The organism is Qipengyuania pacifica, assembly GCF_019857205.1.
GTDB lineage: Bacteria > Pseudomonadota > Alphaproteobacteria > Sphingomonadales > Sphingomonadaceae > Qipengyuania > Qipengyuania pacifica.
The window spans coordinates 106680-164350 of the sequence record NZ_JAHWXO010000003.1; the positions used below are offsets into that span (position 1 = coordinate 106680).

Below are 57671 nucleotides of genomic sequence, written 5' to 3' on the forward strand. Positions count from 1 at the left end.
CTGGCGATCCAGCAGCGCGCCGGGTTCGATGCGAAACCGGAGAAGTGGTGGTGAACGAGGCCATCTTCACACTCGTAGCCGCCGTGGCGGTTCTCGGCGTGATGGCGGTGCCCGCAATCCTTTCGAGGCGCATCAGCCACGGCGAGGCACGTTTCAAGAGCGACAATGGAAAGTCGAAAGACGATGACTGATTATCGTATTCAGGGCGCAACGGGCGAATGGGAAGTCGTGATCGGCCTGGAAGTCCACGCGCAGGTCACGTCCAACGCCAAGCTGTTTAGCGGCGCCAGCACGGCTTTCGGTGCCGAGCCCAACTCGCAGGTCAGCCTTGTCGATGCGGCGATGCCCGGCATGCTTCCGGTTCCCAACCGCGAATGTATCCGCCAGGCCGTGCGTACCGGCATGGCAATCGAGGCGCAGATCAACAAATACAGCCGGTTCGATCGCAAGAACTACTTTTATGCCGATCTTCCGCAGGGCTATCAGATCAGCCAGCTCTATCACCCGATCGTGGGTGAGGGGCAGCTGCTGATCGATGCAGATGAAAAGGCCGGTATCCCAGAGGACAAGGTCATCGGGATCGAGCGCATCCATGTCGAGCAGGACGCCGGCAAGTTGATGCACGATCAGCACCCCACCATGTCCTACGTCGATCTCAACCGCAGCGGCGTGGCCTTGATGGAAATCGTGTCCAAGCCCGACATGCGCAGCCCCGCCGAAGCCGGTGCCTATGTGCGAAAGCTGCGTTCGATCTTGCGCTATGTCGGCTCGTGCGACGGCAATATGGAAGAAGGTTCGATGCGCGCCGACGTGAACGTCAGCGTGCGCAAGCCGGGCGAGGAATTCGGCACGCGGACCGAAACGAAGAACGTCAATTCGGTGCGCTTCGTCATGCAGGTCATCGAATACGAGGCGAACCGACAGGTGGATGTGCTGGAGAACGGCGGTACGGTCGACCAGGAGACGCGCCTGTTCGACGTGGCGAGCGGCACGACGCGGACCATGCGCAGCAAGGAAGATGCGCATGACTACCGCTACTTCCCCGATCCCGACCTGCTGCCGCTGGAGCTTGAAGACGGCTTCCTCGACGAATGCCGTGCCAGCCTGCCCGAACTGCCCGATGCCAAGCGCAAGCGGTATGAGAATGAGCTCGGTCTGACGCTGTACAACGCGCGCGAACTGACGGCGGAGGTTGAGACTTTCGCCCGGTTCGAGACCTTGCTGGCTGCAGCCGCAACGAAGATCGGCAAGAGCGAGGCGCAGGTCGCAACGCAGGTGGCGAACTGGGCGCTGTCGGTTGCGCCGGGCGTCCTGAAATCGCTCGGTGACGAAGCCGATCCAGCCAATGCGACCGCACAGGCGCAGGCCGGCATCCTCGCCATGCAGGACAAGGGCGAGATATCGGGTGGCCAGGCCAAGGAAATTTACGAAATCGTCCTTAAGACTGGCCGCGATCCGGAAGAGATCGCCGATGCCGAAGGCCTCAAGCAGGTCAGCGATACCGGTGCGATCGAAGCCGCGATCGACAAGATCATCGCAGACAACGAGGACAAGGTCGCCGAATATCGCGGCGGCAAGGACAAGCTCTTCGGTTTCTTCGTCGGCCAGACGATGAAGGCGATGCAGGGCAAGGCCAATCCTGCGGTGGTCAACCAGATCCTGAAAGACAAGCTGGGCTGACGCGAACGTCGAAGCGCGTCATTGGCGCTGGTTCAGGACGTTTGCGGACAGTCCGGATTGTCCGCGACTTCCCAGATGCGGTCCGATCGTCCGTCGCGTTCCCGCGCATAGCGAGCGAGTTGAACCAGTTGTTCCTGGGTATCCGGACGGTCGTTATCACAGACTACGGCAAGGACCCGGCTTTCCAGCGCTAGGTCCGGACTGGGCTCGACGGCTGAAGGGCTGTCGCTGCCATCGTCGGCGAGCGAGCAACCGGCCAGTCCGGTGGCGAGCAAAAAGCATATGGCTGTGTGTTTACCCAGCATGTTGCGGAAGGTGCGCGCCTCATTTGTTCATTTCAAGGCAGCGACATTCGTCTGATCCCTTCCCAGAAGCCGCTCGTCCTGCTTGCACCGTTCTGCGGCTAAACTTTGTGTGTGGTCAAAGCCATGGCCTCGCTTGAACGGTGCAGCCAAGCGGACTAGCGATATCGGCGGGACGCGCGTTCGGCGCGCTGGAAGGGATCGTACCTATCATGTCAAAATCTGTTTTTGCTGCGGCGCTGCTCGCCGGCGCAGCCATATCCACTCTGTCGCTGGGAGCGCCGCTCGCTGCCAAGGAAGGGATGTTCACGCCCGGACAATTGCCCGAGATCGCAGACGATCTGCGCAAAACCGGCCTGGAAGTATCGCCCGAAGCCTTGTCGGACCTGACGGGCTTTCCGATGGGCGCCATTGTCCAGTTGCAGGGTTGTTCGGCCAGCTTCGTTTCGGACGAGGGGCTGGTGGTTACCAATCACCACTGCGCCCGTGGATCGGTGCAGTACAATTCCACGGCTGAAAACAATTATCTCGAAAACGGCTTCCTCGCCAAGGCGAAGAGCGAAGAATTGCCCGCCGCACCCGGATCGCGCGTGTATGTCACCACCGATATCAGCGATGTGACGGCGCGCGTCCGCGAAGGCATCGACGCCCTTTCGCCAAATGAGCGTTACGATACCGTCGATCAGCGGGTGAAGGATATCACCGCGGAATGCGAACAGGACGCTGGATATCGTTGCCTGGTCGCCAGTTTCTATGGCGGCGAGGAATACACGCTGATCAAGCGGCTCGAGGTGAAGGACGTACGGCTGGTTTACGCGCCGGCCGATTCTATCGGCAAATATGGCGGCGATATCGATAACTGGATGTGGCCGCGTCACACTGGCGATTTTTCATTCTATCGGGCTTATGTCGCACCGGATGGGACCTCTGCCGAATATTCGGAAGACAATGTCCCGTACCGTCCCAAGCATCATCTCAAGGTGAGTGCTGCCGGTCTCGATGACGGCGATTTCGTTATGGCTGCAGGCTATCCAGGATCGACCAATCGCTACACGCGGCTCGGCGAAGTAAAGAACACGTTCGAGTGGACCTATCCGACATTCGTCACGCTGCTGAACAACTGGATCGACACGATCGAGGAAGCCGCGCCCGAAGGTTCGGATGCGCGCGTGAAGTATGAATCGCGCCTCGCCGGTCTCAACAACTACGAGAAGAACCTGCGCGGCCAGATCGACGGCGCGCGCCGGGTCAATCTCGTCGGCCTGCGCGCAGAACGCGAAGCTGAGCTCGATGCCTGGATTGCTGCCGACCCTTCGCGCAGCGGCTATGGCGAAGCGATCGCGGCTCTCGATGAACTGTCGGAAGAAAGCGCCACGGCGGCCCGTACCAATTTCTGGTACGGCAATGTGACAAACCCTCAGTTGCTTGGCACCGCGCAGCGTCTCTATCGCCTTGCGAAGGAAAAGGAGAAGCCCGACGCCCAACGCGAGAGCGGGTATCAGGAACGCGACATGGCGTTCTTCCGGCAGGGATTGCAGGCGCTTGACCGGCGGTACGATGCTTCGATCGACAAGGCTGAATGGCTCCTGTTCCTGAACGGTTATCTGGCTCAGCCTGCGGCCGAACGTGTTGCCGTCTTCGATCAGGCGACAGGCCTGGTGGGCGTGACCGATGCCGCTCAGGCCGAGCCGATCGTGGATCGGTATTATGCCAACACGACGCTGGGCGATACTGAAACGCGCCTCGCGCTGATGGATGCAAGTGTAGCCGAACTGGAAGCGAGCAAAGACCCGTTCATGCAGCTCGCGATCGCTCTTTACGACTACGGGATCGATCTGGAACAGCAGAGCGAGGAACGGGCAGGGCGCGCGCTGGTGCTGCGTCCGGCCTATATGCAGGCAATCACACAATGGCAGCGCTCTCAAGGCATCGCCACCTACCCTGATGCCAACAGCACGCTCCGCGTCACGTATGGCAAGGTTCTTGGCGGTAGCCCGCGTGATGGCATGGCCTATCTGCCATTCACCACGCTGGAAGGCATACTCGAAAAGGACACGGGCGAAGACCCGTTCAATGCGCCGGCCAAGCAACTGACCGAAATCCGTGCGGGCGATTATGGCGACTATGCGCTTGACAGTATCGGATCGGTGCCGGTCAACTTCCTGTCGGACCTCGACAGCACTGGCGGCAACAGCGGCTCCGCAACACTCAACTCACGTGCCGAACTCGTGGGCCTGTTGTTCGACGGGACCTTCGAAAGCGTCAATTCGGACTGGTATTTCGATCCGCGCACCACGCGCACGATCCATGTCGATACCCGTTACATGCTGTGGGTGATGGACAAGGTCGATGGTGCACAGGCACTGATCGAAGAAATGGACGTAGTGCGTTAACGCATTGAGAAGTATGAGTGAACGAACGGATGAGACTTCGCGGTCTCGTTCGTTCGTTTCGCGATTACACATATGATTTGCACCGGGGGGAGCAATATGAAGTTCTGGACAGTCTTGATACCGTGCGCGCTGGCAATGTCGGCACCGCTTTGCGCTGAAACGCTTACCAATGCCGATGTCCTCACTCTGCTCGATGCGGGGCTGGGGGACGAAGCCGTCATCGCCAAGATCGAAACCGATCAAGGCAGTTACGCTACCGATACGGCGACCTTGCTGGACTTGAGGACCAAGGGCGTGTCCAGCGCCGTGATCGCGGCGATGGTCAAGAAGACATCTGTCGCACCGGCCATGTCGGACAGCGCAGCCGATCCGCTGGCTCCACATTTTCCCGGCGTCTACCTGTACGACGACTGGTCGGCTGAGCCGCGGATGTGGAAGATCGACCCGACATCTTCCACACAGACAAAAACGGGCGGCATTTTCGGATATGCGCTGACGGGTGGAATCGCCAGCGCGAGCGTGAAGGCGGTCATTCCGGGGGAGGAAGCACGATTTGTTTCTCCCAAATCCAACCCGGTATTCTATGTCTATCTCGGCAATGCCAATGGCGAGGCGAGCGGAACGTTCTCGACAGGGTTCGGCGCATCGGTCCAGTCGCCGAACGAGTTCTCGCTCGTGGAACTGGAGCAGAAGAAAGGCCGCCGCGAAGCGCGTATCGGCAGTATGAATATTGCCGGTGCTAAGGCGGGGGTGATGGACAAGGACCAGATCCCTTTCACCTACGAGCAGGTGACGCAGGGAGTGTACAAACTGACGCCGGAGACTGCGCTGGAGAAGGGCCAGTATGGCTTCATCTTCGCTGTTGGCGGAGGGGCCGGCCCCGGCCTCGTGGGTAGTGCGGGCACAGCCGGCGCGCGCGTGTTTGCCTTCGGCGTGGGCGAGTAGGTTAGGGCGAAAGACCCGGTTCGCGGCGGGCACAATAAAAGGCGCCGGGAAATCCTCCCGGCGCCTTTGTCATTTATCGGTTTGCGCTCAGCCCTGGCGCTGGCCGGTCAGCGGCATGTCGCCAAAGGCGCCTGCGTTCACCGTACCAGTCAGCTGGTCGCCGTTCACGTTGGCGGTGCAGTTGAGGGTCATCGGCATGGGGACGGTCATGTCCATCGCCCAGGTAAGCGTGTCGCCATCGATCTTGCCGTCCTTGACGTCCATGGAGCCCATGCCGCCAGCCATCGATCCGGTAAAGGTGTTCCCGTCGTCGCCGGGGACTACGGTGAAGGTGCCCTTCTGTTCGCCCATCGGGCTCTTGACGACGGTGTCATAAGTACCTGCTACGGACATGAAAATTCCTCTCTTCGGTTAGCAATCTGGAGTGGCCGCTAGATCGCCCTTGCTGACATCAATGTCAACAAGGGCGATCTCGATAGCAGTCACTGACCCATCTGTACGACTTCGACATCGAGGCCGAGCTTTTCGAGCTGCGGCTCCACGACAGTTGCATCGCCGACGACGACCCAGACAAACCGGTTGGCATCGATTGCGGCGCGCACCGCTTCGTCCAGACTGCTGCGGGTCTGCGAGCGATACCGGTCTGCGAGCAATTCGTAGTAATTGTCCGGGCGGCCATACATGGCGTTGTTCTGCATGGCTCCGAGCACGGCGCCGGAGGTTTCGAACTGGCCAGGCAATTCGCCGATTTCTGCAGTGACGATCCGGTCCAGCTCCGCTTCGCTGACGCCGCGGGTGTCGAGGAATTCCCCGGTTTCGCGGATCAGCTCGGCCAGCGCATCGCCGGTACGATCGGCCTGGACTGGAGCCGCAATGTTGTAAGCGACGGCCTTCTCGCGTGTCTGCGGGAAGCCGCTTACGCCATAGCTCCACCCCTTTGTCTCGCGCAGGTTCATGTTGAGGCGTGCGAGGAAATTGCCACCCAGCGCATTATTCCCATTGAGGAAATCGACATAGGTTTCATCACGCGCATCCACCGGCGTCCGCTGTCCACCGAGAATAAAGCTCTGCGGCGAGTTCGGACGATTGACCAGAACGATGCGAGCTTTTTCCGGCACGGCGGCCATGTCGCCGAAACTCTTGGTTCCCTTTGCTACTGTGGGCGCCTGCCAGTCGCCGAACACCTTGTTCAGCGCGGCAGTGATTTCACCCATCGGGCGATCCGAAACTACGAAAATCTGACCATTGTCGGGGCGGATCCAGCGATCCTTGAAGCCGGTGATGTCGTCACGGGTCAAGGCAGTGACCGAAGCCACTGTGCCACTGTCGGCACCGCCGTAGGGGCTGTCTTCCCCGTAGATGATCGGAGCGAGCGTCCGCGCCGCGATCGACTGCGGCGTGCGCAATTCCTGTTCGATACCGGTGATCTGTTGCGCGCGCACGCGCTCGATTTCAGCAGGCGCGAATGCAGGGTTGCGCACAATGTCGGACATAAGCTCAAGCGACGGCGTGAGATTGGCCGACAGTGTCGACAGGGTGAAACTGGACCGGTCGAAACCGCCGCCAACGGAGATCGATGCGCCGAGCCGTTCGCTGGCTTCGGCGATTTCCTGCGAGTCCATCGTTGTGGTGCCTTCGTCGAACAGGCCGAGAGCCAGCGCTTCAAGACCGCGTTTGTCCACCGGGTCGGAAGCGGTGCCGGCGTCGAACGACATCGTTATATATGTCGCGGGGACCGCGTCCCGCATAGCGTAATGAAGCTCCATCCCATTCGCGAGCCTGGTATGCTGGACGTCGGGAAAATCGAGCGTAGCGGTCGTCGCGATGGGCGGCTTTGGCCGTTCTTTCGTTACCGTGATCTCGCTCGCCCCTGCGGCTTCGTCAGTGGCCGCGGTGGCAGAGGCAACCGATGCCGCTTCTTCATACTCGCCTTCGCGCTCGCCCGGTTCGAGAACCAGCGTCAGGGCCGGCCGGGTCATCCAGCGCTGCATTGCGGACTGAACTTCGCCAGGCGTCAGCGTTGCAAGGATTTCGAGCTGGCGGGCGTAGAAATCTGGATCGGCGGCCAGCACTTCACCCGAAGCCAGTGTGACGGCCTTACCGCCGAACCCGCCTACCTGCTCAAGCCCACGGATCGTCTGGGAGACGGTCGACGTTGCTGCGCGGCGCACCTCGTCCTCTGTCGGGCCCTCGGCAATGAACTGTGCAACGAGTTCATTGAGCCGGGCTTCGACCACGGCAGGGTCGACACCTGGCCGCGCGGTTGCGCCCACGTTCAACACACCGACGCGCTGCCACGAATAATTGCCGGCTGAAACGCCGACGGCCAATTGCTCATCACGGACGAGAGTCTTGTCGAGGCGGCTGGAAGACAGGCCACCGAGGATCTGCGTTCCTACCGTCAATGCGGTAAGTTCGCGGTCGGTAATCCCGGGAGCGCTCCAGTATTTCGAAATATTGGTGGCTGCGACCTGATCCTTCATCACCGTGCGCACATCCTGCGCCAGTTCGGGGACGTTCGCCTGGGCAGGATCGTTGACCGGTCCGCGGGAAATCGGGCCAAAATACTTTTCCACCAGCGTACGGGCTTCGGCGGCAGTTACGTCGCCCGCAAGCACCACGGTCGCATTGTTCGGACCGTAATTGTCGCGGAACCAGTTCTGGACGTCGGCCATGCTGGCCTGATCGAGGTCGGCCATAGAACCGATCGGCGTATGATCATAAGGGTGCGGAGCAGGGAACAGCGTCTTCACGATTTCATAGAAGACCAGACCGCCTGGCTGATTGTCGCCCTGCCGTTTTTCGTTCTGGACAACGCCGCGCTGGTTATCGAGTTTTTCCTGCGTGATCGCGCCCAGCAGATAACCCATGCGGTCGCTTTCCAGCCAAAGGGCGCGTTCAAGCGCCGGCTTGGGAACGGTCTGGAAATAATTCGTACGGTCGAAATTGGTCGTGCCGTTGTAATCGGTCGCACCCATTTCCTGCAGGTACTGGAAGTAGTCTTCCGGCGCATTTTCGGAGCCGTTGAACATGAGGTGTTCGAACAAATGGGCGAAACCGGTCTGGCCCTTCGGTTCGTCCTTGGAACCGACATTGTACCACACGGCCAGCGCGACGATTGGCGCCTTTTTATCGGTATGCACAATGACATCGAGGCCATTGTCCAAGGTGAATTTTTCATAGGGAATCTGGACTTCGTCGATCAGCGTTGCGAGCGCTGCGGGCTCGTCCAGAGTGCCTGCTTCGGCAACGGGCGCTGAAGCATTGGCCATGGACTGGCCGTTCGGCGTTGTCGTGCATGCTGCCAGAACGAGCGAGGCGACGCCCGCAGCAAGTACCGATTTCATTTTCATATAAAACCCCCTTCGATCAAGTCGTTCGATTCGACTCGATATAACAGACAGATGGCAGGCTAACCCGTCATCGAGAATGCGTCACGACCTCTCGGGACGCGGAATTGGCAAGCACGTCTTCACGCCAGAAATGGACCGGCTTCAGGCGGTGCTGGACGAATAACGTCGCTTGGTCGGTGTAATGCGGCGACGCAGGCCGCGTCGTGGCCGCGCCGAATGGCTGGATGGAGCGTGAGGAAACCCGCTGGCCGGGAAGCCATTCCACCCACTGGATGAAACTGTCGCCATGTCGAACCGACAGACGGCCATCGTCGTCCACATCCCATAGGGTCGAGGCACGCAGCGTATCCGATCCGCCATCCAGCGGCAGATCCACATCGCCTTGGCGCAAACGCAGCAATTCGCTCATCGGTGGATCGATGCGGCCAAAATGGCCCTTGAGATGAGCGACCTGTTTCGCCAGCTCTTCGCGGACATCGGGCCAAGGCTTATTCTGATAGCTGGAGGCCATGAACTCACGGATCATCAGCAGTGCCAGCGCATCGGCCTCGCCGACATTGTTGGCGGTAAAATCCCAGTTCATCAGCATGTGGCGCGCGCGCGCAAGCCCGGCGTCATCCGAAAGATCGAGTGCAGCCAGATCATCCCACAGACGTGCGACATAGCCTTCGCGCTCGTAGGCGGTATCGTATTTGATCTTCTCCAGCGTCGCCCGGTCGAGCAACTCTGCCTCGCTCATGAGCTTCCACGCCCTGCGGGAACGGTTGGTCTGCTTGAGTTCGACGCCGAGTTCGGGGGCAAAATCGTCAGGCGACAGATCGCTGCCTTCCCCTGCGGCGGCGTAGGGCGCATTGTTCGCATTATAGAGCCAGCCGCTCGCCGGGTTCACATATTTGGGTAGTGACTGATAGGGCACCGGGCCAGACCAGATCGCGCGCGGATCGTCGCCCGGCAGGATCTTGCGCCAGTCGTAACCCTTCGCACGGTCGGGCAGGGCAGCATTGTAAATGAAGGCGATGTTGCCTTCCTTATCGCCATAGATGAAATTGGTGGACGGAATGTCCATCCGCGCAAGAATGGCCTGGAATTCGTCCAGATCGGTTGCCTTGTTAAGGCGATAATAGGCGTCGAGTTGCCCCAGATTTCCCATCCCGCCATAGCGGACGGCGAAATAGCCATTGTCGTTCTTGATCACCGGGCCGTGAACACTTCGATAGATCGTGCGACGGATCGGCAGTGTGATGGGCCCCAGCTTTACCGGCAGGGTCACAGTCTGCTTTTCCAGATCGCGCCACTGGTCACCGATGCGGTACTGTGTCCCGTCATCGTTCATGACCAGCTTGTAGATGTCCACCATGTCAGGCGTGTTGACCGTATTGGTCCAGCCCAGATGTTCGTTGTGACCCAGGAAAGGGAAGGGGCTGCCCGGGAAGTTGGCGCCGGCATAATGCCAGCCCTCGTCGCTTTCGACCACCAGTTCGTACCAGGCGACGCCGCCGCGCCATGGCTGGTGGCTATTCGATACCAGAATGGTTGGCCCGCCTGATTTTTCGGGCATCACGGCAAAGGCATTCGATCCGGCCAGCGCCCCGTCCTCGCCCCATGGCAGGGGTCGTGCTTTCGTCTGCCTTGGCGGCGCAACTTCATCGTCTCGGATGACTTCGACGGCATCCGTCGCCGGCGTGGCTTCACGGCTGCTGAGCGGGATCGCAGGGCCATGCTCGGGGCGCAGTTCCTTGCCATCTACCAAAGGCCCGATGACGTCCCCGAGGCCGAAGAAGAACGGTTGGCGAAGCGCGAAACCCGCTGCCACGTCGACACCGTCGACGGGAAACAGATTGCCAAGCTTGACCTCGTCCGGATGTTGAAGGGCATAATCGTTCAGGCCCGTCGCATAGGCATCGAACAGCGCGCGCGTGTCTTCGGGCAGCCGCGGGTAACTTTTCTCCGCCGTGCCGCGCGCATCGAGCAGGTGATATGCATAATCGAATGCCGCACCGTCCTGCCCGGCGATCGCGCCATATCGCCCGCGGCTCATCGCAACCACATCCTGAAGGGTGAAGAAATCGTCCTCCGAATGGGCGATGGCGACGCCATAGGCGACATCGGCATCCGTCTTGCCGTAGATGTGCGGTACGCCGAATTCGTCACGACTTATTTCAGCAGTGTAGGCCCGATCGGGCGGGGCGATATCGTCGCGTTTGGCCCAGAAAGGCTCCCACGTGGCCAGCGCGACGAATGTTGCCAGCACAAGCACCAGCAGCGCAAAGCCGATGCGCCCCAACCATTTCTTCATGAAATCCCGTCCTCTCTTGCAACGGGGTTAGCGATACCGGGCCGAACTCGCAATGCGATTGGGCAAAACCCTGCGGCAGCTGTTTCCCGATCCGGATTCGGCTGTCTAACCCGCCAGCAGTGACAGCGCAGATCACCATCGGCCACGAATCTTCCGGCAAACCGGTCGAGTTCGACATCGAGGAACTCCTCGCAACCCGTTTGCTCGTGCAAGGCAATTCGGGAAGCGGCAAATCACACCTGCTGCGTCGCCTGCTCGAAGAGAGCGCCGGCATGGTGCAGCAGGTTGTCATCGATCCCGAAGGCGACTTTCCCTCGCTCGCGGACAAGTTCGGCCATGTGGTCATCGACGGCGCGGCCTATTCGCCGCCCGAAATCGAAGCGCTTGCCCGCCGTATCCGTGAACATCGTGCCAGCGTGGTGCTCGATCTCGATGGCTTGGAAGTGGAACAGCAGATCCGCTGCGCTGCACAGTTTCTCACTGCTCTGTTCGATGCCCCGCGCGAACATTGGTATCCCGCCCTGGTCGTGGTGGACGAGGCGCAGATGTTCGCCCCTGCGGCTGCGGGCGAGATGGCTGAGGATACGCGCCGCATGACGCTGTCGGCGATGACCAATCTCATGTGCCGCGGCCGCAAGCGCGGACTGGCCGGGGTGGTCGCGACCCAGCGACTGGCGAAGCTTGCCAAAAACGTTGCTGCCGAAGCTTCGAACTTTCTGATGGGACGAACTTTTCTCGACATCGACATGATCCGTGCAGCCGACCTGCTCGGGATGGAGCGCCGGCAGGCGGAGCGTATTCGTGAACTGCAGCGCGGCCATTTCCTCGCGCTTGGCCCTGCCATCACAAGGGTGCCGCAGGCGGTGAAGATCGGCCCGGTAAAAACCGGTCATACGGTTCGCAGCGAAGGCCTGATGGCGCTGCCTGACACGGCGCCCGAGGATATGGCGGCGCTGCTCACCACCGATCTCGCGAGCGAGGTGGCCAAGGCGCCCCCGCCGCCCGCGCCGCCACCCGCGCCGCGGATCGACGAAATGGAAGACAGCATCGCTCATGCAGAAGAACGGCAGGTCGCCGCGCCGGAGCCGATCGATACGTCTGCCGTTGCGACACGGATCGCGGAGATTATCGCCGAGCTCGCCGGCGAAGAGGGCATCGCTTTTCAGTCTGCGAGCGCACAATATCAGACGTTTCTCACCCGGTGCCGCCGTGAACGCCTGATTGGGCCCATGCCCGACATGCGCGGTTTCCGCCGGCGCTTCGCTGTTGCCGGGGCCGGCCTCAGTGAACTGGAAGAACCCGTGCAGGCGAGGATCATGCAACTCGCCGGGACCGTCGAAGAAGATTTGCTCGGGCCCTTCCTCGTCATCGCCAAGGCTGCGCATGCCGGTGAAACGCAAGTCGACGAACACGCGCTTGCACGGGCCTATGGCACCAGTTCGCCCGGCCGCATCCGGCGCCTGCTCGATCACCTCGAACGGCAGGGCCTGGTCGTAGTGCGCGAAGATTTCGGCGGCGACCGGACAATCATGGTGCCGGGACTGGAACCGCTCACCCAGGGTTGATGACCCTCACCGTGCTGCATAGGTCCACATGATGGACTATGCAGACTTTAGGCATTTCGCAGCGCTCGACATTCGCGCCGGCACGGTAACCCGGGCCGAGCCCTTCCCGGAAGCCCGCCGCCCCGCCATCAAACTGTGGGTCGATCTGGGGCCCGACATCGGCGAGCGTAAAAGCTCGGCACAGATCACCGAACACTACACCCCTGAAAGTCTCGTCGGGCAACGGGTCATGGCAGTGGTCAATTTCGCCCCGCGCCAGATCGGGCCCTTCATGTCGGAGATACTCGTGCTCGGCTTCCCGGACGCAAACGGCGCGATCCTCCTCGCACGGCCCGAAGCCAGCGTTGCCAATGGCGCTCGTCTGGCTTGATTGCGCACAAAACTGTAAAGCCACACGCGCCGGTCAACCGTTCGCCGACGTTTAACTTCAGAGATGGCATGACACTGACGAACGGCGCGATCTCAGCTCGGTTGCTTTACACCGCGACCGTCAAAAGAGGACTTCGTCGAAAATAACGACCTCAACCTATTGTGTTGTATATACGTCACACCATATCGCGTTGGTAATCACACGGGGATATCCATGAATCTCGAAAAGTTCACCGACCGGGCGAAAGGCTTTCTGCAGGCTGCGCAGACGGTTGCTATCCGCATGAACCACCAGCGGATCTCGCCTTCGCATCTGCTGAAGGCGTTGCTGGACGATAGCGAGGGCATGGCTGCCCAGTTGATTCAGCGTGCCGGGGGCAATCCCGGTGTGGCGATTACCGAGGTCGATAACGCTCTGGCCAAGGTGCCGGCCGTCTCGGGCGGCGGGGCGCAGCAGACGCCCGGGCTCGATAACGATGCGGTTCGCGCACTCGATCAGGCCGAACAACTGGCTGAAAAGGCGGGCGACAGTTTCGTCCCGGTCCAGCGGGTTCTCCAGGCGCTGACGATGGCCGATAATGATGCGGGCAGAGCGCTGAAATCTGCTGGGGTCGATGTCAAATCACTGGAAGCGGCGATCCAGGACGTCACCAAAGGACGCGCTGCGCACAGTGCGGGCGCGGAGGAAAGTTACGACGCCATGAGGAAGTATGCGCGCGACCTTACGCAGGCGGCGCGGGACGGCAAGCTCGACCCGGTGATCGGTCGAGACGAGGAAATTCGCCGGACGGTCCAGATCCTCGCCCGCCGTACCAAGAACAACCCCGCTCTTATCGGCGAACCCGGAACGGGCAAGACTGCGATTGCTGAAGGCCTCGCCCTGCGTATCGCCAATGGCGACGTGCCCGACAGCCTTAAAGGCCGCACATTAATGGCGCTCGACCTGGGCGCATTGATCGCGGGCGCAAAATATCGTGGCGAATTCGAAGAGCGGCTGAAGTCGGTACTCGACGAGGTCAAAGGCGCCGAAGGGCAGATCATCCTGTTCATCGATGAAATGCACACGCTGATCGGCGCTGGCGCATCGGAAGGCAGCATGGATGCCGGCAACCTGCTCAAACCTGCGCTTTCGCGGGGCGAGTTGCACTGCATCGGTGCGACCACGCTCGACGAATACCAAAAGTATGTCGAGAAGGATCCCGCGCTCCAGCGTCGGTTCCAGCCGGTTTATATCGATGAGCCGAGCGTTGAAGACACGATCAGCATATTGCGCGGTATCAAGGACAAGTACGAACTGCACCACGGCGTGCGCATTACGGACGGCGCAATCGTGGCAGCGGCGCAATTGTCAAACCGCTATATCCAGAACCGTTTCCTGCCCGACAAGGCGATCGACCTGATGGACGAGGCTGCCAGCCGCATCCGCATGGAGGTCGAAAGCAAGCCCGAAGAAATCGAGGGGCTCGACCGCCGGATCATCCAGCTGCGGATCGAAGAGCAGGCGTTGCAGAAGGAAACCGACGACGCTTCGAAGGACCGTCTAGAAAACCTCCGCAAGGAGCTCTCCGAACTCGAACAGCAGTCGAGCGAACTGACGACACGTTGGCAGAACGAACGCGACAAGATCCATGCTGAAGCCCGGATCAAGGAAGACCTCGACCAGGCACGTATCGAACTAGAACAGGCACAACGCGGCGGCGATCTGCAGAAAGCCGGCGAACTGCAATACGGCAGGATACCGGAACTGGAGAAGAAGCTCGCCGAAGCGTCCGGACAGACCGATAACGCTCTGCTCAAGGAGGAGGTCACCGAAGACGATATCGCTGGCGTCGTCTCGCGCTGGACGGGTATCCCTGTCGATCGGATGATGGAGGGAGAGCGCGAGAAGCTGCTCGACATGGAAAACATCCTGTCGAAGCGGGTCATCGGGCAATCTCAGGCGATCGATGCCGTATCGAAGGCTGTGCGCCGCGCTCGCGCGGGCTTGCAGGACCCCGGGCGCCCGTTGGGCAGCTTCCTGTTTCTCGGCCCGACCGGCGTCGGCAAAACGGAGCTCACAAAGGCATTGGCGGGCTTCCTGTTCGACGACGACAGCGCCATGGTGCGCATCGACATGAGCGAATTCATGGAGAAGCATGCGGTCGCCCGTCTGATTGGCGCGCCTCCAGGCTACGTCGGCTATGAGGAAGGCGGCGTCCTGACCGAAGCTGTCCGCCGGCGACCGTACCAGGTGGTCCTGTTCGACGAAGTCGAAAAGGCGCATTCAGACGTGTTCAATGTGCTGCTGCAGGTTCTCGACGATGGACGCCTGACCGACGGGCAGGGCAGGGTGGTCGACTTTTCCAACACGCTCATCATCCTAACCAGCAATCTGGGCAGCCAGTACCTGGCGAATATGGATGACAATCAGAAAGTTGCGGACGTCGAACCGCAGGTGATGGATGTCGTACGCGGCCATTTCCGGCCCGAGTTTCTCAACCGGCTGGACGAGATCATCCTGTTCCATCGTTTGGCACAGGAACACATGGCGCCAATCGTGGATATCCAGGTCGAGCGCGTGCAGAAGCTGCTCAGGGATCGCAAGGTCACGCTCGAGCTGAGCGATGCGGCAAAGAAATGGCTCGGCCGTGTCGGCTACGACCCTGTTTACGGCGCCCGCCCGCTAAAGCGCGCCGTGCAGCGTTACGTTCAGGACCCGCTGGCCGACATGATCCTTTCGGGCAAGGTGCCGGACGGGTCGACCGTGCAGATTGACGAAGGGGATGGGGAACTGGAGATGGTGGTCGTGTGACAACGGGCGCAAGGGCTTTGGATTCAGAACGGACGGCCTGGTGGGCCCGAAATATCTAGCTGTTTGGCACGTATCCATTTCGAAGCGATGACTTTCTCTCCTGACGTGACCTTACCTCCAAGGTGGTTGGTGGCAGAAAGGGGGTGGCCGGATTTGTCTGCATTTTTAAACCAGATTGCGTCGCCGATGCCGCCCTTAAATTGGAAACCAAGGTTAGGAAATTCAGTCGCCCCTCCGGAGTACTCTTCGTTCAGGTAAATCAAAAACGTCGACAATCTCTGATTGGCGACGTTGGCCATGGCATCACTATGTAATTTATATTCATCACCTTCACCGTACGAGAGGACCTGTAATGGCTCTCCCTGCTCGTATTGGGTCCCAGTCGCGGCACCTATGCGCCGGTTAATGGCGTGAATGACGGGGGTTTCTTCAACGAATGAAAATGCGGTGAATGAGGACTTTCTGATTGGATCGTGGATTAGTTGGCCGGTCGTGGGATGAACGACTGTCGCTCGTTGCAAACGAGGGCGCGCAACTGACCCAAGATACTTGCTTTCGGCCGCGGTGAGAAATGATCTGAAAACTGAAATATGCGGGACCGATTGCGGGATTTCCGGTGCAAACGTATCAGTAGGGTTTCCGGCACCGTCAATGTTCATGCGATTTAGAAGCGCAATTTGAACAGACGCCTCATCGATTTTCTCATTCTGAAGTTCGTTTAACGCTTGATGCCAAGCGCGGTCGCAACCGCCCGCTCCATTCGCAAGTAGCGCTACGTAAGGTTGCCGGGCTTCCTCTAGGCTCTTGGCTGCCAGCCCGTAAAACCGCCGCGCTTCGGCCAGGTCTCGCCGGATCAGGTGGCCGGTTAGGCGCCATTGCGCTAAACACAGAGCAGCTGTTGGATTACCTGCTTCTGTATCCATCAATAGCGTCTTGTAAGCGGCCTCGACGCCCCTTCGCTCGACGAGCAGGTCCGCTTCGGTTCGCCAGTCGTGCATTGATATCCTCGTATATTAAGATTGGGCGGGAACAAAAAAGGGGGGCGAATGCTCGCCCCCCTTTCAATGTTTACGCGTGAAGTTCCTTATCAGAAGCCAGCGCGGACACCGGCGTAGAAGGACGTGCCTCGGATCCGATAGATTCCGCTGCCACCACCGATACCGGTGAGACCAAACGGAGGATTCGTACCGAGAATGTTGTCGACGCCGACAGTGAAGTCGAACTTGTCGTTCACTTGGTAACCGAAGCTAACATCGTGATAGAACGTTTCCGGGTACTTACGAATGTCCGCATAATCATCGTTCTGCGGCGGATCGCCATTTAGGCTATTATAATCCTCGTATGTATTCAGATACATCGGTCCGATGTAACGCATTTCGTAACCCATCCGGAACTTGCCAAACTCGAAGTCGAGGTTCCAACGGAACTCGTCCTTCGGATCGCCCAATTCTTCGAGAATGCGGTTCTCGAAGTCCGGATTGGTCGGATCTTCAAAATTACTACGCTCGAAAGTGTGCGTGTAGATCAGACGGGTGGAAAGCGCATTGTTCGCCCCAAAGGTTGTGCGGTACGCCACTGTGGAGTCAATGCCCCTGACGGTGCGTGCTGCGAAGTTCACAGCGCTCACCACCAGATCCTTGTCGAGAACCTGGCCAGGCACTTCGCCGTTCGGACCAGTCCCGGCTCCGCGATAGCGAGTGATCAGATCGCAGAACGGATTGTTAAGATCAGGCAAATCGTAACAGGTATTTACAATACCTTGAGCGGAAACAGCCGTGATTACGTCCTTAACCTTAATGTCGAAGTAATCGACTGTCACAGCCAGACCCGGAATGGCGCGCGGCTGAATGACTGCGCCAATAGTATAGGAGTCGGACTTTTCCTCGCCCAGATTGGGATTGCTACCGCTGAGAATTTCGAGCGAATAGTTCGGCAGGGCGATAAACTGCGGATCTGTGAGCAAAGCTCCCAGGTCAGCTTGACAGTTCGCCCGACGGTTTGCCGAACCCTGTGATAAGTTCTGTGGCAGACACGGGTCGGAGAAGCCCGGAGCGAAGTTTTGCGTGATTGGAAACGCTGTTTCGCTCAGATTAGGGGCACGTACAGACCGACCATATTGTGCACGGAAGGTGATATCAGGGATGGGGGCCCACTCTACACCGCCATTATAGGCATATGTCGTTCCCACAGAACCACCATAATCAGAGACACGTCCAGCGGCCGAAACCGTGAGTTCCTCAAAGAACGGAACGCCACTCAGAATGGGAAGACGGATTTCACCGAAAGCTTCCGTCACTTCGAACGGATCCGGTGCGAATGTCGGAAGAGCGTTATAGAAAGTGCGTCCCGATTCTACTAGCGGATCGGCTTGGTAGAACAGTTTCTCGCGCCGGTACTCCGCCCCGACAGCAAAGCCCACTGGGCCGCCCGGCAAGTTGAAGAAGCCGCTTGTATCGCCTGCCACGAAACCGCTGATCACTAGCTGTTCCAGTTCAGCTTTTGAAACGGTGTCTTCAAGGATGTAGTTTGCGGCGGCGGCGTTATCGCCCTGGCCAAACGGATTGTACGCAACGCAGTTGGCAATGTCCTGAGCCAGTGCATCAGTGTCGCCGGCAAGGCCGTACTCGAAAGCGGCGGTTGGGTCGTACTGTGAACGACATGCAATTTGCCCTGTCGCCGGATTAATGCCGGAGTCGAGTGCAAGCATGAAACGCTGGGGAATGATATTACCCAGAATTGTAGTGTCTTCCTTCACCTTCCCGTAATTGGCTGAAATTTCATAGTTCCAGCTGTCTAGGAAGTCGCCGCGTACGCCTGCCACGACGCGGAAAACATCACGTTCGGACCGTTCGTCACGGTTTCCAAGGTCGAGCAATGAGCGACCGATTGCAAAGCGATAGGAGCCGTCAGCAATGGCCGCCAAGTCGTCTGGAGAAAGCGGAACCTGACCGCTGAGACGGCTATTGAGGCCCGAAGCGATCAACTGATCCGTGATAACGCCACGAGCCTGTGAGCTGAGGAACGGATTGTCGAGGCGCACGAACTCACGCGGGTCCCCATACGTAAATCCGCTCTGAACGAAAGCCGGGCTTGATTGTTGACCCTGCGTGTTGATTCGAACGTACTTCGCTTCGACAAACGGCTGAAAAGCTTCTGCCACTTCAAAGCGTGCAAGAAGGTTAACGTTGTAGCGTTCCTGCTGCGGGAACACGCTAAGCAGCGTACCCTCGCGGCCGGTTTGGCCATTGCTGTTGACGATGCTTCCAAAAGGTCCGGTCGACGTACGTGTGCCCGTTTGCTGAACCAGCTGCCCGTCGGGCGTGAAGATGTAGTTGCAGTTGTACGGAACGTTATTCAGACCAGTTCCACACGGTGCCGCACCATTCTGCTGCGGGAAGGGCACGAGCGAATTGAAATCGATCGTGGTTGACCCGATATTCCGAAAGAACGCTCTGTCGGGGAATCCATCGGAATTGGTGGCACTATCCGTGTCGATAACGAGGAAACCGTCGTTCCGACGAAGGAAGCTCACGTCTGATCCGAAAACGCGATCCTGGTTTGCGTATTCGCCGTGAATTGTAATGTTTCCGCGACCATCCGCGAAATTCTGACCCGCGAGGATCGATACGTATTGCGAGGGGAACGTACCCTCGTCGTTGACACTGATGTGGCCACGGCCCTGAATGCCTTCAAAGTCATCCTTCAGAATGAAGTTGACGACGCCGGCGATTGCGTCGGAGCCGTAAATTGCCGAATTGCCACCGGTAACTACGTCAACACGTTCGATCAGATCGTTTGGAATGGTATTGACGTCTACTGACGTGCCGTTCGACAGGATGTCCGACGCCACATGGCGGCGACCATTCACCAGGACGAGCGTGCGGGCAGTGCCCAGGCCGCGAAGGTCGAGAAGATTGAGGCCAGTCGTACCAAGGAAACGACCGGCGTTTGCTTGGCTGAATGTGCTGCGAAGCTGCGGAAGGTCGTTGAGCGTATCGCCGATGTTAATCGACGACTGTTCAAAGATCTGCTCCCCCGTCAGCGTCGTAACTGGAACCTGCGATGTTAGCTCAGGTCGCGAGATGCGCGATCCGGTGACGATGATTGCATTGCTTTCGACAGGTGCGGCTTCAGCTGGGTCGCTGGCGACGGCGTCATCGGCGTCCTGCGCGAAACCTGGAGTCGAGAACGCAAGGGCGGCGAGCCCTGCGCTGGTGAGCAGTGCGGCCCGTCCACCCGAGGCGGAAAAGGTCTTTTTCATTTATTTAGTCCCCTAACTGTGCCGGAGGAACCGGCCCATTGTGGGACTCAAGCAAGGTGAGGCCGCTCAGGCAACCCGTATGGAACCAAAACCCATAGATCATTCAGATTTTGGCACGGGTGTATCAAAAATGTGACGGGTTAAGTGGCGTCGGCAACACCGCTTCGAATTATGGGATTTTGATACACTCGTCCGTATCGCGGAGGCATTCATCACCGGCTCTATCTTGGGCTTTTAAAATAGAGCCACGTGCCTGCACACGAACATTCTTGATATATTTGATAGTGAGCAAGTACTTGGGCGCTGGCGCTAAATTTTAGATTTAAAACCTTTCCATGCGCGCTTGATCCACCTTGCTCGTGAAAGGCAATGGCAGGGAATAAATGTCATAGTCCCATCTCCGGGGCTAATTCCCATTGCCGCTTGATTACGCGCCCCAGTTTTGGAGATTACCCTCTGCTGCAAAACCCCGCATTAGAGCATACACCTTCTTGGTTGGTCATCTCACCAGCAGCATTACGAGTGCCGCGTTCGTAATCGATCCATTCAGTCCGGGTCATGCAGATGCGTTCGCGCTTAGCGCGCGAGCCAGTCACCTTAAACGACTTACAAATCTTCTTGTTTGCATCCTCTGCTTCCTCAGGCGCGGGAGCATCGGCGGCGTTTGTCGCGCTAGCGGTCCGTAAAAGCTCCCCCGCTGGTGCAGTGGCGCTCGTTTGCAGAATAAAGGCTGAAAAGAGCATGAGTAAGTACATAGAATCCTCCGTTGCAAACGGAAGTGTACATTAATCTCATACGCGCCTCAATGCAGGTAATAAAAAAGGGGCGGCCGAAGCCGCCCCTTTCAATTCTCGTTCTAAATGAAATTAGAACGTCATGCGAGCAGTTACCGAATAACGGCGGCCGAGCGCATCGTAGGTCGACGGGAACACGTTACCGCTGTTGTAAGCCGTCGAACCGATGTTGCTGCCAACCACCTTCGGTTCGTTATCGAACAGGTTGATGACAGCAGCAGTCAGCGCAAACGAGTCGGTCACGTTGAAGACGGCGGTCAGATCGAAGTAATGTTCCGACGGGATCGTGCGGAAATCTTCGAGGAACGCGTCAGCAACCAGAGGCTCGACTTCGACCGCGTCGATAAAGCGCCAGCGAAGCGAGAGATCAACTTGGTCGAAGCTGAGCGTCGTACGCTGCGTGAACGAGAACTCCGGCTGAATTGATGCGCAGTTGATGCTGTAATAGCCAACGCATTCACGGTTCAGGCTGGCCGGGTCGTCCTGGTTCGCCTTGAAGCGCGAACGGTTCGTCCAGTTACCGAAGAAGCCCAGGTCGAGACCAGCGAAACCGAGATCGGTGCTATAGTTGGCAACGAGATCGATACCGTCAGTGAAAATCTGACCCTGGTTGGTCAGAACCAGCGGAAGGCCCGGTGTCGTGCCCACGTTACCGAACAGGTTGCCGGTAGCCGGGTTACGACGGATCGAGGTGCAGGCTGGGTTGGTCGGCGATGGATTGTTATCAAAACACGCACTGAAGACGTCACCGATCGTCGGTGAGGTAATGGCATCGTTCAGTTTGATGTTGTAATAGTCAATCGTCATCGAAAGACCGGGGGCGAACACGGGCTGGAACACAGCGCCGATGGTCCACGTGTTGGCCTTTTCAGCAGCCAGATTGGGGTTGCCACCGGTTGTCACGTTAACCTGTCCGGCCGGATCGACGATAATGCTGCCGATCGAAGTGGCCGGTGCACCCTGCGCAAGACAGATTGCACGCAGATTGGCATCGGTCGTCGGCGCCGCGCCCGCGCACGGGTCGGTGTCGAAGTTGTCGAGACCAGTTACGGGAACTGCGAACAGTTCAGCGATGTTCGGCGCGCGGGTAACGCGCTGATAACCACCGCGGATCTGCAGGCTCGGTACCGGGGACCAGCTACCGCCGGCCTTCCAGGTGTATTCCGTACCCGTCGTCGAGTAATCGGAGATACGACCTGCCAGCTCAAGCGTAAGTTCGTCGGCAAAGGCAGCGCCGCTCACCAGCGGAACGACGAGCTCGCCGAACACTTCCTTGACGTCGTATGCACCCTCTACGTCCGGCGAAGCGGCACCATTACCGAGCACTTCACCCGGGGTCTGCGAAAGCAGGTCCGAACGGCTGAAGGCAGAGTAATCGCGATATTCTGCACCAAGTGCGATCGCGATAGGTTCAGCTGAAATGCCGAAACCAACGTCGCCCGAAATGAACGCCTGGACCTGACTCAGTGCAGCACCTTCGGTACCACTGTTACCCACATCGAGGAATGACTGGACTGCAGGTGTGATGCTGCCTGCGGGACCAAAGAGATCGATTGGCACGCAGCCGTCGCTGTCATCGAGGCAGGTGTTCGGATTGGTCGCCAGCACCGCTTGCTGAAGGCGAGTGAAAGTGCCGTTACCCGACTGCCTGGAGACGTTTTCACTCTCGCCGTATGCTCCGAAAATTTCCCAATCGAGATTGGCAACCAGAGCACCGCGAGCGCCGGCCTTAACCTGGAAGAGGCGGGTGCGGTATTCATTCAGACGCGGGCCGAATTCGATGAAGCGGCGACCATAGTCGATACCAACGGTGCGATACGCAGGATCATTGGGGTCCGTTGCCAATGCCGCAGCGTCGCATTCAGCCTGCGAGAACAACGGCTGCGTCCCGGCAAGATCGGCATCTGTATCGAAGCCGCAGATCTGGTTGCGAATTCCGCCCGGGAGGAACGGGTTCGACAGCGGCGTGTCGAGAACGTTACGGAAAGTACCCGAAGAAGCAATGATCGTGGAAGTCGTGCTCTGAACGAACATACCTTCGGCGAACACTTCTATCGCATCGTTAATCTCATAGCGCGAGGAACCATACAGGCGGTACTGTTCCAGCGGGGTCTGATAGATGTTCTGCGGGTTGAAGTTGAACGGGGCGTAGAACGGAACCAACGAAGTACCGTCCGGCGAAACCTGAAGAGTGCCGCTGGTTGTGCCCGGAACCGTGATGACGCTCGGAATAGCCGTCGACGAGCCGCCGGCTGCGCCAGTGATCGAGCTGATGTTGTTCACACCATAAGAGCGATCACCCTGGAAGATTGCTTCACGGTTGGTGTAGCCGACTGCGAACACGGCGTTACCGCGGCCATCGCCGAAGTTGCCGCCAACGATCATGTCGCCGCGGAAGGTGTAGCCGTCACCTTCTTCGGTGATCTGGTTGGTTGCCGAAATATCGACACCTTCGAAATCGCGCTTCGTGACGAAGTTCACAACCCCGGAAATAGCGTCCGCACCGTAAGTGGCGCCAGCGCCACCGGTCAAAACGTCCATGCGCTCGAGTAGTGCGACAGGAATGACGTCGATGTTCGTAAGGCCGTTGAGGCCTTGGGGAACGAGGCGCGTACCGTTAAGGAGAACGAGGTTGCGGTTGGCGCCAAGGCCGCGCAGGTTGACATAAGTCGAACCCCCGTTGCCGTTGTTGACGTTCGAACCGACGCTCGGAACGAGACCCGGAATCTGACGCAGCGATTCTTCGGCAGTGTTAGCCTGCTGAAGTGAAAGTTCTTCCGCGGTAACAACTGCTACCGGGCTCGCCTGCTCGAGGTTGGGGTTCTGAATGCGCGAACCGGTAACGACAATCGACTGGCCTGGCGCGGGTGCATCAGCGGTTGCAGCGGATTCAATTCCACCTTCGTCGCTGTCCTGAGCCATCGCCGGCTGCGCCAGAAGCGCAAGACCGAGAACGGCGGGTGCCGCACTGGCTTTGAAATAGGTTTGGAGTTTCACTCTGATAATCCCTCTATTGATCGACCGACCCCTGAGTGTCGGATCTCCAAGGAACCCCTGAGAGGAAATTAGAACACGTCAAAGCAGCGCTCCTACGTATATCCACTCCCTCCAGCGGATTGCGCCATGTGCCTTTATGGCCGCGCCGAATGCAAAGGTTTTGTTACATTCAGTGCGGTTTGGAGCCACGGGTGTGACGCCGATGTCACACACGGTCCAATGGGCGTTTTGGTCGAAAATTTCGCTGAAATAAGCTGTTGCGCAAGACTCGAAAAGTCGACCGGTCCGCCGGTTGACGTTCACGTAAGGCGGCCCTAGGAACCGGTACCTAATCGAAACCTAACGCTGTTACAGTTGTATGACGAGAGGATGACAATGCCCCAAGCCTATATAGTCGAAGCCGTCCGTACCGCCGGGGGGCGCCGTGGGGGACGTCTTGCCGGGGTGCATCCGGTTGATCTCGCTGCAAGATCGCTGGACGCGATCATGGAGCGCAGCGGTCTCGAGGCCACGGCCATCGACGATGTGGTGATGGGCTGCGTCAGCCAGGGCGGCGAGCAGGCGATGCAGGTCGGGCGCAACGCGGTGCTCGCGTCAAAGCATCTGGGCGAGGGTGTTCCTGCGGTCACGATCGATCGCCAGTGCGGCTCCAGCCAGCAGGCGATCCAGTTCGCCGCGCAGGCGGTGATGAGCGGTACGCAGGATGTCGTGATCGCAGCAGGCGTCGAAAGCATGAGCCGGGTGCCGATGGGTTCGACCGCCATGTTCCACATGAAGGAGGGCCTGGGTAACTACAAGTCACCGGGTCTGGAGGAGAAATATCCCGGCATCCAGTGGAGCCAGTTCATGGGTGCCGAGATGATTGCGCAGAAGCACGGGTTTTCGAAGGACGATCTTGATCGCTTCGCCTTCGCCAGTCACCAGAAAGCGATTGAGGCCACCAAGTCGGGCGCGTTCGACCGGGAAATCGTCGGTGTCGAGATCGATACGGCCGAGGGCGAGGAATGCCACGCGGTCGATGAGGGCATCCGCTTCGATGCGACGCTCGATGGCATCGCGGGCGTCAAACTGCTCAGCCCCGAGGGTAGGATTACCGCTGCCACCAGCAGCCAGATATGCGACGGCTCCAGTGCGGTTCTCGTCGTGTCGGAACAGGCGCTGAAGGACTACGGCCTGACGCCCATGGCGCGGATTGACAACCTTACAGTCACTGCCGGCGACCCGGTCATAATGCTCGAAGAACCGCTGTTTGCCACCGACCGCGCTCTTCAGCGTGCCGGTATGAAGATCGGCGACATCGATCTCTACGAGGTGAACGAGGCATTCGCCCCTGTCCCACTTGCCTGGTTGAAGCATACCGGAGCCGATCCGGACAAGCTCAACGTCAATGGCGGTGCGATTGCGCTGGGCCATCCGCTAGGGGCGTCTGGCACGAAATTGATGGCCACGCTCGTTCATGCGCTGAAAGCGCGGGGCAAGAAGTATGGCCTGCAGACGATGTGTGAAGGTGGCGGCGTTGCCAATGTCACTATCGTCGAGGCGCTTTGACGAAGCGCGCCAATCCGGCCAAAGCCGGAAAGCGAAATTCAGTTTCGAACCCGTGCGAGAATGATACCGGCCATGGCCGGATCCTATAGAGTGATTGAGAGGAATATTCATGGAAGTCAGTAGCAATACCCCCGCAGTCGTCACCGGTGGGGCCTCCGGCCTCGGCGAAGCCACCGCCCGCGCAATTGCCGCGAAGGGTGCGAAGGTCGCCATCTTCGACATGAACGAAGAAAAGGGCGAGGCGGTTGCCAAGGACATCGGTGGCATCTTCTGCAAGGTCAACGTCACCAGCGATGAAGATGTCGATGCGGGTTTTGCCAAGGCGCGCGAAGCCCATGGCCAGGAACGCATCCTCGTCAATTGCGCCGGTATCGGCAATGCGATCAAGACCGCCAAGCGTGACAAGCAGAGTGGCGAGATCAGCCATTTCCCCCTGTCCGCCTTCGATTTCGTCATCCAGGTGAACCTCGTCGGCACCTTCCGTTGCATCGCCAAGTCGGCGGCCGGCATGATGACGCTCGATCCCCTGTCGGAAGACGGTGATCGCGGGGCCATCGTGAACACCGCATCGGTCGCAGGTGAAGACGGCCAGATGGGTCAGGCCGCCTATTCCGCGTCGAAGGGCGGTGTCATCGGCATGACCCTGCCGATCGCACGCGACCTGATGAGCGAAGGCATTCGTGTGAACACGATCCTGCCCGGCATCTTCAACACCCCGCTGATGAACGCGGCACCTCCGCAGGTGAAGGAAGCGCTGGCGGCCAGCGTCCCGTTCCCAAAGCGCCTCGGCAATCCCGACGAATATGCCCGGCTGGCCATGACCATGATCGAATGCGGCTATTTCAACGGTGAAGATGTCCGCCTCGACGGCGCGATCCGGATGGCGCCGCGGTGATCCGCGCCATCGGACTTTCCTACTCGCCCGATCTCTGATTGGGTTCAGCTGATGATGGTCCGCCGTTCCTCTTTCGCGTGCTTCGACAGCGATTTCGGGAACGGCGGATTTTTTGCGCCTGGACTGTGTAACATGCGGTCCATGTGTTCTGTGACGACGACGAACGGAGCGCCGAATCGATGACCGAATTCACCCAGATCAAGCTCGATACTGCCGACGGTATCGCCACCCTCACGCTCTCCCGCCCGGAAAAGATGAACGCCTTCACCGGCGTCATGATGCAGGAGATGATCGATGCCATCGACATCACCGATGCTGACGACAGCGTGCGCGCCGTTATCCTGACGGGCGAGGGTGAACGTGCATTTTGCGCCGGTGCCGACCTGACGCCCGACGAAGGCGCGGGCAATGTATTCGCGCGCCACGATCCGGTCGACGATCTGTCGGATACCCGCGTGCGCGACGGCGGCGGCCGCCTCGTCCTTCGCCTGTTCAACTCGCAAAAGCCGCTGATCGGTGCCTGCAATGGCGTCGCGGTGGGTGTGGGCGCGACAATGCAGCTTCCCTTCGACATGCGCTTGTGCAGCGACAATGCGCGCTTCGGCTTTGTCTTCGCACGACGCGGAATCACGCCGGAAGCCTGTTCGAGCTGGTTCCTGCCGCGGCTCGTGGGCATGCAGACGGCGCTGGAATGGTGCATGACCGGGCGTATCTTCGATGCTGGGGAAGCGCGTGAGCGCGGTCTTGTCCGTTCGGTACATCCCCAGGGCGAACTGATGGATGCGGCGGTGAGCCTGGCGCGCGAGATCGCCGACAACACATCCGCCGTGTCGGTCGCCATGACGCGGGCAATGCTGTGGCGGCTTTCCGCGACGGACCATCCCATGATGGCCCACCGGATCGACAGCCGCTCGATCTACCGGCTCGGCAAGAGCGAGGACAGCAAGGAAGGTGTCCGCAGCTTCCTCGAAAAGCGCCCGCCTGCCTATCCTGACACGGTCAGCGAAAACATGCCCGACTTCTACCCGTGGTGGGACGAACCCGGCTACGAATAGTTTCGCTTGAGACGGTCACAGTCGTAACGGCCTTGCCAAGGCCAACGCGGGAATCCAAGGTCGTCGGCATGTCGAAACACCAGCCTGCCCAGCGCCTTGCAGAGTTCCTGCCTTATCAATTGTCCATCGCTTCGAATGCCGTATCGACGCGCATCGCGGAACAATATCGCAAACGGTTTGCGCTGAAGACTACCGAGTGGCGCATCATGGCGGTGCTGGGTGATCATGGCGCGCTGACCCAGCGCGAGCTTTCGCAGCAGACGCTCATGGACAAGGTGCCGGTCAATCGAGCGTGCAAGCGGCTGGAGCAGCGTGGTCTCGCCCAGCGCTCGCCAAACGCCAGCGATGGCCGCTCGCATCTGCTCGAACTGACCAGTGAAGGGCGGGCCGTACACGCCGGCATCATGCCGTTGGCCCTGAAGATCGAGGAGGAGCTGTTTTCCGTGCTGAGCGAGCAAGAACGAGTGGATCTGCTCGATATGCTCGGGCGCGTGCGCGACCAGGCCGGAGACTTCGACGCGGAAAGCCTGGCCGACTAACGCAGTCGACCAGGGCTTTCAGATCACTTACGCGTTGACCGGCTAGCCAATGCCGCCGCTGAAAGCGTCGGCAATCGAACAAGCCGCCGGGCCGAGAATGACGATAAACAGCACCGGCAGAATGAACATGATCAGCGGTACGGTCATGATGGCAGGAAGGCGCGCGGCCTTCTCTTCTGCGCGCATCATACGTTCGTTGCGGAACTCGGCCGACAAGACACGCAGCGCGGAGGCCAGCGGTGTACCATAGCGCTCTGTCTGGATCATGGTCGTGACCACGCCCTTCACCGCGTCGAGGTTCACGCGGTAGGCAAGGTTGTCGAAGGCCTTCTTTCGTTCGTTGAGGAAGGATAGTTCGATCGCGGTCAGCGTAAACTCTTCGCCGAGTTCGGGATAGGCGCGGCCCAGTTCGCGAGCGACGCGGTTGAAAGCGGCGTCGACGGTAAGCCCGGCTTCGGCACAGATAACCAGAAGGTCGAGCGCGTCGGGCAGGCCTTTGCGAATGGCATCTTCGCGTTTCTTGGCGATGTTGCTCAGATAGATTTCGGGACCCTTGTAACCCAGGAAAAGGGCCAAGCCGAGCGCAGCGACGCGCTTCATCTGCCAGTCGGGATATACCTCAACCAGATAGAGCATGACAAAGGCAAAACCGCCCAGCAGGATCGGAAGTACGGCACGCAGGCCGATCACGACAATCGCCAGTTCCTTGTTGCGGATACCGGCATGGGCCAGCTTCTGCTGTACGCTTTCGATTTGGCTTTGCTGCAGCACCTTCATGCTGCCAAGCGTGTCCTTGATTCTCTCGGTCGTGTCCGTCTTGCGAACCAGGCTTTGCCGTTTCTTGGCACTCGACGTGACGAGACCCATCTTGAGTTCTTCGCGACGACCCTCAAGTGCTCTGACCCGCTTGGCCATCGGATCCTTGATGGTCACCGCGGTGTAGATCGCAAAGACGACTGCTGCGGCAGCTATGCCGACGAGGATCGAGCCGACGACATAGACGTCGAAGCCGAGGAGGGTGGGGCCGGTCACGGGGTCCATTGCTCTAGTCTTTCCTCAACTCAGATTTCGAAACTGACCATCTTGGCCATGATGAAGCCACCGATACTCATCCATACGAGGCCGCCCAGTCCGGTGACGATCAGGCGATCGTCTTCGAAGAAGCCGCCGATATATGTTGGATTCACCCAGTAGATCAGAACGAAGACGATGAAGGGCAGCGATCCGACAATGTAGGCAGACGCCTTGGATTCAGAGCTCATCGCCTTGATCTTCAGTTTCATCTGCGCGCGCTTGCGCAGCACGTCCGAGAGGTTGGAAAGCGTTTCTGCAAGGTTGCCGCCGGTTTCCCGCTGAATGGCAAGAGTAATGCAGAAGAAATTGAATTCCGGAATGCCCAGACGATCGGCCGTCGCCTGCAGCGATTCCTCCATTGTGCGGCCGATCTTGGTCCGTTCGACGATGCCCTTGAATTCTTCGCCGACCGGACCGGGAACTTCCTGTGCGACAACCGACAGCGTTTCGGTGACGGGGAGACCCGAGCGCAAGCCGCGAACCAGCAGTTCGATGGCATCGGGGAACTTCTTGTTGAAGTTGTTGGTCCGCTTCTTGATTGCGCGATTGACGATGAAATGGGGAAGCCCTGCACCGACCAGTATCCCTACACCGAACGAAAGCGGCAAGGACCCGCTCCGCAAGAAAAGTAGCAGGGCGACCACAAATCCCAGGCCAAGCGAGGCGTAGGCATATTGGCTAAGCGTCCAGCCCTTGCCGGTGCGGTCAAGGCGGTTGGCCAGCGCTTCGATGCGCGACCCCGACCCGGCTACTTTATAGGCCGTCGGGCGGCGAGCAGCGATGGCCTTCTTCAGCTGCGATTCGACCTTTGTATCCGTGCTGTCCGAATGGCGGTATCGCACCTGCTGCAAACGCCGTTGGCTGGCCTTTCCTGCGTCAGGGCCGGAGAACAGAACATAGCCGATCGCCAGTAGGGCGAGGATACCCCCTGCCATCAATGTCAGCTGGATTATGTTCATGCCAAACTCCGTCCAAACTTAATGCGCGCGAGCCCAAAGCTTCGCGTCGTTACTGCGCGGGTTCCTTGACCCGCGTGTCTTTCTTCTTCGCCAAAAGGCTCTTGAGATCGAGATTGCCGAGAAGCGATTTCTTGGCGCCGCCGCCGTTGCCGGCCCCTGCGATATTCTCGTCTCCAGCACCAATGACCTGAGCGGAAAGCTGCTTGATCGCGGCCGTCGCTTTCGATCCATTGTTCGCATCGACGAAGGTCTTGCCCAGTTTCGCGGCATTGGCAGCGGCTTTCTGGTCGAAGGGCACCATCACGTCGATCTTGCGTTCGATCGACGCTTCGAAGTCGGCCTTGCTGATTTCGGCGACACCCGGCTGAACCTTGTTGGCGACGATCACGACCTGCGAATGCGGTGCGTTGTTCTTGAGCCAGGAAAGGATACGGATGGTATCGCGTGCCGACGCGAGTGACATTTCCGTTGCCAGTACGACGACGTTCACGTCGTTGAGCAGGTGCGGGAAATTGATCATCATGTTGCGCGGCATGTCGAGCACCGTCATTTCGAACGTGTGCTTGAATTCTTCCTGCAGTTGCATGAAGGCCGAGCCATCGGTCATGAGCGGCTGGTTGATCGGAGCTTCCGCGGAGAGAATGGCCAGATTGTCATTCGCCCGGATCATGGCGCGTTCAATGAACAGCCCATCGATACGACTGGGATTGTCGATTGCATCGGTCAGGCCGCGTCCCGGCTCGAGATCAAGCGTGAGCGCACCGGTGCCGAAGTGGACGTCCAGATCGAGCAACGCTGTCGGCATGCGCTTCTCTGACGAGAAGATCCAGGCAAGCGACGTTACGATTGTCGATGCGCCGACGCCGCCGCGTGTGCCGATGACGGCAGTGGAAACGTGGTGCTTTACACCTTCTTCTTCACCCCCGCGCGGAGCCATGAAGACGGCCTGCGCCTGATTGAGGGAATCCCGCAGCATGCCGGCGGATAGCGGCTTGAGCAGGTAGTCATGAATGCCGCTGGCGAGCAGATCCCGATACAGACGGACATCGTTGACCTGTCCGATTGCGATAACGACAGTTCCCGGCTCGCAGACTTCCGCAAGCGCATTGATGTCGTTCAGCGGGTCGCCACTTTCGGAAAGATCGACCATCAGGATGTTCGGGCTGGCCGATACCGACAAGGACTGGATTGCGTTGCGCAGTCCACCCTTGTTGCATTTTTCAGGTTGCCAGCCGAGTTCGATCACCACCGGACGAAGGACGTCGAGGGCGTTTTCATCACAGATATAGGCCGCAAAGGGATCGCGGTTTCCGGCCAGACCGGGTTTCAGTGAAGCGCTCATGGCTGGTTAGCCTCCTTCTTGGGTGTTGACTTCGGCCAGTCCGCCGGTTGCTCCGGTCGGCGCCAGATCGCGATACGCCTTGATGGCCTTGGTAGAGGTGCTGACGACCGTTTCGCCGGTGCCTTTCTGGCCGGTGATGAGGTCTTCCGGATTGGCGACCATTGCCGCGAGATTACCGTTCACAGCGCAGCCATAACCCGGTGATGTCGCATTCGTCGGGTTGTGTTCGCCATTGGCCGACCAGTCAGGGCATCCCGGAACACTGGCGGTCGAGCGGGTCACGACAATTCTGACCTGACCAGGGTTCACATACCCTGCCGTCACGGGTGCTTCTTCGCTGATCAGCACGCCGTGCCGACCCGCAAGCGCCGCCAAGTCACGCTTCAAAGCCGGGTTGACGCTCGGATCGTCGATCGAGACGCGGTCGCCGTAACCCAAATTCATCGCATCGAACCAGTCGGCGATGCGCTGCTGCTCGCTAACCGCCAGGCCATCGCCACCGGCACTGGCATCCAGAGTGAAATTGGTGCGTTCGACTACCGGTTGGTGCACGCTGTACAGCGTGCGATTTTCAGTCCCCATGCCTCCGCATGCGCCAAGCACGAGGCTGAGCGAGACGGCCAGAGATCCGGCGAGCTTGCGATTGGTTGCCTTTGCCATTGTACTCGTCTCCCTTAGTCGAAGCTGAAGCCGGGCTTGGCCGACGCCGTGCGTTCATTGCGGCGCGCATCGGGCTGGAGGGCCGCCTGCGGTTCACCATTGTTCATAGGCTGGCCGCCAGAAATGCTGGGCTCGCCCGGCGCGGTTTCGACCGCCCGCGGCTTCGGCCGTTCACCGCCCGAAACGCCATCGCTCTGCTGGAAGCCGAGCAAACGCTGAAATTCGTTCGGTTTGCGGAAGCCATCAGTCGGCAAATGGATGTCGTTCGCATCGACGGGCTTCACGAGATACGGTGTCACCACGATCACCAGTTCGGTTTCGCCTTTGCGATAGGTGGTCGAACGGAACAGATTGCCAAGGATCGGAATGTTTCCGAGGCCCGGGGCCTTGTCGATGGTGTTCGTGGCATTATTGGACAACAGGCCGGCAATCATGAAGCTCTGGCCCGAACCAAGTTCCACCGTCGTTTCTGCACGCCGTGTTACGAGTGCCGGAATCTGGAAGCCTTCGAAGACAACAGCGCCCTGGCTGGAAAGCTCCGATACTTCTGGACGTACCCGCATCGAGATGCGCCCATTGGCGAGCACGGTGGGCGTATAGGCGAGGCTTACGCCGTAGTTCTTGTACTCGATGGTGGTAGTGCCGAGACCCTGACTAAGGGGGATCGGAAACTCACCACCCGCGAGGAATTCAGCCGTTTCGCCGGAAAGAGCGGTCAGATTTGGCTGCGAGAGCGTGGTCACGAGCCCTTCGTTTTCAGCGAGGTCCAGCGCGGCTCCAATGTCGAGCCCAAGAAATCTACCCATTGCACCGAGCGTGGTGCCCGGGGAAACTCCCCCAATCCGAGTGCCTTCTACTTGTACAAGCTTGGTCGGATCTGCCGGATCAGGCAGCAGCCCAATCGGTGTGTTCCCCACGCCGAGAGCGGGAAGCCGTCCACCATTGATGAAACCACTGCGCCCCTGACCAACGCCGAACTGAAAGCCTCCCGTGCTGTCGATGCTGGTCAAGTTGACCCCAATCGCACGCACGAAGCTGCGGCTGACTTCGGCAATACGCACCTGCAGATTGACCTGCAGCGGAGTCGCCATACGCAGGCGGCTGATGACATTCGATTCCGTGCCGACGAAGGCTTCGACAAGACGCTGCGCTTCTTCGGCATCCTCCGGAGCGGCGACCGTCCCGGTGAGCAGGATGACATTCGACCCCATGGTGGCGACCGAAATGTTGGCTTCGGGCATGGCGAGGGCGAGTAGCTGGTCGATACTGCCGATATTCGATCCGACGCGGACATTGGCGGACCACACGATGTCGCCGGCATTGTTGCTGGCGTAGATCGTTGTTTCGCCACCGGCCTTACCGAAGACATAGAGCTGGCGTTGCGATTTAACCTGGACGTCGGCGACATTGTCGTCGGCGACAAAGACATCGGCCATATTGCCCGGCACATTGACCAGTTCACCGCGACCGATGGAGAGAACGATCTCGGAGTTGGGACGAACCACAGACTGGGCAGTGGCAGTGGTAACCGGGGCTGCCACCAGCGGCGTCAACGCCAGGCTGGAGAGCAGGAGTTTCGTTGTAAGGCGACGTGTCATGGAATTGCCCCCTGAATGGCGTTCCTGTTGCTTTTTCCTGCTCATCTCACACCTACAGCTTGGGCGGCAGGCAATGTCTGTGCGGCACTTGCGGCTCCGCGCGCGGTGCTCGATCCGACTGCACCAATCGATACATCCTCGGTCTGCTTGCCGCGGGTGACCCGCACGCTGGGACCACTGCGAACCGGTTGTCCGTCGCCGTAGGCGGCTTGCGGTGCGCTGGTGCCCTGCGCAGGAGCCGTACGGCGCTGGAAGCGCGATACGTCGCCGCCGGTCACGTAGGTGCTCTTGCCGTCATCGGGACGCGCCATGGCTTCGCGCAGGAGCCGTTCTTCCTGCTCGGGCGTGGCATTATCCGGAATGGAGACGTCACCCGAAGCGATGGCCCGTTCGAGTTCGCTCTGATTGTCGGCGAGTGAGCGCAGCGACAAGCTGAGCGTGCCGATCGTCTGCGCCACGGCGACCTTCTCTGCAATGACCGGGGTTACTTCGAGCGTGACAGTGCTGAATGCCTTGACCACGGTCGACCCGTCTTCCGCCTTTTCCGAAACGGTCGACTGATCCGTTGCCAGAACACGAAGGTTACGAAGAATGGTTTCCGATGCCTTCAGGCTGGACTCTTCGCTACCTTCGACCTGCTGGGTCAGAACCATGTCCACGCGGTCGCCTGGGAAGACGAACCCGGCTACACCCGACTGGGCGGTAACCGGAACCGTGATGGCGCGCATGCCTGGCGTCAGAGCAGCAGCGAGAAAGCCCCGATCTCCGGGGGCAACCAGAGAGCCCTGCGTCACAGGTTCGCCAGCCGTGATCGGATGACGGACAACAGTGCCGAGAAGCTTCGTGATGTCGGCTTCGCCGTCGAGGAAATACGCATCCTGAACCAGTTCGGCAGGCCACGCTTGAAAGCCGATGGCATCGGCGGTGATGATCGTCCCGACCGGGAGCGCACGTTGTGCAACAAGGACCTTGGGTCCCTGCGGTTCGACCTGCGCGGCAGCCTCGGCCTGCGGTGCGCCTGCACCGGCAAACATGCTCCGTGCGACAAGTGCCGTACCGACCGCGATGATCAGTGCAGCAACCAGCAGAACCAGCTTCTTCCTATCCATGGCTTTGTAGCCCCCTAGTTCAGCCCGCGAAATCCCAGTGCGGGCAAGTATGGTTTCAAGCTTTACGGGCGAATTGGTTAAAATCGCGTTGTCAGCCCGCGGCTATCGCGCCGACCGGCCGGAACATCTGGCCGCTTGCCATTACCCACAGAGCGGCGAGCGAAATGGCGGGACCGTAAGGGACCCATAAATCGCGATCGTGCCGCCGGATGATGCGGATCGAACCAAGCGTTACGACAAGCAGGATGATGAAGGGTGCCAGCATCAGGCCGATAACCGCGATAGGGCTGGTCGTTACGGAGCCGAGCAGATCGGCCGGAACTGAAAGGCGTGGTCCACCCAGAACGGCGCTTGCGAACAACGCAGCAATGGCCGTGCCCAGACCCAACAGTATGGCATCGCGCAAAGGGCGTGTCCGGACGGTCGTGGAATGGGCTACGCGCCAGGCGCCAATCGCCATGGTCAGCACCCAGCCGAGCATCGCCATGGCAACCAGCAGCAGAGTGAACTGCGAGGGCGGCACCCACAATGCGAGCGCCGAGAGCAGCTTCACATCGCCGCCGCCCATCTGACGGATAGCGAACAATATGCAGCACACGGCGAACACAATGGCGGCCAAACCGATCTGAAGGGCGACGCCCGGCCAGAGCGGCAAACCAGTCGATAGCCAGAATACCGGCGCGCCCAAGGCGACCGCCATCGTCAGCCGGTTGCTGATCGTACGGCTCTTCAGATCCGTTACGATTACCCAGAGCAGTGCGATTGCCAATCCGGCGAGCAATACGTAGGTGGAAATTTCGCTTTGCATGTCGCCCCCGAGGCTTTCTTCGGGCCCGGTGCTACAGGAACGTGCTTACCAAACAGTAACCATACGAGGATGTCCGGTCACCGTTATGCAGGCAGAAAGGCAATCCATCAATCGGCGCGCGATACCGGCCGGGGCCGTAGAAAGCAGGTTTGCGTTAGCGGATGGCCATGAAATCCGCCGGATCGATTTACCGGCCGAGGATGGGGGCAAGCGCGGGTCGATCCTTTTCATGCCCGGCCGCGGCGACTTCTACGAAAAGTATCTGGAAACCCTCGTCGAGTGGAGTCGCGCTGGCTGGCACGTGACCGCGGCGGACTGGCGCGGGCAGGCTGGATCGGGGCGTTTGGGCGATGATGCAATCACAGGACATATCGGGGACTTTTGCGACTGGGTCGATGACCTGGCCTTTCTCTGGAAGACTTGGAAAACAGAGACGCGCGGGCCGCATATAGTCGTGGGCCACTCGATGGGGGGGCACCTCGTCACGCGTGCGCTGGTGGATGGAGAGATCGATCCCGACGCAGCGATACTCAGCGCGCCGATGCTCGGCATGTCGGGGCCTCCGCTGCCGTTGGGGGTATCGCACTTCGTCGCTTGGTTCATGACCAAGATCGGCAAGCCCACGCGGCCCGCATGGAAGTGGAGCGAGAAACCCGGCGAAATGCCGGCGAATCGCTCCGACCTGCTGACACACGATGCCGGTCGGTATGCGGACGAATTATGGTGGCGGGAGAGGCGACCCGAACTGGTCATGGGGCCGGGAAGCTGGGGCTGGGTCGAGCGGGCCTATGCCTCGACGCGCCAGTTGGAAAAGCGCGGCGCGATGGAGAACGTGGAGGTGCCTGTCCTCATCGTCAGCACATCTGCAGACAAGCTCGTTCGTCATCCGTCCGCGGTGCGCGCCGCACAGCGATTTCCCAATGGAGAGTTGCTGGCGTTCGGCACTGAGGCGCGTCACGAAATCCTGCGGGAAGTTCAGCCCGTACGAGGGCGTGCGCTGGCAGGGATCGCCGAATTTCTCGACCAGGTGGCCCCGCCAGAGGTCTCGTGAGCACATACGATTTCGCATTGATCGGCGCCGGGATTGCAGGTGCCAGCCTGGCTGCCGAACTCTCGCTAGGCGGTGCACGCGTGCTGCTGCTGGAAGCGGAGGACCGGCCGGGATATCATGCCACGGGGCGTTCTGCTGCATTCTGGGAGGAGTGTTACGGCGGCCCGGACATCGTTCCCCTCACGCTGGCATCCGGGGAATATCTGCGCAGCGGCGGCTTTCTGCAGCAACGGGGGGCGTTGTACGTTGCGCGCGAAGAGGATGCGGCACTTGTCGGTGATTTTCTCGAGCGGTTCCAAGCAACAGGGGCGGTGCTAGAGCGGCTGGGGGCCGCCGAGGTGCAACGCCACGTTCCGGGGATTCGCCCGGCATGGTCGGCTGCGGTTTGGGAACCGGCCTGCGCCGATATCGATGTAGCAGCGCTTCACGCCCATTACCTTCGACAAGCGCTCGATACCGGCGTGAACCTGCAATGCCGGGCGCGGGTCACCGGTCTCCAGCGGATATCGGGGTGCTGGCGTATCACCGATGTCAGCGGGGAAGAATATCGCGCCGATTGCGTGGTAAACACTGCCGGGGCCTGGGCAGACGGGCTGGCTGCGATGGCGGGAGCGCGGCAAGCGGGAATTACGCCCTATCGTCGTACGGTGGCCCAGCTTCGTCTGGGCACAAACGTGCCGGAAGATTTACCTCTCGTGCTCGATATTGAGGGTAAGTTCTATTTCAAGCCCGAAGCGGGAGGGCGGCTCTGGGTGAGTCCCCAAGACGAAGAACCGAGCGTGCCTTGCGATGCGGCACCTGAGGAATTGGCCGTTGCTCAAGCGATTGCGCGGCTTGAACAAGTGGTCGACTGGCAAATCGAGGCGGTCGAGCACAAGTGGGCTGGCTTGCGCAGTTTTGCCGCCGACCGCAGGCCGGTTTACGGATTCGACCCGAAGATCGACGGATTCGCGTGGTTCGCGGGGCAAGGTGGCTTCGGGATACAAACGTCCCCCGCTGCGGCACGGTTAACGCGGCAATTGTTGCTGGGCGAAGGCAGGGACGAGATGACAGCCGATCTCAATGCCGATCTTTACTCGCCTGATCGCTTCGGCTGAACTTCTTACGAGCTTAGTTCCGCCCGGCTATCCGATCGGCCTCGTCACTTGCCAGGCGATCGACCCGGTCATTTTCTACGTGACCGGAATGGCCCTTGACCCAGTGCCAATCCACCTTGTGCCGCGCGGTCAAGTCGATCAGTTCATGCCATAGTTCGGCATTACGAACCGGCTTCTTGCTGGCGTTGACCCAGCCGCGTTTCTTCCAGCCGTGCACCCACTTCGTAATACCATCGATCAGATACTTGCTGTCGGTATAGAGATCGACCTCGCACGGTTCGATGAGAGCACTCAGGCCCTTGATCGCAGCCGTCATCTCCATGCGGTTGTTGGTCGTATCGGCTTCGCTTCCCGACAGTTCCTTTTCATGCGCCCCCATGCGCAGGAGCGCGCCCCAACCGCCGGGCCCGGGGTTTCCCTTGCAGGCTCCGTCGGTAAAAAGTTCGACTTTCTTCATGAGAACGCGCTCTGCCCCTTGTCGCGATAGAATTCCAGTCGATGCACGAAATCCATCGGGTCCTTGCGGCGGACGAGGGCGTCGGCAGGCGTGTCCAGCCAATCCTGGGCGCGGCTGGCAATAAAGCGCAGGCAAGCTCCCTGCGCGAGCAACGGCAGGTGATCGCGCTCGCTCTTATTCAAGGGCCGGACCGAATCGTACCCTTCTACCAGCGCAGCGCCGAGCGCCTGGTTCAGGTGCATGCCCGACCGATCAAAACACCAGGCCGCATGCGTAACTGCAAGATCGTAGGCCATCGCGCCGGTGCAAGCGAAATAGAAATCGATCATGCCCGTGACCCGGTCACCCAGCATCAGCACATTGTCGGGAAACAGGTCCGAATGAATAATGGAAAGCGGCAGATCGTTGGGCCAGTTTCGCGCGATGCCAGTGGCGACATCGAGGATGTCGGGAAGACTGGGGTCTATCGAAGCGAGCGCATCGGCGCCGCACTCATGCAGGATGGCTGAGGTCTGTTGGGGGCCGAGATCGTTCGGCCGGCTCATCGCGAAACTCCCGGCGGCGAGATGTATCTGAGCGAGTGCGGAACCGACCGCGCGCGCCTGGTCGGGATCGGGAGTGGTCGGCGACACGCCGGGGAGAAATTCAATCAGCGCTGCGGCTTTTTCACCCACCATGCGGAAAGGCGCTCCGCTACGATCATGTATGGTGCGCGGCACGGGGCAGCCCGCTTCGGACAGGTGGTCCAGCAGGGCGAGAAAAAACGGCAGATCGGCTAGTTCGATCCGGCGTTCATACATCGTCAGAATATAACGTGCCTGGGTCGTTTCGATCAGCCAGTTCGAATTCGAAACGCCTTCGGCAATACCTTTGGCCGAAACCAGTCGACCGGCATCGTATTCCGCGATCAGGCGCGCCAGGTCCTCGGCGCCCAGATGGGTGTAGACCGCCACCTATTCGGTTAGCTGACGCGGCAGCTTGAAGATCATGTTTTCTTCAGCTGCCGTGACAATATCCTCTTCCACGGCGCGCCAGTCGGACAGCCGGTCGACGACTTCGCGAACCAGTTTTTCAGGTGCGGATGCACCGGCCGTCAGCCCGACCGTACCGACGCCCTCCAGCCAGCTAGGGTCGATTTCATCGGCGCGCTGGATCAAACGGGCGTCAGTCCCCATCCTTTCCGATACTTCGACCAGGCGAAGGGAATTGGAGGAATTCGGTGCGCCGATAACCAGTACCAGGTCGCAGCTTGCTGCAATCTGTTTAACGGCCGCCTGCCTGTTGCTTGTCGCGTAGCAGATGTCTTCTGCCTTCGGGGCGACGATCTGCGGGAAGCGTTCTTGCAGCGCGGCGATGATATCGTGGGTATCGTCGACCGAAAGGGTGGTCTGCGACAGATAGGACAAATTGTCTTCTGGTGTGAAATCGAGATCGGCAACGTCCTCGACCGTCTCGACCAGAGTGATCTGACCCGGCGGTACCTGGCCCATCGTCCCAATGACTTCGGGGTGTCCGGCATGCCCGATAAACAGGATGTGCTGGCCCTTTTCGACCTGCCGCTCCGCCTGCCGGTGAACCTTGCTGACGAGGGGACAGGTCGCATCGACATACAACATGTTGCGGCGTTCGGCTTCGGCAGGCACCGTCTTGGGGACGCCGTGAGCACTGAAGACCACCGGCGCATCGTCGGGAACCTCGTCCAGCTCCTCGACAAATATGGCCCCCTTGGCCTTGAGACTGTCGACGACGTACTGATTGTGCACGATTTCGTGACGCACATAGACGGGCGCGCCGAACTTGAGCAGCGCCCTCTCGACTATCTCGATCGCACGATCGACGCCGGCACAGAATCCGCGGGGCGCTGCGACAATGAGCTTCAAAGGCAGACGCGGATCGCGTCCGGGTATGGCAGGCGTGGATGGAAAGGGGGCGTTCATGTCCCGCCCTCTAGCGCTTTCGTGCAGGCCAAGCTAGGGCAAGCGCAGTCCCGAGGGGCGACGAATTCGAATGACCGTAAAAGGGAAACTAGCCGCATGACCATCCGTACCCGCCTTCTTCCCGCGCTCGCCTTGGGCCTAGCGTTGGCCGGATGCGCCAAGGAAGGGGACCTGGTGATCGATCAGGGTGTCGGCATTACCGCGGTGAGGAGTACCTGTCCTGCCATTGGGATTCCCGATTACACGGGCGATATCACGACGTTCCGTACTCCCGGTTCGACCACCAGCGCCGATTTGGACGTGACGGCAGCGATCACGAACCTGCGTTCGACCTGCAATGAAAGCGCAGATGATCGGGTTTACACCGAAGCGACCTTCGATGTCGTGGCACGTCGTACGGACACCAGTGGCAGCCGGACCGTTACTCTGCCCTATTTCTCCACCGTCCTGCGCGGCGGTTCTTCGGTTGTGACCAAGCGCATCGGCAGCGTGACCCTTCAGTTTGCCGATGGGCAGGAACGCGCTCAGGCACGCGGCACGGCTGGCGCTTATGTAAATCGCGCCGAAGCCACGCTTCCTGCTGAAATTCGCGACCAGATCACCCGCAAGCGCGAAGCTGGCGATCCCGACGCTGCGCTTGATCCACTGGCCGATCCGACGGTGCGCGCTGCACTCCAGCGGGCTACCTTCGAACTGCTGGTGGGCTTCCAACTGACCGAAGATCAGCTGCGTTACAACGCGACGCGATAGTCGCTGCTATCTTGCCATTTCGCGTCGATAGGCTAGGCGCGCGCCATGGCTGAAATGCAGACACTTCACGCGGCCTTCGCGGCCCGGATCGACGCGGTATTGGATGCTCTCGAAATGGAGGGCTCGCTGCCTGCCGACGCGGCACGCGGCAATGTTACCGTGGAACCGCCGCGAGACCCGTCCCATGGCGACCTCGCGACAAACGCGGCGATGGTTCTTGCCAAGCAGGCGAAAAGCAATCCGCGCGCATTGGCGGAAAAGATCGTTGAACACCTTCAGCGTGATCCGGCGATTGCCGAGGCAGAGATCGCAGGTCCCGGCTTCATCAACCTGCGGTTGGAAAGCGACGTATGGCGGCGCGAAATCCAGGCGATTGCGTCGCTGGGCGCCGGTTATGGCAGGTCGGACATGGGCAAGGGCCTCACGGTCAACGTCGAATATGTTTCTGCAAACCCTACCGGCCCCATGCATATGGGTCACTGCCGCGGCGCGGTGGTTGGCGACGCGCTTTGCGGCCTGCTCGAATGGGCAGGTTATCGGGTCACCCGCGAATATTACGTCAACGATGCCGGCGGTCAGGTGGACGTGCTCGCCCGGTCCGCGCACCTGCGGTATCGGGAGGCATTGGGTGAAGAGATCGGGGATATCCCTGAAGGGCTCTATCCCGGCGACTATCTGAAGCCGGTCGGGGAACGACTCGCACAGGAATTTGGCCCGGCGTACAGGGATGGTGATGAAAGCGAATGGCTCGCGCTGTTCCGCCAGCGTTCGGTCGCCGCGATGATGGAAATGATTCGCGAAGACCTGTCGCTTCTGGGCATTCACCACGACCTCTTTTCGTCGGAAGCAGAGTTGCAGGCGGCGAAGAAGCCCGAAGCAGCGGAAGCATGGCTGCGCGAACATGGTTTCGTCTACGATGGCGTGCTCGAGGCACCCAAGGGCAAGGCTCCGCCGGAGGATTGGGAACCTGTTGAACTACCTCTGTTCCGTTCGACAGAATTCGGCGATGATCAGGATCGCCCGATCAAGAAATCGAATGGGGCATGGACCTATTTCGGCGCCGATCTCGCCTATCACTTCCAGAAGGCGGAGAAGGCGGATGCGCTTATCGATATCTGGGGTGCGGACCACGCAGGCACCGTCAAGCGTATAAAGGCCGCAGTCGCAGCGCTCACCAAAGGCGCCGGGCGCGATGTGCCTTTCGACGTCAAGCTGGTGCAGATGGTCAAGCTCTTGCGCGACGGCGAACCGGTCAAGATGTCGAAGCGTTCGGGTACCTTCGTCACGCTGGCCGATGTCGTCGACGAAGTGGGCAAGGACGTGGTGCGTTTTACCATGCTTACCCGCAAACCCGATGCGCAGATGGAATTCGATTTCGCCAAGGTCGTTGAGGCGTCCAAGGACAATCCGGTTTTTTATCTCCAATATGCCCATGCACGAATGCGCTCGACGCTGCGCAAGGCCGGGGTGGAGCCGGACGATGCGCATCTGGACCGGTTGGACGACAGCGAGTTGGCGCTGGTGCGCGAAGCGGCACAATTCCCGCGTGTGGTAGAAGCCGCCGCGAAGGCGCGCGAACCGCATCGCATCGCATTCTTCCTGGGCGATCTGGCTGCGGCCTTTCACAGCTTTTGGAATGCGGGTAATGACGATCCCTCGAAGCGGATCATTCAGGATAGCGATCCCGAATTGACCGCCGCGCGCCTGTTTCTGGTGGCGCAGGTCGGGCAGGTGATCCGCAACGGCCTCGCCATTCTGGGGGTCGAGGCGGTCGAGGAGATGTGAGCATGATGGGGTCCACGCCGTACGATACGGACGAAGATTGGGAGAGCGAGGACGAACTCGATCTCGCCGACGATGAGAGCCTGCCCTGGCTCGAGGCGGCGGACGATGAAGGCGATGCCGCGGGGTTCGATACGTCCAGGCTTATCATGCTCGGAACACTGGCGATTACATTGCTGGCCGCGGTGGTCGGCGGAATATGGTTCGTGACCAGTCAGGTTTCCAACGAGCCCGAGGCGGATGGCAGCCTGATCGAAGCGCCTGACGGACCGTACAAGACGAGACCCGAAAATCCCGGTGGCAAGACCTTCGCCGGAACGGGTGATACCAGTTTCGCCGTGGGCGAAGGGCAAACGCGTGAAGGCAAGCTGGCCGATCGGCCAGCTTCGGCACCGATGGACAGCGTGGCAGCGAGCCCATCCATCGCATCCACGGTCAGTGAGCCGCCGGTCGAAACGACGCAGTCTTCCGCAGGGGCTGTCCAGGTCGGTGCTTTCCCGCGGCGCGAGGACGCGGAAGCTGCATGGTCTAACCTTATCCGCCAGACGGAGGCGTTGAATGGAGTGCGGCATCGCGTCGTCGAAGCGCAGGTCGATATCGGGCGAGTTTTCCGGTTGCAGGCTATGACCGGCGACCGCGCCGCCGCCAACAGGCTATGCAACGCACTGAAGGCTGATGGGCTGGCATGCTTCGTCAAATAGGCGCGCAGTAAGGCTCAATTTCCACACCCGCCGACGGCACCGATCTTGCGGGAAATCTGCAAAGGCCTCACTTTCCAGCCATGACACCCGCCATCTTCGGCATTTCCGGCCTCGAATTGACGGCCGACGAACGCGCCTTCTTCAAGGATGCCGATCCCGCTGGATACATCCTTTTCGGGCGCAATTGCGACAGCAAGGATCAGTTGCGCAAGCTGACGGACGACCTTCGCGAAATTCATGGTCGCGAACGATTGATCGTCTCGATCGATCAGGAAGGCGGGCGGGTCGCCCGGATGAAGCCGCCGGTATGGCAACGCTATCCTGCAGGAGAGGCCTTCGCTGCGCTATGGAATGTCGCGCCGGCTTCCGCGATCGAGGCAGCGCGCGCGAATGCAGAAGCCATGGGCCGCGAACTCGCAGAAATGGGAATTTCGGTCGATTACCATGCGCCCTTCGACGTGCGCCGGCCCGAGACCGACGATGTAATTGGCGACCGTGCTCTCGGGACCGAACCGATGCAGGTGGCCGCACTCGGCCGGGCGGTGTTGGATGGATTGGGCCGGGCAGGTATCGTCGGGTGCCTGAAACATATGCCGGGCCACGGCCGTGCGACCAGCGATTCGCACAAGGAACTTCCGCGCGTCGACGCCAGCGATGAGGAGCTCGATGTCGATATCGAGCCTTTTCGCACCTTGTCGTCGCACCCACTAGGCATGAGCGCGCACATGGTGTTCGAAGCCTGGGACGCCGACCACCCGGCGACGTTGTCGGCAAAAGTTATTCGCGAGATCATTCGTGGCCGGATCGGTTTCGATGGCCTGTTGCTAACCGACGATATCGACATGGAGGCGCTGGATGGGACCATCGTCGAGCGATCCATCCGCGCGCTCGATGCAGGATGCGATATCGTACTCAACTGCTGGGCCAAAATGGACGACCAGGTCGCGATAGCTGAAAGCGGCAAGGCCATGGGGCAGAAGACGATCGAACGGCTCGACCGGGTGCTCGCGGCAATGCACGAACCAGATGATGGGCCGGATACGGCGGAATTGCTGGCGAATCGGGATACCTTGCTGGCTATCGCCCAAGAACAGCCGGCATGAGCGCAAACGGCCTGCTTTTCAGCGAAAATGCGGCCGCCGACCATGATGGGTGGGAAGGCATCGCCAGTGAAAATGCTGCCGATGAAAATGCCCTGTATCTGGAGCTCGATGGTTGGGAAGGGCCGCTCGATCTGCTGCTCGATCTCGCGCGGCGCCAGAAGGTCGACTTGCGTTCGATTTCGATACTTTCGCTGGTCGACCAGTATCTCGATTACATCGATACAGCCAAAGCACTGAAACTGGAACTTGCCGCCGACTACCTCGTGATGGCGGCATGGCTGGCATACCTTAAATCGGCGATGCTCCTGCCCAAGGAAGAGCAGGAGGATCCGAGCCCCGAGGAACTGGCTTTGAAGCTTCAGTTGCGGCTTCAGCGCCTTGGCGCAATGCGCGATGCGGCCGCGCGCCTGATGGGGGGTGACCGGATCGGGCGCGATGTCTTCTTGCGCGGCAGTCCGGAGGGGTTGGAAATAGCGCGCAAGAACCTTTGGCAGTGTGATCAATTCTCGTTGATAGAAGCGTACGGCAGGGTGAAGGCGCGTACTGCACCGGCCATTCACATGGTCCGCGAACGCCCCGTCATGACGCTGGAATCGGCACTCGACCGGGTTTCGAACATGCTGGGTGTTACGCTCGACTGGATGGAACTGCGCGAATTCCTTCCGCCCCATGCAGAGCCACGCCTCAAACGATCGGCGCTCGCATCCAGTTTCGTTGCCGCGCTCGAACTGGCCAGGTTGGGCAAAGCCGAACTGCAGCAGGAAGATACGTTCGGTCCGCTTCACCTTCGCCGGGTTTCCACCTGATGGAGGAGCTGGATCGCGCTGTAGAAGCTGCCTTGTTTGCAGCAGAGGAACCGATGACTGCGGAAGCGCTCGCAGGCTTCCTCGGCGGCGCTGCGGTAGGCGATGTCCGCGACGCATTGCAGAGCGTCGCCGATCATTACGAGAAGAGAGGCGTGCATCTGGTCGAGCGGGGCAAACGCTGGCACTTCGAAACCGCGCCCGACCTGGCGCATCTCTTGCGGCGTGAGAAAGAACAGGTTCGCAGGCTCAGCCGCGCTGCCACGGAGGTCTTGGCGATAATTGCCTACCACGAGCCGGTAAGCCGCGCCGAGATCGAATCAATTCGCGGAGTACAGACCAGCGGCGGTACGCTGGATGTGCTGATGGAAGCCGGTTGGGTCAAAATCGCGGGACGGCGTGAGGTGCCCGGGCGGCCGACGATATACGCCACCACAACGGAATTCCTCGAACATTTCGGCCTGTCGAGCCGTCGGGATTTACCGGGAATTGCCGAATTGCGGGCTACGGGTCTGCTCGATCCTGTCGAGGATGCCTATGATGAGCTCGTTGGCGAGAGCGATGCCGACCAACAAGGCGATAACGCAGATGGGAATCGCGACCCGATCGGTGATGACTGACTGGCACAAACGTCCCACAACGCCTATAATCGAAACTGCATAACCGAGAAAGAAGGTCCCATGGGTCTCAGTGTCTGGCAACTTGCCATCATCGCCGTCGTCATCCTCGTCCTGTTCGGCCGTGGCCGCATCTCCGAGATGATGGGCGATTTCGGAAAAGGTATCAAAAGCTTCAAGCAGGGCATGAATGAAGAAGAAAAGCCCGCCAAGCAGATATCTCATGACGCAAAACCTGCGGACGAAGGCCTGACCGCAGATCAGGTCAAGCAGACCACCGACCCGAAATAATCCGCTAGCGGGCGGAGGCAGCCATGTTCGATATCGGTGCCAGCGAATTGCTGGTGATCGTCATTGTGGCGATCCTGGTGATTGGGCCAAAAGACATGCCCAAGGCGCTTCGTACGGCTGGTCGCTGGATCGGCAAGCTGCGCCGCATGTCTAACCATTTCCGTGCCGGGATCGACGAAGTCGTTCGTCAGGCCGAGATCGAGGAAATGGAGGAGAAATGGGCGGCACGGAACAAGGAAATCATGGCAAAGTATCCCGACGGCGCGCAACCGGAAGGCGGTGGGCCCGAAAATCTGTTGCCGAATGAGATGGAGCCTCTGTCGGCGGCAGGTGAAGTCCCCGATGCCGATGCCGCGGCGGAAGCTGCGATCAGGCGCGCTGCACCGGTGAAGGCGCCGGAGCATTCGGACGAGCCGCCACTGCCTCTCGATCCTCCCGCTTCGGGGAAGGACAGCTGACATGGCGGTGATAAGGGACATCGACGAAAGCCAGGCACCGCTTCTCGATCATCTGATCGAACTACGCTCGCGGCTCGTAAAATGCGTGCTTGCATTGGTGGTGGCCTTCGGGGTGTGCCTGTACTTCGCCGATCCCATTCTCGGTTTTCTGATCCAACCGCTCAAGAATGCCTTTCCCGAAGGGGAAGGGCAGCTCATCTTCACGAAGCTCTACGAAGTGTTCTTTGTCGAGCTGAAGGTGGCGCTGTTCGCCGGGTTCTGTCTGAGCTTCCCGGTTATCGCCAATCAGCTTTGGGCGTTCGTGGCCCCAGGGCTATATGCGCGCGAGAAGAAAGCTTTCCTGCCATTTATTCTGGCCACGCCCATCCTTTTCCTGATGGGGGCGTCGCTCGCCTATTTCGTCGTCATGCCCACCGCGTTTCGCTGGTTTCTGGGCTTTCAGGGGACGGCGGGCGGTCTCGAAATCCAAGCGCTTCCGACCGCAAACGAATATCTCGGTCTGGTGATGCAGTTCATTCTCGCTTTCGGAATGAGCTTCCTCCTGCCCGTCTTGCTTTTGCTTTTACATCGGGCAGGGATCGTAACCCGCGACCAGCTTGTGGCGGCAAGGCGGTATGTGGTCGTGCTCGTGGTTGCGGTCGCGGCCATCATCACGCCGCCCGATCCGGGCTCGCAATTGCTGCTCGCAATTCCGCTTCTGCTCTTGTTCGAAGGCTCGCTGGTGCTGATGCGTCTGACCGAGAAACGCCGGAAAGCAGTCGTCGAAAAGCCCGAAGAGCCTCAGTCCACGTCGTAGACCTTCCGTCCACCCACCCAGGTTTCGATCACCTTGGTGGCCCGCAACTCTCCCGGACTGGAGATCAGGGGATCGCGATCGATGAGGACGAAATCGGCGCGTTCGCCGGGTAGCAGCTTGCCGAAGCGGCCCTCTGCAAACCCTGCGTAGGCGGCTTCGCTGGTGAAGGCCGCCAGCGCCTGTTCACGGTTCACGCGTTCTTCGGGGTGCCAGCCGCCAAATGGCTCGCCATTCGCATCCATGCGCGTCGTCGCAGCGGCCAGCGCTGCAAACGGGTCAGGCGATTCGACCGGAGCATCGGACCCGAAAGCCAGCCGTCCACCCGCCTTCAGGATCGAGTTCCATGCATAGGCGCCAGCGAGGCGGTCGGGGCCGAGCCGGGCTTCTGCCATAACGCGATCGCTCGTCTGATGGACAGGTTGCATGGACGCGATAATGCCGTCCTCACCGAACTTGGGCAGGTCGACTGGATCGACGATCTGCGCATGCTCGATGCGCCAGCGCCGATCACCCGGGAAGCTTTCGGCAATCTCTATGATCGCGTCCAGTGCATCTTCATTCGCCGCGGTGCCGATGGCGTGGATCGCGGGCTGGAAATTCCCCTGGGCGGCGCGCACCAGCACGTTGCGCAGTTTGGCGGGACCAGTGAGCGGAAGTCCGGTATTGCCCGGATCGTCGGCATAGGGCTGCTTCAGCCACGCGCCCCGGCTGCCGAGTGCGCCGTCGAGATAGATCTTGATCCCGTTCATCCGCAGCTTGTCGTCATAAAGCCAGGGCGAAGGCCGGGCGCCGGCAATAAGCTCCATCTGCTCGGGACCGGCGGCATAGGACATGATCCTCACCGTAAGGGCGCCTTTGTCGCCTGCCCTGCGATATGCCTGCCAGTCCTCGATGGTCGTTCCCATGTCCGCGACTGCAGTGATCCCGTAACTGTTCAGGACCTTTTGTGCCTCTGCGAAGGCAAGGTCGCGCTCGTTAGGGCGCGGCGCCGGAATGGCGCGCGTCATCAGTTCTTCAGCGGCATCGACGAATACGCCCGAGGGCTGCTGTGATCCCGCCATCCGCTCCACGCGGCCACCTTCCGGACTCTTCGTTTCTGCAGTGATGCCAGCAGCCTGCATGGCTATGCTGTTCGCCCAGCCGGCATGGCCGTCCACGCGCTGCAGATAAACTGGCCGGTCGGAGACCGCACTGTCGAGTTCGGCAGCCGTTGGAAATCTGCCAAGGCCCCATTTCTCCTGGTTCCAGCCACGTCCGAGAATCCACGGCCGCGACTCGTTCTCGGCAGCAAAGCGGCGGATCTTGTCCAGCGCTTCCTCAAGCGAATTGGTTTCCGACAGATCCAGCGTCAGCGCACCGATGCCGATGCCCATCACATGCGCGTGAGCATCGATCAGTCCGGGGATCATGACCGCGCCCCTGCCGTTCTCGCGGTAATCGGTCTGGGGCTTCTTGTCTTTCGATGACAGGATCTGCGCGACCTTGCCGTCATCATCGATGACCAGCGCATTGAACCGTTTGATCTTGCCATCTTCGTCGAAGGTAATCCCTTCCACATTATCGACCAGCACGTCGGCCGCGGCTGGCATGGCGAGTGCAAAGGCAAAGGTGGTGGCAAGGAGTTTGAACTTCATTTCAGGCGATCCAGTGCTCGTTTCCAGCGGCATCCGATAAGGCATAGCTTGCTGCAGGCAAACCCTTTCGGACGTTGCGTCGCATGGCGCCTAGCCGTAGGGCCGCTAACATGAACGAAGCATCTTCCGTCCGTGCTGCCGCCAAGGCGACCGAGCTCCTTAACCTCGACGATGTGCGCGCTGCCGCTGCGCGTATCGAAGGCGCCGTGGTCCGGACGCCGATGTTGCGCTCGCAGACCCTGTCGGAAATTTCCGGGGCCGACATCTGGCTCAAGTTCGAAAATCACCAATTCACAGCCGCCTACAAGGAACGCGGCGCGCTCAATGCGCTGCTCCATCTCAACGAGGAACAGCGCGCGCGGGGCGTGATCGCGGCATCCGCCGGGAATCACTCCCAGGGGTTGAGCTATCATGGCCGGCGTCTGGGCGTTCCGGTCACCATCGTAATGCCGCAGACCACACCCAGCGTTAAGGTCATGCAGACCGAAAGCGTGGGCGGGAATGTCACGCTCTTCGGCGAGACCTTCGACGAGGCTTATGCCCATGCGCGCGAATTGGAAAAGGAACGCGGCCTAACCTTTGTCCACCCGTTCGATGATCCTCTCGTTGCGGCCGGGCAGGGCACGGTCGCGCTGGAGATGATCGAGGACAAGGACGATTTCGATTGTCTTGTCGTACCGATCGGCGGCGGCGGATTGATGAGTGGGATGGCCACCGTGGCCAGAGCGCTCAAGCCAGATATCGAAATGGTCGGTGTTCAGGCCGAACTCTACCCATCGATGTATTCGGCAGTAACGGGTGACGAGCGTCCCTGTGGCGGCGATACGCTGGCGGAAGGCATTGCCGTCAAGGCGCCTGGGCAGTTCACCCGTCAGATCATCGCCGAGCTGGTCGATGATGTGCTTCTGGTACCCGAGGCAGCCCTCGAACATGCGGTCGCGCTTCTGCTGCAGATCGAAAAGACCGTTGTCGAAGGAGCGGGGGCAGCGGGCCTTGCAGCGATCTTGTCGAACCCGGACAAGTTCAGGGGAAAGACCGTCGGCCTCGTCCTCTGCGGCGGCAATATCGACACGCGCCTGCTCGCGAATGTGCTCCTGCGCGACCTTGCGCGATCCGGGCGTCTCGCTCGCTTGCAGATCGTGTTGCAGGATCGACCGGGCGCATTGTTCAAGGTGATGCGCGAGTTCAACGAACACAACGTCAATATCATCGAAATCTATCATCAGCGCATTTTCACCACACTGCCGGCCAAAGGCCTGACGGCGGAAATCGAATGCGAAGCGCGCGACGGTGAACAGATCGACCGGCTCGTGAACTCGCTGCGCGACAAGGGATATGTAGTCGAAATGGCCGAACTGGCCTGACTGGTGGGCGGTATGCCGCCCATCCGAGCCTACCGTTTTTCCCTCCGTTTCGAGTAATTCGACGGATGGCCTGTGCTTTTCATGGTTAAGAGGGTTTTAACGCTGGATCGCGTCTGGCATTGATGCGTCTAACAGGTAAGGATTTCTTAACCTCTGAAAGGATGCAGCCGAAAGTGACCGCACCGATTCGCTTCCCGCGCTTTTTCGTGACCAGCCCTGCGCCGTGTCCGTATCTGCCGGGCAAGAGCGAACGCAAGGTGTTCACCGAACTGCGCGGCGACAATGCCGACGAGCTGAACGAAGCGCTGGGCCGCATCGGTTTCCGCCGCAGTCAGACGGTCGCCTATCGCCCATCCTGTCTCGATTGTCAGGCCTGCGTTTCGGTGCGTGTCGTGGCGGATGAATTCCAGCCATCGTCGACACAGAAACGCACGCTGAAAGCCCATGACGATCTGATCGCCACGGAATGCCGCCCATGGGCCACCGCGGAACAGTTCGAATTGCTGCAGAAATATCTCGCTGCCCGTCACCCCGGTGGCGGGATGACGCAGATGGAAGAAACCGATTTCGCAGATATGGTGGAACACACCAGCGTATCTAGCTATGTGATCGAATATCGTGAGCCGGGGATCGGTGCCGAGCAGGGGCGCTTGGTCGGAGCTTGCCTCACGGATTATCAGGGTGACGGGCTGTCGATGATCTACAGCTTCTACGATCCTGACCACGAGGGACGCGCCGGGCTTGGGAACTACATCATTCTCGACCATATCCGCAGAGCGGCGGAACGAGACCTGCCCTATGTCTATCTCGGCTATTGGGTCGAAGGGGCAGAGCGGATGCAGTACAAGGTCCGTTATCGGCCGCTCGAACGCCTCACCCGCGGTGGATGGGAACGCATGCCCGAAAGGGAGCAGAAGCGTCTCATCGCCAATGCAACCGCTCCACGGGGCCGGCGGCGCGAAGAAGCTCTCCCCGCAAAGGACGGGCTCGCAGCGGAATACCGCATTACCGACTGACATCGCGGGTTCCGTTATCGGAACCTGTCTGGCAGCGATCGCGCTGGCGGGCGCCACCCCCTTGGCTGCGCAGGATAGTCCTGCCACCTCTTCGCTCGACGAACTCATACCGGACAGCGCCGTCGAAAGCCCCGATGACTGGGCGCAGCAGGGCACGGACGAACAGGTCATCTCGCAAGCTGAGGCAGGATCGCAGCTCGATGCGGAAACTCCGATTTCCGAAGCGCCCGACATGTCGATCGCCTGGCCGGAAGATGTCGATCTCGATCCGCTCGTTCCGCTCGAGCCGGAAGAGGATATCGAATTCGTTCAGTTGCTCGACGATGCACCGCGGCTGGCATTCGACGAAACCGATGTCGAGGAACTGTCGGGCTCGCTGGTGCTCGGATTCCCGCAGAAGGAGCCGCCCTTCAGCGAGCGCGAGGATTTCGTCGACAGGTTCGAAGCACTTTCAACCATCGAGGAACTGGGCGACGGCGACGAAAATGTCGCACAGCTTGCCGCCCGTGCCCGAAAGGATGAGGAACTCCTTGAAACGCTGCTTCGGGTGTATGGCTACTACGAAGGTGAGGTCATCCGCACGATCGGTACCCGCCGGGCCGGAGAGGATTCGGCGGATCGGCGCCCTCGGGTGCGGTTCGATGTCATTCCGGGTGCACGATATACATATGGTGCGATCGATCTCGGCGATCTCGACACGGCAGTAGATGCCGGAACTCTGCGTCAGTCTTTCGATATCAAGGTTGGCGACTATCTTCAGTCGGACACGATCGTCACGCAGCGTTTCAACCTCGATCGGGCATTGGGCGAAACCGGATACGCCTTTGCCGAAATCGACGAACCCGAACTGCTGATCGATCACGAACGGGTGCAGGGCGACCTGACCATGCATGTGCGGCCCAAGGGCAAGTATGTGTTCGGGGATGTAGTCAGCAACGACGAGGAATTTCTTTCCGGCCGCCACCTCGCCACGATCGCCCGTTTCGACCCGGGGGATGTGTACAAGCGCAGTATCGAACTCGACCTGCGCCGTGCAATTACGGCTACCAGCCTTGTATCTACCGTCGATGTGCAGGCCCGCGAAGTCGTGCCTCCCCGTGGGGACGAGCCCGGTGTGGTCGCCATGGATGTCACGATGGAGCGGGCCAAACTGCGCACCATATCGGGCGCTGTCGGCTACGGTTCGGAAGAAGGTATCCGGCTTCAGGCTAGCTGGGAACATCGCAACCTGTTCCCGCCTGAAGGTTCTCTGCGCTTGCGCGGGATTATCGGAACGCGCGAACAGCTCGCTGGTGTAACCTTCCGCAGGAACAATCTGGGTGGCAGGGACAAGGTTCTTACCGCGGACGTCTACGCATCCAGTATCGACACCATTGCTTACGATGCCGACACGGTGGCGCTGACCGGCACATACGAACGCACATCCACCCTGTTGTTCCAGAAGCCGCTGGCTTGGGGCATCGGCATGGAAATCCTCGCGACCGATGAACGCAACCGAGTGATTGGCGGCATTCCGCGCCCCCGTCAGACCTATTTCATCGCCTCGCTTTTTGGCAGGGCCACCATCGACACCAGCGATTCACTCCTCGATCCAACGCGTGGCTTTCGCTTGACCGGATTCCTCGGTCCGGAAACCTCCCGCACGGGCGGCCAGCAATATTATTATCTGAGGAATCAGGCGGACGCGTCCTTCTATCAGTCCGTAGGCCAGAGGACGGTGATCGCCGCTCGCGCACGGTTTGCCAGCATTCAGGGTGCCGAACTGGCTGGCATCGCACCGTCACGCAGGCTTTACGCAGGTGGCGGCGGTTCTGTCCGTGGCTATGGTTTCCAGGCGATCGGACCGAAGAACGATCTGCTTGAACCGACGGGGGGGCGCAGCCTCGTCGAAGCATCCTTGGAAGCGCGTGTCGGCACCGGTCTGTTCGACGGCGCGCTCTCTGTCGTGCCCTTCATCGATGCCGGTAGCGTCTCGATCGACACAGTGCCCGACTTCCGCTTCATCAAGTTCGGCGCCGGTGTAGGTGTGCGATACACCACCGGTTTCGGCCCGATCCGGCTCGATGTGGGCATTCCGCTAAACCCAGAACCAGAAGATTCGCCCGTCGGGGTCTACATTTCGCTGGGTCAGGCTTTCTAATGGCCACCGATCAACCGGCCGCTGACATCGAGGAACGTCCGGCCCGGCGGCGCCTTCGCGTTGGGCGCGTTGGCAAGTGGCTGCTCGGCATTGCGGCCGCTTTCGTACTTCTGATCGTTGGGGCGCTTGTCGTTCTCAACACGCCGCTTGGTGAACGCTTCATCGCCAGCCGCATTGCGGAACGCACTTTCCCCAACGGCCTCAACATCCGGATCGGACGAATAGAGGGTAATCTCTACGGGGCGGCGGTCCTTCACGATGTGCGCCTGTCCGATCCAAAGGGCGTCTTTCTCACCATACCTCGCGCCGAAATCGACTGGAATCCGGGGGGCTGGCTTTCCAACCGGCTGGAAATCGACAGCTTCGCCGCTCGCCGGGCTACTCTCGCACGCACTCCGGAATTCTTGCCAAGCGAAGAAGACAATCCCGTACTGCCCGGGTTCGACATCTCGATCGACCGGCTCGAAATAGACAATCTGACCCTTGCTCCCGGTATCGCCGGCAACCGTCCGCAGCGCGTCGATATCACCGGCGGTGCCGATGTCACCGACAGTCGCCTCATGGTCGATATCGATGGCCGTCTGGGCGAACGGGACCGGCTCGCGCTGCTGCTGGATGCCGAACCGGACGGCGATACCTTCGACCTGTCTCTGGATGTCGATGCATCGGCAGATGGTCCGATCACAGCCATGGCCGGTCTCGATGCCCCCTACACCGCACGCATTCGCGGGGATGGCACATGGTCGCAATGGTCCGGCAGCCTGCTGGTCCGTAGCGAGGACGCTCGCATCGCCGCGATGCGGATAACCAATGCATCGGGACGTTTGGGCCTCCTTGGAAAGTTCGATCCGTCGGATTTCCTCAGCGGTATCCCCGCGCGTGCGCTGGGCGATGATGTCGCGCTCAAAGCGGACATCGCGATAGACCAGCGCCGCTTCGATGGCCGTGTCATGATGGCCGGGCGTGGGCTGATACTGGATGCCAATGGCCTGCTCGACCTTGCGGACAACAGGGCAGAAAATATCGAACTGGCCGCTTCCGTGCGCGACCCGACCCTGCTCGGCGAAGGTATCGCGCTTCGCAACGGGCGGATCGATGCGATGGTCGACGGGGCCTTTTCGGATCTTGCGATCCGCCACGATCTGACGGTGGGCGAAGTCGACATCGGCGGTACGAAGCTGGCTGGCCTCCGGCAGCAGGGCACTGCCCGGTACGATGGCACACGGTGGACGCTGCCCTTGGGGCTTGCGGTTTCGCGGGTGACGAGCGGCAATGCCCTGCTCGATCCGCGCCTGGTGAACGGCACCGGGCGCGGCACGCTTGTGCTGAGCGGGTCGACCCTTCTGTCGGATGATCTGCGTCTTGCGTTCCCCGGCACCTCGGCCAATCTGGCTCTTCGCGGTGACCTGTCCGCGGGACGATACCAGATCCGCGGGCCGATCCGCGCAGAACGGCTGGCCCTCGACAATGTCGGCACGTTGAACGGGACCGCGGTCATCCAGCTTGCCCTCGCACCGCAATCACCGTGGCGTCTCTCGGCCGATCTCGATGCGCGCATTGCCCCTGTTACCAACGCGACGCTGGCCAACCTCGCCGGCACACCCATCCGCGTGCGCGGCGGGGTCGCGGTGGGCGGCAATGCCCCGCTCGATTTCAACCGTCTGCGTATCGATGCAAGCAAGGTGCAGATGGCGCTCGACGGCAGCGTTCGCGACGGGACTACCCAGCTTGCAGGGGAGGGCACGCATACCGATTTCGGCCCCTTCACCGTAGAAGCCAGCCTCACCGACGCCGGGCCGAGCGCCGCGCTGGTTTTCGCACGGCCTGCGACCGGGCTCGACAATGTCCGCGTGGCGATAGCCCCGGCAGAAGAGGGTTTTGCCATCGATATCGAAGGCAATTCGGTGCTCGGACCCTTTGCCGGCCAGCTTGGCCTTACCGCACCGTCCGGCGGTCCGACCCGCATCTCGATCGAGACCATGCGCGTGTCCGATACCAGTGTCACCGGCGCCATCGCGCTGGTAGATGGCGGCGCGGACGGCACGCTCGCTTTCGCCGGTGGCGGCCTCGATGGGACCGTGGCGCTGACGCCGCGCGGCGGCGGACAGGGCCTTCAGGTCGACCTGCGAGCCCGCAATGCGCGCTTCGGCGGCGATACGCCCTTGCGCATCACCCGCGCGGATATCGATGCGACGGGTCTCATTCGCGATGGCAACACGAGCTTCTCCGGCTCGGGTACGGCAGCCGGATTGTCTTACGGCACGCTGTTCATTTCCCAGCTTGCAGCCCGCGGCGAGGTCGAGAACGGCGTCGGGCGGGTGGATGCCTCGCTCTCGGGCAGGCGCAGCGGGCGCTTCGTGCTGGATGCGAATGCGACCATCCGGCCCGATCGCATCGCGCTCGCGGCACAGGGGCGGTTTGCCGGTCGCCGCATTTCCATGCCGCGCCGCGCCGTGCTCACAAGTCTGGACGGCGGGGGCTGGCGCCTCGCACCGACGCAATTCTCCTATGGCGATGGCGGGATGATCGTGTCCGGCGATTTCGGCGGCAGGGATCTCGATTTCGATTTCAAGCTCGCCCGCATGCCGCTCTCGCTGATCGATGTCGCGAAAGCCGATACCGGCCTTGGCGGGACGATTTCGGGCACGGTCCATTACCGCACCGGTGCCGACATGGTGCCGGTGGGCGAAGCCAAGGTGAAGATCGAAGGGCTGACCCGCTCCGGCCTCGTGCTGACGTCGCGCCCGGTAAACGTCTCGCTGGTGGCGGAACTGACCGAGAGCGATCTTCAGGCGCGTGCCCTGTTGCAGAACGAGGATATCCAGCGCGGGCGCGTGCAGGCGCGGATCACCGGCCTGCCGCAGCAGGGCATCCTTATAGAACGGCTGCGCGCAGGCCGCCTGTCGGGCCAGTTACGCTATCGCGGCGCGGCGGAAAGCCTGTGGCGGCTCGCCGCTCTCGATACGTTCGACATAACCGGCCCCATCGCCATCGCCGCAAATGCAACCGGCACGTTGCGCGATCCCACGGTGCGCGGCTCCATCTCGGGCGACAGCCTGCAATTGCGCAGTTCGCTGTCGGGCACCGACATTCGCGATATCGCCATGCGCGGCCGGTTCCAGGGGTCGCGCCTGCAGCTCACGCGCTTTGCCGGTACGGCGGTCAACGGCGGCAGCGTCAGCGGCAGCGGCATCGTCGATCTGCGGACTTTGGGCGAGACGGTTCAGGGCAGGGTACTGGAAATCCGCGGGCCGATCATCGATCTACGCGCCTCGGCCAAGAATGCGCGCCTGCTCGATACGGGCGGCCTCAGCGCCACGGTGACCGGACCGCTGCGGATCGTCTCGGACGGGCTCGGCGGTACGATTGCGGGCAAGGTCCGCGTCAACCGGGCCAGCTGGACGCTGGGCACGGCGGCCGACGATCTGCGTGTCCCGCAAATCGCCACGCGCGAAATCAACACGCCCGCCAACCGCGATCCGCAGGTGGCGGCCGGCCGCCCCTGGCAATATCTCATCAATGCCAAGGCGAGCAGCCGGATCGATGTCGATGGCATGGGGCTGGACAGCGAATGGGCTGCGGACATCGTCCTGCGCGGCAATACGTCCGATCCGCGCATCGGCGGGCGGGCGGAAGTGGTTCGCGGCAATTACACCTTTGCCGGAACCCGCTTCGAACTGACCCGCGGCGAGATCGAATTCGATGTGGACGCGCCGATCGATCCCCTGCTCGACATTCGTGCGGAAACGGACCGGGATGGCCTCAACGTCGAGGCGAACGTCAGGGGCAGCGCGACGCAGCCCGAAATCACCTTCACGTCCAACCCCTCCCTGCCGGAAGAGGAACTGCTGGCCCGCCTGCTCTTCGGCGGTTCGGTCACCAGCCTCTCGGCCACCGATGCTCTGCAGCTTGGCGCGGCCGTGGCCAGTCTGCGCGGCGGGGGCGGCATGGACCCGATCAACCAGTTGCGCTCCGCAATCGGGCTCGATCGCCTGCGTATCGTCAGCGCTGATCCCGCACTGGGCCGCGGCACGGGCGTCGCATTGGGCAAGAATTTCGGACGCCGCTTCTACGCGGAAATCATCACGGATGGACGCGGCTACAGTGCTACGGAAGTGGAATTCCGTGTGACCAGCTGGCTGTCGCTACTCGCTGCCGTGTCGACAGTCGGGCGCGAAAGCGTCGTTGCCGAAATCAGTCGCGATTACTAACCCGCGCGGTCAGTCCTTCGGCGGCATCAGCACCTGGCTGATCGGTATGACGACACCGTTATTGGTGGCGGTCGCCGTCCCGGCAAAACTGGCGCTGCCGCCATCTTCCAGCTCCGCCTTGATGCCGTCG

Annotated in this window: 46 protein-coding genes (2 of these 46 cut by a window edge); 27 read left to right on the top strand and 19 right to left on the bottom strand. The window is 60.4% G+C overall.

Translation table 11 applies throughout. The features are described 5' to 3' along the window. The 3 genes in view from gatA to gatB are tightly spaced (each overlapping or abutting the next) and all read left to right on the top strand, a layout consistent with a single transcriptional unit that may run on beyond the window. Positions 1-54, top strand: the final stretch of a protein-coding gene (gene gatA / locus KYK83_RS05870) for an Asp-tRNA(Asn)/Glu-tRNA(Gln) amidotransferase subunit GatA (protein WP_222827553.1). The gene continues 1428 nt to the left of window position 1, outside the view; 54 of the gene's 1482 nt are visible here — the last part of the coding sequence; the start codon falls outside the window, past its left edge; its stop codon occupies positions 52-54. Then, positions 51-191, top strand: a complete 141-nt coding sequence (locus KYK83_RS05875) for a hypothetical protein (RefSeq protein WP_158246564.1) — start codon at positions 51-53, stop codon at positions 189-191. Before gatA ends, KYK83_RS05875 begins: the two co-directional genes overlap by 4 nt. After that, positions 184-1680 carry an Asp-tRNA(Asn)/Glu-tRNA(Gln) amidotransferase subunit GatB gene (gatB, locus tag KYK83_RS05880; RefSeq protein WP_222827554.1) on the top strand — a complete coding sequence of 499 codons (1497 nt, stop codon included), beginning with the start codon at positions 184-186 and terminating at the stop codon, positions 1678-1680. The genes KYK83_RS05875 and gatB overlap by 8 nt, the downstream gene beginning before the upstream one ends. Before the next feature lie 32 nt (positions 1681-1712). Here gatB and KYK83_RS05885 read toward each other — a convergent pair whose 3' ends face one another. Then, the gene (locus tag KYK83_RS05885; protein ID WP_222827555.1) at positions 1713-1985 is read right to left on the bottom strand and encodes a hypothetical protein; all 273 of its coding nucleotides are present in this window, start codon (positions 1983-1985) and stop codon (positions 1713-1715) included. 209 nt (positions 1986-2194) lie between these two features. Between KYK83_RS05885 and KYK83_RS05890 the strand changes: the two genes are divergently transcribed. Beyond that, positions 2195-4375, top strand: a complete 2181-nt coding sequence (locus tag KYK83_RS05890) for a S46 family peptidase (protein ID WP_222827556.1) — start codon at positions 2195-2197, stop codon at positions 4373-4375. 96 nt (positions 4376-4471) lie between these two features. Then, positions 4472-5320 (top strand): hypothetical protein, encoded by an 849-nt coding sequence (locus tag KYK83_RS05895; protein ID WP_222827557.1) that lies wholly within the window; start codon positions 4472-4474, stop codon positions 5318-5320. Positions 5321-5407: 87 nt separating this feature from the next. On the opposite strand, the gene KYK83_RS05900 is transcribed toward KYK83_RS05895, so the two are convergent. The 3 genes from KYK83_RS05900 to KYK83_RS05910 form a co-directional block, all read right to left on the bottom strand. Beyond that, complete coding sequence (locus KYK83_RS05900; protein WP_103022534.1) at positions 5408-5713, bottom strand: hypothetical protein; 306 nt, start codon at positions 5711-5713, stop codon at positions 5408-5410. Between the two features lie 89 nt (positions 5714-5802). After that, on the bottom strand, positions 5803-8667 hold the full coding sequence (locus tag KYK83_RS05905; protein ID WP_430299072.1) for a M16 family metallopeptidase: 2865 nt from the start codon (positions 8665-8667) through the stop codon (positions 5803-5805). A 73-nt stretch (positions 8668-8740) separates the two neighbouring features. Then, on the bottom strand, positions 8741-10969 hold the full coding sequence (locus KYK83_RS05910) for an acylase (RefSeq protein WP_103022535.1): 2229 nt from the start codon (positions 10967-10969) through the stop codon (positions 8741-8743). A 119-nt stretch (positions 10970-11088) separates the two neighbouring features. Between KYK83_RS05910 and KYK83_RS05915 the strand changes: the two genes are divergently transcribed. From KYK83_RS05915 to clpB, 3 genes are all read left to right on the top strand, one after another. Beyond that, positions 11089-12534, top strand: a complete 1446-nt coding sequence (locus KYK83_RS05915; RefSeq protein ID WP_103022536.1) for an ATP-binding protein — start codon at positions 11089-11091, stop codon at positions 12532-12534. A gap of 28 nt (positions 12535-12562) precedes the next feature. After that, a complete protein-coding gene (locus KYK83_RS05920) occupies positions 12563-12904 on the top strand; it encodes a tRNA-binding protein (RefSeq protein ID WP_199797714.1) in 342 nt (113 codons plus the stop codon). A 213-nt stretch (positions 12905-13117) separates the two neighbouring features. Beyond that, complete coding sequence (gene clpB / locus KYK83_RS05925) at positions 13118-15694, top strand: ATP-dependent chaperone ClpB (RefSeq protein WP_103022537.1); 2577 nt, start codon at positions 13118-13120, stop codon at positions 15692-15694. A 23-nt stretch (positions 15695-15717) separates the two neighbouring features. On the opposite strand, the gene KYK83_RS05930 is transcribed toward clpB, so the two are convergent. The 3 genes from KYK83_RS05930 to KYK83_RS05940 all read right to left on the bottom strand — a co-directional run bounded on the left by KYK83_RS05930 (position 15718) and on the right by KYK83_RS05940 (position 23746). Beyond that, positions 15718-16692 carry a prolyl hydroxylase family protein gene (locus KYK83_RS05930; RefSeq protein ID WP_103022538.1) on the bottom strand — a complete coding sequence of 325 codons (975 nt, stop codon included), beginning with the start codon at positions 16690-16692 and terminating at the stop codon, positions 15718-15720. Positions 16693-16781: 89 nt separating this feature from the next. Further along, positions 16782-19955, bottom strand: a complete 3174-nt coding sequence (locus KYK83_RS05935; protein ID WP_196846726.1) for a TonB-dependent receptor domain-containing protein — start codon at positions 19953-19955, stop codon at positions 16782-16784. Positions 19956-20821: 866 nt separating this feature from the next. Further along, complete coding sequence (locus KYK83_RS05940) at positions 20822-23746, bottom strand: TonB-dependent receptor domain-containing protein (protein ID WP_346729422.1); 2925 nt, start codon at positions 23744-23746, stop codon at positions 20822-20824. 375 nt (positions 23747-24121) lie between these two features. Here KYK83_RS05940 and KYK83_RS05945 point away from each other — a divergent pair, with 375 nt between their 5' ends. The 4 genes from KYK83_RS05945 to KYK83_RS05960 all read left to right on the top strand — a co-directional run bounded on the left by KYK83_RS05945 (position 24122) and on the right by KYK83_RS05960 (position 27783). Next, the gene (locus KYK83_RS05945) at positions 24122-25294 is read left to right on the top strand and encodes an acetyl-CoA C-acetyltransferase (protein ID WP_222827559.1); all 1173 of its coding nucleotides are present in this window, start codon (positions 24122-24124) and stop codon (positions 25292-25294) included. 109 nt (positions 25295-25403) lie between these two features. Beyond that, entirely contained in the window at positions 25404-26189 is a 786-nt protein-coding gene (locus tag KYK83_RS05950) for an SDR family NAD(P)-dependent oxidoreductase (protein ID WP_103022541.1), read from the top strand. Between the two features lie 179 nt (positions 26190-26368). After that, entirely contained in the window at positions 26369-27244 is an 876-nt protein-coding gene (locus tag KYK83_RS05955) for a crotonase/enoyl-CoA hydratase family protein (protein ID WP_222827560.1), read from the top strand. A 68-nt stretch (positions 27245-27312) separates the two neighbouring features. Next, positions 27313-27783, top strand: a complete 471-nt coding sequence (locus KYK83_RS05960) for a MarR family winged helix-turn-helix transcriptional regulator (protein ID WP_103022542.1) — start codon at positions 27313-27315, stop codon at positions 27781-27783. A gap of 42 nt (positions 27784-27825) precedes the next feature. On the opposite strand, the gene KYK83_RS05965 is transcribed toward KYK83_RS05960, so the two are convergent. The 7 genes from KYK83_RS05965 to KYK83_RS05995 form a co-directional block, all read right to left on the bottom strand. Further along, on the bottom strand, positions 27826-28824 hold the full coding sequence (locus KYK83_RS05965) for a type II secretion system F family protein (RefSeq protein ID WP_103022543.1): 999 nt from the start codon (positions 28822-28824) through the stop codon (positions 27826-27828). A gap of 20 nt (positions 28825-28844) precedes the next feature. Continuing rightward, a complete protein-coding gene (locus KYK83_RS05970; protein ID WP_103022544.1) occupies positions 28845-29816 on the bottom strand; it encodes a type II secretion system F family protein in 972 nt (323 codons plus the stop codon). Positions 29817-29865: 49 nt separating this feature from the next. Beyond that, positions 29866-31158, bottom strand: a complete 1293-nt coding sequence (locus KYK83_RS05975) for a pilus assembly protein CpaE (RefSeq protein WP_103022545.1) — start codon at positions 31156-31158, stop codon at positions 29866-29868. A 6-nt stretch (positions 31159-31164) separates the two neighbouring features. Then, on the bottom strand, positions 31165-31818 hold the full coding sequence (locus KYK83_RS05980; RefSeq protein ID WP_103022546.1) for a CpaD family pilus assembly protein: 654 nt from the start codon (positions 31816-31818) through the stop codon (positions 31165-31167). 14 nt (positions 31819-31832) lie between these two features. Continuing rightward, entirely contained in the window at positions 31833-33416 is a 1584-nt protein-coding gene (locus KYK83_RS05985) for a type II and III secretion system protein family protein (protein ID WP_103022547.1), read from the bottom strand. Positions 33417-33457: 41 nt separating this feature from the next. Continuing rightward, positions 33458-34525: a Flp pilus assembly protein CpaB gene (gene cpaB / locus KYK83_RS05990; protein WP_103022548.1), complete on the bottom strand. Its 1068-nt coding sequence runs from the start codon at positions 34523-34525 to the stop codon at positions 33458-33460. A 91-nt stretch (positions 34526-34616) separates the two neighbouring features. Continuing rightward, positions 34617-35333 (bottom strand): A24 family peptidase, encoded by a 717-nt coding sequence (locus KYK83_RS05995; protein WP_103022549.1) that lies wholly within the window; start codon positions 35331-35333, stop codon positions 34617-34619. Positions 35334-35418: 85 nt separating this feature from the next. On the opposite strand from KYK83_RS05995, the gene KYK83_RS06000 reads away from it, so the two are divergent. Both KYK83_RS06000 and KYK83_RS06005 read left to right on the top strand, forming a co-directional pair. After that, positions 35419-36384, top strand: a complete 966-nt coding sequence (locus tag KYK83_RS06000) for an alpha/beta fold hydrolase (RefSeq protein ID WP_103022550.1) — start codon at positions 35419-35421, stop codon at positions 36382-36384. Then, entirely contained in the window at positions 36381-37481 is a 1101-nt protein-coding gene (locus KYK83_RS06005) for an NAD(P)/FAD-dependent oxidoreductase (RefSeq protein ID WP_222827561.1), read from the top strand. Before KYK83_RS06000 ends, KYK83_RS06005 begins: the two co-directional genes overlap by 4 nt. Positions 37482-37494: 13 nt before the next feature. Here the strand turns inward: KYK83_RS06005 and rnhA are convergent, their stop codons facing one another. The 3 genes from rnhA to ispH are packed head-to-tail and all read right to left on the bottom strand — an operon-like array spanning position 37495 to position 39875. Beyond that, complete coding sequence (gene rnhA, locus KYK83_RS06010) at positions 37495-37938, bottom strand: ribonuclease HI (protein ID WP_103022552.1); 444 nt, start codon at positions 37936-37938, stop codon at positions 37495-37497. Next, positions 37935-38891 (bottom strand): homoserine kinase, encoded by a 957-nt coding sequence (gene thrB / locus KYK83_RS06015; RefSeq protein ID WP_222827562.1) that lies wholly within the window; start codon positions 38889-38891, stop codon positions 37935-37937. The genes rnhA and thrB overlap by 4 nt, the downstream gene beginning before the upstream one ends. Next, a complete protein-coding gene (gene ispH, locus KYK83_RS06020; protein ID WP_222827563.1) occupies positions 38892-39875 on the bottom strand; it encodes a 4-hydroxy-3-methylbut-2-enyl diphosphate reductase in 984 nt (327 codons plus the stop codon). A 96-nt stretch (positions 39876-39971) separates the two neighbouring features. Here ispH and KYK83_RS06025 point away from each other — a divergent pair, with 96 nt between their 5' ends. The 9 genes from KYK83_RS06025 to tatC all read left to right on the top strand — a co-directional run bounded on the left by KYK83_RS06025 (position 39972) and on the right by tatC (position 47176). Further along, a complete protein-coding gene (locus tag KYK83_RS06025; RefSeq protein ID WP_222827564.1) occupies positions 39972-40625 on the top strand; it encodes a hypothetical protein in 654 nt (217 codons plus the stop codon). Positions 40626-40670: 45 nt separating this feature from the next. Continuing rightward, a complete protein-coding gene (argS, locus tag KYK83_RS06030) occupies positions 40671-42410 on the top strand; it encodes an arginine--tRNA ligase (RefSeq protein WP_222827565.1) in 1740 nt (579 codons plus the stop codon). Positions 42411-42412: 2 nt separating this feature from the next. Then, positions 42413-43108 (top strand): SPOR domain-containing protein, encoded by a 696-nt coding sequence (locus tag KYK83_RS06035; RefSeq protein WP_222827566.1) that lies wholly within the window; start codon positions 42413-42415, stop codon positions 43106-43108. A gap of 80 nt (positions 43109-43188) precedes the next feature. After that, a complete protein-coding gene (gene nagZ, locus KYK83_RS06040) occupies positions 43189-44211 on the top strand; it encodes a beta-N-acetylhexosaminidase (RefSeq protein WP_222827567.1) in 1023 nt (340 codons plus the stop codon). Beyond that, complete coding sequence (locus KYK83_RS06045; protein WP_222827568.1) at positions 44208-45017, top strand: segregation and condensation protein A; 810 nt, start codon at positions 44208-44210, stop codon at positions 45015-45017. Before nagZ ends, KYK83_RS06045 begins: the two co-directional genes overlap by 4 nt. Continuing rightward, positions 45017-45634: an SMC-Scp complex subunit ScpB gene (gene scpB / locus KYK83_RS06050; RefSeq protein ID WP_222827569.1), complete on the top strand. Its 618-nt coding sequence runs from the start codon at positions 45017-45019 to the stop codon at positions 45632-45634. The genes KYK83_RS06045 and scpB overlap by 1 nt, the downstream gene beginning before the upstream one ends. Positions 45635-45694: 60 nt before the next feature. Beyond that, entirely contained in the window at positions 45695-45922 is a 228-nt protein-coding gene (gene tatA / locus KYK83_RS06055) for a twin-arginine translocase TatA/TatE family subunit (RefSeq protein ID WP_103022561.1), read from the top strand. 23 nt (positions 45923-45945) lie between these two features. Beyond that, positions 45946-46380: a Sec-independent protein translocase protein TatB gene (gene tatB / locus KYK83_RS06060; RefSeq protein ID WP_103022562.1), complete on the top strand. Its 435-nt coding sequence runs from the start codon at positions 45946-45948 to the stop codon at positions 46378-46380. Position 46381: 1 nt separating this feature from the next. Next, positions 46382-47176, top strand: a complete 795-nt coding sequence (tatC, locus tag KYK83_RS06065) for a twin-arginine translocase subunit TatC (protein ID WP_222827570.1) — start codon at positions 46382-46384, stop codon at positions 47174-47176. On the opposite strand, the gene KYK83_RS06070 is transcribed toward tatC, so the two are convergent. Further along, entirely contained in the window at positions 47161-48810 is a 1650-nt protein-coding gene (locus tag KYK83_RS06070; RefSeq protein ID WP_222827571.1) for an amidohydrolase, read from the bottom strand. The two genes, tatC and KYK83_RS06070, sit on opposite strands and share 16 nt — an antisense overlap. Before the next feature lie 110 nt (positions 48811-48920). Here KYK83_RS06070 and KYK83_RS06075 point away from each other — a divergent pair, with 110 nt between their 5' ends. The 4 genes from KYK83_RS06075 to KYK83_RS06090 all read left to right on the top strand — a co-directional run bounded on the left by KYK83_RS06075 (position 48921) and on the right by KYK83_RS06090 (position 57541). After that, positions 48921-50174, top strand: a complete 1254-nt coding sequence (locus KYK83_RS06075) for a threonine ammonia-lyase (protein WP_222827572.1) — start codon at positions 48921-48923, stop codon at positions 50172-50174. Between the two features lie 173 nt (positions 50175-50347). Continuing rightward, the gene (locus KYK83_RS06080) at positions 50348-51190 is read left to right on the top strand and encodes an arginyltransferase (RefSeq protein ID WP_103022735.1); all 843 of its coding nucleotides are present in this window, start codon (positions 50348-50350) and stop codon (positions 51188-51190) included. After that, positions 51105-53330 (top strand): autotransporter assembly complex protein TamA, encoded by a 2226-nt coding sequence (locus tag KYK83_RS06085; protein ID WP_222827573.1) that lies wholly within the window; start codon positions 51105-51107, stop codon positions 53328-53330. Before KYK83_RS06080 ends, KYK83_RS06085 begins: the two co-directional genes overlap by 86 nt. After that, positions 53330-57541 (top strand): translocation/assembly module TamB domain-containing protein, encoded by a 4212-nt coding sequence (locus KYK83_RS06090; protein ID WP_222827574.1) that lies wholly within the window; start codon positions 53330-53332, stop codon positions 57539-57541. The genes KYK83_RS06085 and KYK83_RS06090 overlap by 1 nt, the downstream gene beginning before the upstream one ends. A gap of 9 nt (positions 57542-57550) precedes the next feature. Here the strand turns inward: KYK83_RS06090 and KYK83_RS06095 are convergent, their stop codons facing one another. Beyond that, a protein-coding gene (locus tag KYK83_RS06095) for a fasciclin domain-containing protein (protein WP_222827575.1) crosses the window boundary here: on the bottom strand, positions 57551-57671 show its 3' end. The gene runs 482 nt beyond the window's last position; the window shows 121 of its 603 coding nt (coding positions 483-603); the start codon falls outside the window, past its right edge; its stop codon occupies positions 57551-57553.

Coding starts and splice junctions, on each gene's coding strand:
- gatB (WP_222827554.1), top strand. CDS start 184: ATGACTGATTATCGTATTCAGGGCGCAACGGGCGAATGGGAAGTCGTG.
- KYK83_RS05885 (WP_222827555.1), bottom strand. CDS start 1,985: ATGCTGGGTAAACACACAGCCATATGCTTTTTGCTCGCCACCGGACTG.
- KYK83_RS05890 (WP_222827556.1), top strand. CDS start 2,195: ATGTCAAAATCTGTTTTTGCTGCGGCGCTGCTCGCCGGCGCAGCCATA.
- KYK83_RS05895 (WP_222827557.1), top strand. CDS start 4,472: ATGAAGTTCTGGACAGTCTTGATACCGTGCGCGCTGGCAATGTCGGCA.
- KYK83_RS05900 (WP_103022534.1), bottom strand. CDS start 5,713: ATGTCCGTAGCAGGTACTTATGACACCGTCGTCAAGAGCCCGATGGGC.
- KYK83_RS05905 (WP_430299072.1), bottom strand. CDS start 8,667: ATGAAATCGGTACTTGCTGCGGGCGTCGCCTCGCTCGTTCTGGCAGCA.
- KYK83_RS05910 (WP_103022535.1), bottom strand. CDS start 10,969: ATGAAGAAATGGTTGGGGCGCATCGGCTTTGCGCTGCTGGTGCTTGTG.
- KYK83_RS05920 (WP_199797714.1), top strand. CDS start 12,563: ATGATGGACTATGCAGACTTTAGGCATTTCGCAGCGCTCGACATTCGC.
- clpB (WP_103022537.1), top strand. CDS start 13,118: ATGAATCTCGAAAAGTTCACCGACCGGGCGAAAGGCTTTCTGCAGGCT.
- KYK83_RS05930 (WP_103022538.1), bottom strand. CDS start 16,692: ATGCACGACTGGCGAACCGAAGCGGACCTGCTCGTCGAGCGAAGGGGC.
- KYK83_RS05935 (WP_196846726.1), bottom strand. CDS start 19,955: ATGAAAAAGACCTTTTCCGCCTCGGGTGGACGGGCCGCACTGCTCACC.
- KYK83_RS05945 (WP_222827559.1), top strand. CDS start 24,122: ATGCCCCAAGCCTATATAGTCGAAGCCGTCCGTACCGCCGGGGGGCGC.
- KYK83_RS05950 (WP_103022541.1), top strand. CDS start 25,404: ATGGAAGTCAGTAGCAATACCCCCGCAGTCGTCACCGGTGGGGCCTCC.
- KYK83_RS05955 (WP_222827560.1), top strand. CDS start 26,369: ATGACCGAATTCACCCAGATCAAGCTCGATACTGCCGACGGTATCGCC.
- KYK83_RS05960 (WP_103022542.1), top strand. CDS start 27,313: ATGTCGAAACACCAGCCTGCCCAGCGCCTTGCAGAGTTCCTGCCTTAT.
- KYK83_RS05965 (WP_103022543.1), bottom strand. CDS start 28,824: ATGGACCCCGTGACCGGCCCCACCCTCCTCGGCTTCGACGTCTATGTC.
- KYK83_RS05970 (WP_103022544.1), bottom strand. CDS start 29,816: ATGAACATAATCCAGCTGACATTGATGGCAGGGGGTATCCTCGCCCTA.
- KYK83_RS05975 (WP_103022545.1), bottom strand. CDS start 31,158: ATGAGCGCTTCACTGAAACCCGGTCTGGCCGGAAACCGCGATCCCTTT.
- KYK83_RS05980 (WP_103022546.1), bottom strand. CDS start 31,818: ATGGCAAAGGCAACCAATCGCAAGCTCGCCGGATCTCTGGCCGTCTCG.
- KYK83_RS05985 (WP_103022547.1), bottom strand. CDS start 33,416: ATGACACGTCGCCTTACAACGAAACTCCTGCTCTCCAGCCTGGCGTTG.
- cpaB (WP_103022548.1), bottom strand. CDS start 34,525: ATGGATAGGAAGAAGCTGGTTCTGCTGGTTGCTGCACTGATCATCGCG.
- KYK83_RS05995 (WP_103022549.1), bottom strand. CDS start 35,333: ATGCAAAGCGAAATTTCCACCTACGTATTGCTCGCCGGATTGGCAATC.
- KYK83_RS06000 (WP_103022550.1), top strand. CDS start 35,419: ATGCAGGCAGAAAGGCAATCCATCAATCGGCGCGCGATACCGGCCGGG.
- rnhA (WP_103022552.1), bottom strand. CDS start 37,938: ATGAAGAAAGTCGAACTTTTTACCGACGGAGCCTGCAAGGGAAACCCC.
- ispH (WP_222827563.1), bottom strand. CDS start 39,875: ATGAACGCCCCCTTTCCATCCACGCCTGCCATACCCGGACGCGATCCG.
- KYK83_RS06025 (WP_222827564.1), top strand. CDS start 39,972: ATGACCATCCGTACCCGCCTTCTTCCCGCGCTCGCCTTGGGCCTAGCG.
- argS (WP_222827565.1), top strand. CDS start 40,671: ATGGCTGAAATGCAGACACTTCACGCGGCCTTCGCGGCCCGGATCGAC.
- KYK83_RS06035 (WP_222827566.1), top strand. CDS start 42,413: ATGATGGGGTCCACGCCGTACGATACGGACGAAGATTGGGAGAGCGAG.
- nagZ (WP_222827567.1), top strand. CDS start 43,189: ATGACACCCGCCATCTTCGGCATTTCCGGCCTCGAATTGACGGCCGAC.
- KYK83_RS06045 (WP_222827568.1), top strand. CDS start 44,208: ATGAGCGCAAACGGCCTGCTTTTCAGCGAAAATGCGGCCGCCGACCAT.
- scpB (WP_222827569.1), top strand. CDS start 45,017: ATGGAGGAGCTGGATCGCGCTGTAGAAGCTGCCTTGTTTGCAGCAGAG.
- tatA (WP_103022561.1), top strand. CDS start 45,695: ATGGGTCTCAGTGTCTGGCAACTTGCCATCATCGCCGTCGTCATCCTC.
- tatB (WP_103022562.1), top strand. CDS start 45,946: ATGTTCGATATCGGTGCCAGCGAATTGCTGGTGATCGTCATTGTGGCG.
- tatC (WP_222827570.1), top strand. CDS start 46,382: ATGGCGGTGATAAGGGACATCGACGAAAGCCAGGCACCGCTTCTCGAT.
- KYK83_RS06070 (WP_222827571.1), bottom strand. CDS start 48,810: ATGAAGTTCAAACTCCTTGCCACCACCTTTGCCTTTGCACTCGCCATG.
- KYK83_RS06075 (WP_222827572.1), top strand. CDS start 48,921: ATGAACGAAGCATCTTCCGTCCGTGCTGCCGCCAAGGCGACCGAGCTC.
- KYK83_RS06085 (WP_222827573.1), top strand. CDS start 51,105: ATGCAACCGCTCCACGGGGCCGGCGGCGCGAAGAAGCTCTCCCCGCAA.
- KYK83_RS06090 (WP_222827574.1), top strand. CDS start 53,330: ATGGCCACCGATCAACCGGCCGCTGACATCGAGGAACGTCCGGCCCGG.